Raw genomic sequence first — 56724 nt, 5'->3', positions numbered from 1 at the left:
ATCAATGATTTGAGCGCAGGCTGAGCGGCAGCACCAACCGCCAAAGCGGCGAGGCCAGCGGACGCCAGTAGTGTTGTACCAATGTCTCGGACGGCAGGGATGCCGAGTAGCATCAGGCCCACGGTGATAAAGATGATGGTGAACGTCGCCGTCCGGCTCAAGATCGCAATCCGGGTTTTACGGCTGCGCATCGCGACCGGATCGCTTGATGCTTCCAACCTGAGTTCGAGTGCGGCGGTGAAGCCTTTTACCAAAGTGTAGGCGATCCAGCCGAGCAGCGCCGGGCGCAGGAATTTGGCCAGCGGCTCCCAGATCGATTGCAGCTCGGCATTCATCTGAGCCGCAATCGTTATCCCGATGGCGATGAAAGACCATTTGATCGGAAGGCGGACACGCTCAACGATCATCTCGTCCGCCGTGGTTTCGGACATTTTGGTCAGCTTGCTGACGGCACCATAGACAAGCCGATAGATCAGATATGCGATTCCGATCGCCAGTAGCAGGGCGAGGCCCGCGACACCCCACGCGAACCAGTCGATGGTAAGATTGGCGGGATTGAATTGATCAAGCATGCTGCGCACCTATGCAGACGAGCGGGCGAATACAACCTTGGATGCGCCTGCGTGCCCGCTGCGCTGAGCTTTGTGAGCAGTCAGTTAGTGGGCGGCGTCCCAGCTTGGCCCGGTCCCGATCTCGATCTGCAATGGCACATCGAGTTTAACTGCGGGCAGTGCCGCCTCCGCCATCACGCGCTCGATAACCGGGCTGGCCTTCGCCACATCGTCTTCTGGCAGTTCGAACACCAGTTCATCGTGAACCTGAAGAAGCATGCGAACATTGGGCAGGCCTGCTTCTTCTAAGGCTGGCAGCATGCGCACCATCGCGCGTTTGATAATATCGGCACTGGTGCCTTGGATCGGGGCATTGATGGCGGCGCGCTCGGAGCCCTGCCGTTCGGCCTGGTTCTTCGACTTGATCCGGGGGAACCAGGTCTTTCGCCCGAACAATGTCTCTGAATATCCGCGCTCGCGCACTGTTTCCAGCGTTTCCATGATGTATCTCTGGATGCCAGGGAAGCGCTTGAAATAGGTATCGATCATGGCCTGCGCCTCGTCCGGCTCGACTTCCAAGCGTCCCGCCAGTCCCCAGCGTGATATGCCATAGAGGATAGCAAAGTTGATCGTCTTCGCCTGCGCGCGCGTGTCTCTGGTCACTTCGCCGAACATCTCATTCGCCGTGCGCGAGTGGATGTCTTCGCCTGAGGCAAAGGCTTCTTTGAGCGTACCTACATCGGCCATATGTGCGGCCAGTCGCAATTCGATTTGCGAATAGTCAGCCGCGAGCAGGACATTGCCCGGCTCAGGCACAAAGGCCTCGCGGATCTGGCGACCAATCGCGGTTCTGATTGGGATATTCTGCAGGTTTGGATCGGTTGAGGACAGCTAGCCCGTTTGCGCGCCGACCAGACTGTAGCTCGTGTGCACGCGGTCCGTCTTGGGATTGATCGCCTCTTGCAAAGCGTCGGTGTAGGTTGACTTGAGCTTTGCCAGTTGGCGCCATTCGAGCACCTTATTGGCGATCTCTGCGCCTTCTCCGGCCAGTTTCTCCAGCGTGCTGTGATCGGTCGAGTATTGCCCGCTTTTGCCCTTTCGTCCGCCTTTATAGCCGAGCTTATCAAACAGGATTTCACCCAGCTGCTTGGGGCTGCCAACGGTGAACTCTTGGCCTGCGTCCGCATGAATTTGCTTCTCGAGAGAGGCTATTTCGATTGCGAATTCCTCGGACAGTTTCGCCAGCCGCGCGCGGTCGACCTTGATGCCCTCGCGCTCAATTGCGGCGACTACCGGGATCAATGGCCGGTCAACGCGCTCGTAAATTTGCGAGCCGCCTTCTGATGAGAGGCGCGGTTTGAGGTGCTGATAGAGCCGCCACGTTACATCGGCATCTTCGGCGGCATATTCGGTCGCCCGGTCGAGCGGAACCTCGCCAAACGGGATTTGCTTTTTGCCGGTTCCACAGACTTCTTTGAACGATAATGGCGTATGGCCAAGGTGACGCACGGAAAGGTCATCCATCCCATGTCCGCCGCCAAGGCCTTGTTCCCCGCGCCCGGCGTCAAGCGCAAAGCTCATCACCATCGTGTCTTCAATTGGGCTGACGGTCAAACCATGTTGCGCCAGCACATTGAGGTCATACTTGCCATTCTGAAAGATCTTCAAAACCGCATCAGCTTCAAACAATGGCTTCAGGGCGGCAAGCGCTGCGTCGCGAGCAACCTGCTCTGGTTTTTCCGAAAGCAGATCAACCCCGCCATGCGCGAGCGGGATGTAGCAGGCATCGTTTGGACCCAGAGCAAGGCTGACGCCGACCAGCTCCGCCTGCATTGCATCAAGTGAAGAGGTTTCGGTATCAACCGCCACCTTTCGCGCAGCAAATGCTCGCGCGATCCAGTCCTCCAGCCGCTCCATGGTCTGCACCGTCTCATAGGCGCTGCGGTCAACGGCTGGCATCTCGGGAAGCGCTTGGCTGCTGCCCTTTTCTGTACCGGCATCACCTGCCGTTTCAGCCTTGGCTGGGTTAAGATTGGTCGCGCGCTCAGGGCTACCACTGCCCGCTCCGAGACGTTTCAGCAGACTGGTAAAGCCATGCTTTTGAAGGAACGCCGCAAGCGGTTCGGCGGGCACGCTTTCCAGCTTAAAATCTTCAAGCGGCTGCGGCAGATCGGCATCTTCCTTGAGCGCCACCAGGACGCGGCTCAGCTCCGCCTCTTCGCGCCCGCCAAGCAAGCGCTCCTGCAGTTTTGACTTCTTCATATCTGGCGCGGAGTCGAGAGCTGCGCCGAGCGAGCCGTGCTCCGCAATCAGCTTGCTCGCCGTTTTTGGGCCAACGCCATAAATGCCGGGAATATTGTCGACGCTGTCGCCCATCAAAGCGAGAACATCGCCGACCAGCTCGGGCACAACGCCGAACTTCTCCTCGACCTCAGGGATATAGATGCGCTGGTTCTTCATCGTGTCGAGCATGTCGACCCGCCCGCCGCTACGCTCTCCCACCAATTGCATCAAATCCTTGTCGGACGAGACAATGGTGACATTCCACCCCTGCGCCTGTGCAGCGCGGGCATAGGAGGCGATCAAATCGTCGGCCTCCAAACCCATTTGTTCGATACACGGCAGGCTGAACGCCTTTGTCGCATCCCGGATAAGTGGGAATTGCGGCACCAAGTCTTCCGGTGGAGGAGGGCGGTTCGCCTTATAATCCGGGTAAATATCGTTGCGGAATGATTTGGACGAGGCGTCCAGAATGACCGCCATATGTGTTGGGCCATCGGCTTGATCGAGGTCCTCGGCCAGCTTCCACAGCATGGTGGTGTAGCCATAGACCGCGCCAACCGGCGTGCCCTCGGGGTCGGTCAGCGGGGGCAGACGGTGATACGCCCGGAAAATATAGGATGAACCATCGACGAGATAGAGGTGTTGTTGCTCGGCCATGATGCGGTGCTAGCACCGCGCAAGGCAGGTGATAAGTCGGTTTGATCAAGGCATCGCGGCTATCCCCACGCAATAGCGCGCAACGATAGAGCGAGAGGCAAATAAGGCGGAAAAATGGCAAAAAAGGCGATTTGGCCTTGCGCTGCCACAAAGTTGCCACTATTTAAGAACTCGAAGCCGGGCATTTTAGACTTGGCTTTGGCATTCTCCGGGGGGACCGGATGTGCTTAACACACTCGCTGGATAAGGAATTGAATCCTATGCGTAAAATGATTCTTGCTGCCGCTGTTGCTGGCTCGGCTCTTGGCCTTGCTGCATGCTCTGAAACCGCTGAACAAGCTGGTGAAACCGTTGACGCGATGGCCGCTGACGCAACTTCTGTTGTTGAAGAAGGCGCGGACGCTGTTGAAGGCGCTGCTGATGCGACTGCCGAAGCTGCTGAAGGTGCTGTTGAAGCAACCGGCGAAGCTGCCGAAGGCGCTGCTGCTGAAGTAACTGAAGCTGCTGAAGGCGCTGCCGAAGCTGCTGAAGAAGCAATGACCGGCGAAGCTGCTGAGTAATTCAGCCTTTTAGCTTTAGCTAATCAGATTGAGGGCGGTGCCATATTGGTGCCGCCCTTTTTCTATGCGCCGCGTTTTCTAATGGCGAAGCGCTTTGGGTTCTTGGCTCAGCCGCCGCTGTGCGGCGCGTTTGTCCAATTTGGCTGATTGCGTGCCTTTGCTCCAAAGCCGTCATAGAGCGCGCGCGCAATTGCAGCGATCCGGCGTTCCCGGGCCAATCGCGACCCTTGCCCCGTGACATAGATAGCGACCGCAATCGCCCGGCCATCGGGTGCCTCGATAATTCCAACATCGCTGGATGTGTTGTTGAGCGAGCCAGTCTTGTGGCTGACGCGCGCCTCCGCTGGCATATTAGCCACAATGCGGCGTTTGCCCGTGCGAGTGCGGCTCATTGCGCCCAGCAGCACGCGGCGGCTTTGCGCGGACAAGAAGTCACCGCGATAGAGACCCTGGAGCAATTGGATCATTGCCTTTGGCGTCGCGGAATCCCGCGGGTCAATCCAAGCGGCGGGGTCATATTCCCCATCATCGCGGACCAAGGTCGCGATATCGCGGTCAATGCTGAAGTTCTCAATGCCCTGGCGGCGCACCCAGTCGTTGACTCGCTCTGGCCCGCCAACTGCGGCAAGCAAAGCATCGGTTGCTGGGTTGCTGGAACGCGTGATCATGATCTCGATGAGATCGATCGCCTGCATGTAATTGCCTTTGCGCACCGGCGCAGCGGCGCTTGAGTACTTTGCCGAACGGATCGGAATGAGCAGCGGAAACTCGCTTGTGAGCGAATAGCGTCCTTGCTCCACCATCTCGAGATAGGCACCAGCGACCGCAATCTTGCTGGTCGATGCCATCGGGAACAGCTGGTCTCCCAGAACATAAAGCTGGTCACCTGTCGCCAGATCAACCGCTGCGACGCCAATACGCCCTTTGTCGCCATCCGCCAGCTCAGCAATCCGTTGCTCAAAGCCAGAGGCATAGACGGCCTCAAAACTCTGCGGGTCGCGAACATCCGTGCCCAATGCATTGTCAAAGCTGGCAAGCAGCTCATTGCCTTGCGCAGATGCTGGACTGGAGATCAGGAGGGTGGCCGCTAAGCCTGCGAAAAGTGGTGCGAGACGACGTTTGAACATGAAGCGAATGTACTCAACTAGGGTTATCGGAGGCTTAACAATGAGCGATTCGCCGCGGCAAGCATTAGTTTCATCGCTCGCGATGAACGGTGTGTCGCAAGCGACCGGATTCGCTGGACACCAGCGCAGCCCGTGCAGGTTATCAATCCATGGACTAATCAAGCGTTACAGCTTGTCGCATTTGAGCTTTGGCCGCGCGCTAATTGATCTTGACTGTAGCGAGCGCCCCGGCAGGGTGATCGTCAAGCTTTGGAACAGGGTAAATTTCTAATGATTCGGACAAAACAGATCGTCAAAACCTCAAGCTTCGCGATTACTGGGCTTTTGCTCGGAACTTCCAGCCTCGCACTCGCGCAAAACGCTCCGATTGTGCAGCCTGGCGCACCTGGCCAAGAAGGCCGCGTGCTGAGCGCTGACGAAGCAACTCAGATTGCCGCGACCACGCATTCCCCAGCCGATGTTGCCTTCATGCAGGGCATGATTGTGCACCATCAACAGGCGGTTGATATGGCGGTCTTGGTAAAAGACCGGACGAACCGCGAAGAAGTGGTGGCACTCGCCGGCCGGATAGAAGCCAGCCAAGCCGATGAAATTGAATTCATGGAAGGCTGGCTGACAGATCGCGGCGAGGCAACTCAAATGCCGGGTCATGCAGGCCATGCGGCGCACATGCACCATATGATGGCTGGCATGGCCAGTCCGGAACAAATGGCTGCCCTGGCGGCGGCTTCTGGCGTGGAATTTGATCGCCTGTTCCTCACTCTTATGATTGCTCATCACGAAGGCGCAATCGATATGGTCGAAGAATTGCTCGGCCAGCCGGGTAGTGCGGCTGATCCGGTGTTGTTCAAATTCGCGGGCGACGTGGACGCCGACCAGACCAGCGAAATTGATAAGATGAACACTGTTTTGGCGAGTCTCTCCGCTGACCCGCGCGCTACATTGAAAGCGGGCTTTGCCGATGCCGGCGAAGCAATCCTCAACCTGCGCAAAGTTGCCAGCCTGTCCAAACCCGCTGGCTTCTTCGATCCGGCTAACCCGGCCGATTTGCGTCCAGCGATCCCCGATGAGGAAGAGGACAAAGCAGACGAAGCAGTGGACGCAGACGAGCCCGCAGAAGACGCTGAGCCTGCTGAGGACACGCCGCTTCGCGACGAGGAAGAAGACCTCACGAAGTTTGCTGAGCGCTCACCTCTGCTCGATTTTGCCAACACGGATATGGCCTTCTTCGACGATATCATGGTCGCTGGCAGCTACCATGGTTTCAACATCTACAAGCTGAGCGAGGATGGCGCGCCCAATCTGATGAGCTCGGTCGTCTGTCCAGGCGGCCAAGGGGACGTCTCGGTTGTCGGCGACATCCTAGTGATGAGCGTCGAGCAAACTCGTGGCCGCGTCGATTGCGGTCTACAGGGCGTTACTGAAGATGTGAGTGAAGACCGTTTTCGCGGCCTTCGCATTTTTGACATTTCAGACCTGACCCGTCCGCGCCAAGTCGGCGGCGTGCAGACCTGCCGGGGCAGCCACACACACTCCATCGTCAGCGCCGATGATACAAAGATCATCGTCTACAATTCCGGCACGTCCAGCATTCGGGAAGAAGACGAGCTGGCAGGCTGTGTTGGCGATATCGCGGGTGATACGCGAACGGCATTGTTCAGCATCGACGTGATCGAAATCCCGCTGGCCGATCCATCTCAGTCGCGTATCGTCAAATCACCGCGCGTCTTTGCTGATCCAGAAACCGGAAGCATTGCGGGCCTTTGGACTGGCGGTGACAGCGGCGAGGGCACGCAGGACACTCGCCCAACCGACGAATGCCACGATATCACGGTCTTCCCGAGTAAGAATATCGCGGCGGGTGCGTGTTCAGGCAATGGCATCTTGTTCGACATTTCCGACCCGATGAACCCGGTGCGGATCGATGCCGTGTTCGACAAAGGCTTTGCCTATTGGCACTCCGCAACGTTCAACAATGATGGCACGAAAGTGATCTTCACCGATGAATGGGGCGGCGGCGGCCGTGCACGTTGCCGCGCATCTGATCCGATGACGTGGGGCGCGAATGCGATCTACGATATCGCCGAGGGCAAGCTAGAATTCCGCAGCCATTACAAAATGCCTGCACCCCAGGGCGACAAGGAAAACTGCGTTGCGCACAATGGCTCTATCGTGCCGGTGCCAGGCCGCGATCTGTTCGTGCAATCCTGGTATCAAGGCGGGATCAGCGTGATGGATTTCACCGACAGCTCAAACCCAGTTGAGATCGCCTATTTCGATCGCGGTCCGATTGACGCAGAGCAATTGGTCGTCGGCGGTTACTGGTCGTCTTATTGGTACAATGGCCGCATTTACGGGACCGAGATCACCCGCGGTATCGATGTGTTCGCACTTGAGCCAAGCGAGTTCCTAACCGCTGAGGAAATCGCCGCAGCAGAAGCCGCAAGCTATGCCAACACCCGGTTCAACCCGCAGACCCAGACCGAAGTCACTTGGGACGCGGATGTGATTGAAGCCGCAGCGAACAGCCGTAGGGGCGGCTAACGCTCAGCATCACCAGACATCTGGCGCGAGCAAAACAAAGGGCGGGGCGGCAATTGAGCCATCCCGCCCTTCCTTTTCTAACGCAGTGGTCTCAGCCCTCTTTTGACTGCGCGATCCACTGATCAACCCGTTTTTCCAGGATGCTGAGTGGGACCGAGCCGCCGCCCAGAACCGTATCGTGGAAGCCGCGAATATCGAAGCTCTCGCCCAGTTCTTCCTCGGCTTTGGCGCGGAGTTCCTGGATGCGGATCATGCCGATTTTATATGCGGTCGCCTGGCCCGGCATAACGATGTAGCGGCGCACTTCGGAGCGCACCGTTGTCTCTGGCATGGGCGAGTTTTCCAGGAAGTAATCGATCGCCTGCTGTTCGCTCCAGCCCTTGGAATGGATGCCCGTGTCGACGACCAGCCGGATCGCCCGCCACATCTCAGTCGTCAGCCTGCCGAAGTCAGAATAGGGGTCTTCATAGGCGCCCATTTCCTTCGCCAGCAGCTCTGAATAGAGCGCCCAGCCTTCGCCGAACGCTGGGATATAGCCGCCTTGTGCGCGGAATTTTGGAATGCCAGTCAGCTCCTGCGCAATGGAACCTTGCATGTGGTGACCGGGATTGCCCTCATGATAGGCGATCACCTCCAGCGGCGGGATGGGCATGGCGCGCATATCGGAAAGGTGCGCATAATAGACGCCGGGCCGCGAACCATCGGGCGTACCAACGCGGTAGTGCTGCGCCGCGCCATCTTGCTCGCGGAAAGGCTCCACCCGTTTTACGACCAGGTCCGCCTTGGGCAGAGTGCCAAAGAACTCAGGCAATTTCGTTTTGATGAAGGCGAGATGTTCCTCGGCCTGATCAATATATTGCTGCGCGCCCGCATCGGTGTTGGGATAATAGAACTGGTCGTCTTCGCGCATGAAGGCAAAGAAGGCCTGCAGATCGCCATCAAACTCGACCTGGTCCTTGATCGCCTCCATCTCGGTGCGAATGCGGGTGACCTCGGCGAGCCCTGTCTCATGGATTTCATCCGCCGTCAGCTCGGTGGTGGTCATCAGCCCCAAGCGGTAATCGTAGAAATCTGCACCGTCTGACAATGCGCCAACGCCTTGTGCTTGCTCATCGGCATTGGGACGATCTTCGGTGAACCAATCGATTACGCGCTGATACGCGGGCGCCATCTGGTCGGTGAGGGCCGTGCGGGCTTCCTCGCGCAATTCACCGGCACGCTCTTCAGTAATTGTGCCCGCTTCAACCAGACCGGCAAGCCGCTCTTCACTCGCCGCCCACAGCGCCGATGGTTCGCCATCATCGAACGGTGCGCCGCTAATGAGTTTGCCCGATTCTGCGATGACTGCGTCATAGGAAAAGCGAGGAGGGCGGGTGCCAGCCTCTGCATTGGCTTGTGCGCGCTCTAGCAATTGATCCATCGCCGTGCCGATCCCACCCAGCCGCGCGATGAATGCGGTCATGTCGCTTTCATCTTCGACCTTATGCTGGCCGATAACAAAGCTGGGCAGCGAGGTGTGCGTGCCGTTCATTTGGTGAAGGATGTATTCTTGGCTGTTGAACTCAGCCGCTGCTTCGGCCTGCTCCTTGCGAAATTGCCACATGTCCCATGACAGCTTGGCCTCGTCGGACAGCTCATCATAGTCGAAGTTAGCTTCCATTTCGGCGGTCGCAGCTTGCCACCATTCGATCTGAGCGGCCTGCGCCGCGAGGCTAAGGTCGTCGATTTTGTCATAATCCGTTTTGCGGCCAAGCGCGGTCTGCCGGATGGGGCTGAATTTCAGCTCCTCTTCAAACTTCTCGTCAAACCAAGTGTTGATGCATTCGGTTTGCGTGGTGGCGCATTCGATGGTTGGGACGGGAGCGCTCATCATGTCGCATCCGGTCACAGCAACAGAGGCTAGAAGCAGGGCAGCGTATTTTTTCATCGCGAGACAGTCCGTCGTTATTTGAGTTACGCATTATCCATGCGTTAACCCTGAGCGAATGGAAAGGCGTGATTTGCGATTGTAACAACGAAAAAGCCCCGGCGGATCGCTCCACCGGGGCTTTTTTGTAAGCTTTAGAAGGGGATGAGGGCTTAGAAGCCGCCCATGCCTCCCATACCGCCCATGCCGCCCATATCAGGCATTGCAGGGGCGCCAGCGCCTTCTTTTTCCGGAGCGTCGGTGATCGCTGCTTCGGTGGTGATCAGCAGGCCAGCAACCGAAGCTGCGTCTTGCAATGCGGTGCGAACAACCTTGGTTGGGTCGATCACGCCAGCTTCGACGAGGTTCTCATAGGTGTCGGTTGCAGCGTTGAAACCTTGGGTCTCATCGCCTTCACGTAGCAGGTTGCCAGAAACAACCGCACCATCATGGCCAGCGTTTGCAGCAATCTGACGAACCGGTGCCAGGATCGCGCGGCGAACAATGTCGATACCGCGGGTCTGGTCGTCGTTTTCACCCTTGAGGCCTTCGAGAACCTTCGAGGCGTACAGCAGCGCAGTACCGCCGCCAGGGACGATGCCTTCTTCAACAGCTGCGCGGGTCGCGTGGAGCGCGTCATCAACGCGGTCCTTGCGTTCTTTCACTTCGACTTCCGAAGCGCCGCCAACCTTGATCACAGCAACACCGCCAGCGAGTTTCGCCAGACGCTCTTGCAGCTTTTCGCGGTCATAATCGCTGGTCGTGGCTTCCATCTGAGCCTTGATCTCACCGACGCGGGCCTTGATATCTTCTTCAGCGCCAGCGCCGTCGACGATCGTGGTGTTGTCCTTGTCGATGGTGACGCGCTTGGCTTCACCCAGCATGCCCAGCGTAACGTTCTCGAGCTTGATGCCGAGATCTTCGCTGACCATTTCGCCCTTGGTAAGGATCGAGATGTCTTGCAGCATTGCCTTGCGGCGATCACCAAAGCCAGGAGCTTTAACCGCAGCAACCTTGAGGCCGCCGCGCAGCTTGTTGACCACGAGGGTCGCGAGCGCTTCGCCTTCGATGTCTTCAGCGATGATCAGCAGCGGACGGCCGCTTTGAACAGCCGCTTCGAGCACTGGCAGCATAGCTTGCAGGTTCGACAATTTGGCTTCGTGGATCAGGATGTACGGGTTTTCGAGTTCGACCGTCATCTTGTCCGGGTTGGTGATGAAGTACGGCGACAGATAGCCGCGGTCGAACTGCATGCCTTCAACCACATCGAGCTCGAATTCGAGACCCTTGGCTTCTTCAACCGTTATGACGCCTTCTTTGCCGACCTTTTCCATGGCTTCGGCAATTTTCTCGCCGACTTCCTTGTCGCCATTGGCGGAGATCACGCCAACTTGGGCAACTTCAGATGAGCCAGCGACTTCTTTGGACCGGCCCACGAGATCTTCGACGATCTTTGAAGTGGCGGTGTCAATGCCGCGCTTCAGATCCATCGGGTTCATGCCGGCTGCAACTGCGGTCATGCCTTCACGGATGATGGCCTGGCCCAGAACGGTTGCAGTGGTGGTGCCGTCACCGGCGAGGTCGTTGGTCTTCGACGCAACTTCCTTGAGCATTTGCGCGCCCATGTTTTCAAACTTGTCAGCAAGTTCGATTTCCTTGGCGACGGTTACGCCGTCCTTGGTGATGCGCGGTGCGCCAAAGCTTTTGTCGATGACAACGTTGCGACCCTTCGGGCCGAGCGTCACTTTTACGGCGTTGGCGAGCGTGTCTACGCCCTTGAGGATGCCTTCACGGGCATCGCGGCCGAACTTTACGTCCTTAGCAGCCATGATTGATTCTCCTGAAAAATTGGATTGATTGAAAAGCTATTGGGATCGCTCGGCTCAGCCGATCACGCCCATGATGTCGCTTTCCTTCATGATCAGCAGGTCTTCACCGTCGATCTTGACTTCGGTGCCGGACCATTTGCCGAACAGAACGCGGTCGCCAGCTTTGACGTCGAGCGCGATACGCGCACCGCTGTCATCGCGTGCCCCTTCACCAACGGAGACGACTTCGCCTTCGCTTGGCTTTTCTTGCGCGCTATCAGGGATGATGATGCCGCCAGCGGTTTTCTGGTCGGCTTCGATGCGGCGCACGACAACGCGGTCGTGCAGCGGACGAAATGCCATAATGATGACCTTTCTTCTTAGGTTGATAAATAGATTGGCACTCTCCGCTTGAGAGTGCCAGCGAGGGGCAAATGGGGATGGGGGGATGCGGAGTCAACAGCGCGCCATGCACTTTTTTGCATGCGGCAATCCGGATGGATCAAAGCGGGCGCGCGGTTAGACCCAATCGTTCCCGCAGCATCCACCGCCACGTCAGAAGAACGGCTGCACAGGCGAGGCCGACGGCGAGGCCAATCCACACGCCTACACCCTGCAATGGCGTGAAGAAGCCCAGCCCCAATGCCAGCCCAAAACCGGGCACCCAATAGCTGAAGATGGCGATCCACATTGGCACGCGCGTATCTTGCACGCCGCGCAAAGCGCCTGCCGCGACAGCCTGCACTCCGTCGACCAGCTGGAAAGCTGCGGCTAGCACGAGAAACTGCAATGCGAAGCCAACCAAGGCCGCATTCTTTGGATCAGCGGTATCGACAAAGATCAGCAGCAAGTATTCCGGAACCAGAACCATCGCTGTTGCGGTGAGAGCCATGAAGCCGGTGCCAATGGCAAGCGCGACCCATCCGGCCAGTCTAATGCCTTCGATCTCTCGCGCGCCATAGTGATAGCCGACGCGGATGGTCGCCGCTTGGCCAACTCCGAACGGCACTTGAAACGCCAAGGCCGCAATATTCAGCGCGACGATATGCCCGGCGAGCTCTGCCGCGCCAATGCGTCCCATAAGGAAGGCCGCTGCGCTAAATACGCCAGCCTCCGCAGTTACGGTCAGGGCAATCGGAGTGCCGAGGCGAATGATAATACCAAGCCGTTTCCAATCGGGCCGCCAGAAGCGATAGAATATGTGATAGCGGGCCAGCGCTGGGTTGATCAAAATGATCGCCACATAGGCGCCCAAGGTCACAAGTGCCGTGATGATTGTCGCCACCGCAGCTCCCGTCAAGCCGAGTTCTGGCGCACCGAAATTGCCAAAGATGAAGGCGTAGTTCGCCAGCGCGTTCACCGGAATGCCAAGCGCGGTAATGGCGGTGGCAACAACCGGGCGCCCCAATGCGGAGACATAATTGCGCAAAGCAGCCGACAACAGCATTGGGATCAGGGAGAAGATAATCACCTGATTGTATTCATTCGCAAGGCCGATGATCGCGGGCTCTTGCCCAGTCAGGCGCATCGCCGGGTCGAGCAGCAGGGCAAATCCCATACCGCCAATGCCAGCGATGACGGCGAGCCATAGCGCCATTCTGGTTGCGCGGCGCACCGGCCTGAACGAGGTGGAGCGCGATCCAATCGCCTCCGCAATCAGAGGAGCAACAGCACCAACCAATGATGCGAGGGTCCATACAACAAGGCCGAACAGACCAGCGGCCAGACCCGATGCAGCGAGCGGCTCTTCACCCAGCCGAGCGATGAAAATGACATCGACGATATAGATCGCAGCCTGCAACAAATTGGCGAGCGCAAGCGGCGCGGCAAGCAGGGTTGTCGCGCGCAGTTCCTTGCCCCATGTGGGCGATTTATGAGTTGCAATCTCGCTCATACAGCTAAGCCCGGATAGGCCTGCGGCGGCTCTGTTCAAAGGCGGTTTTTGATCATCGCTGCCCTACGGCATCACATGCGCTAAATGCGCCACACCTCAAGCGTGCATTGTTGCCGTGGTTTTGGCCCAAGGGGGCGGGCGCGAAGACAGCCTAACCTGCAGCCTTTTCCCGCTGATAATGCTCAAGGTAGTTATCGAGATAGCCTTCGCCCTCGGCATCCCAAACACCTTCGAGGCGTTTTGCCTTATCCTTGAAGTCGAACCGATATTTACCGGGATGCTCAATCCGAAGAACAAATCCGGCAATGTCCTCGCCAGCGTCCTGTTTGCGCTGAAGGAACAATTGCGTGCAGGCCTCGCGGGCCGTTCGATCGAGGTAAAATTGATCCTGCGTCAAAGCGCCATCGGATCCGCGGATCAGCACAACTCCAACATAGTCAGAATCGAACCCGTCGGAGACTTGCTGAATTTCATAGTCCAGTATTGCCGCCTGCCAGTCTACGGCAGGAAAACTGCCCGCTACGGCTCTCACGACTTCGATTTGAGCTTGAGTGAAATCCATGTCGTCCGACTTACTTATTGATGAAGGGCTCGCCGTTGTTCGCAGTTCTCCACTGCCCGTCATTGACCCTGTATTGAGCACCAAAGCTATCAGGACGGGTCGTAACGTTTGTTGGATCATAGTTTGCCGTTATCCTGACTTCAACGGTGTTTCCAGGTTGCGCCGCTATATCAGCAACGCGGTTTTCGAACCGTTTGAAGGCGCCCTGGTTGAGGTTGGCGACGCCATCGCCGATGGGTTTGCCATTGCCAGCAACTACGTTCAGTCGGTTGGTCTGCCCGCCAAAACGATCGGCAATCATGTGAAAGCCAACATCTGTTGAGCGGCCTTCGCGTCCAATATCCGCCTGCAATGTTGGATCGTTGCGCCCAGCAGGAGTGAGGTCAATCTGACCCTCCGCCATGGAAACGCGCCCATTTGCATCGGTGGTGTAGCTGTAATTGCCATATTCATAGCGGGTGTTGGGGGCCGCATTATTGGCGGCGCGGTTGAAATCGGCCGCATTGTCGAACTGCCGCACCGGAATGTTATCGGCGGCCCTTGCGCCCGCACCGAAGAACTCATCAAGCTGAGATTTCATGCGTTCAAGAGATTCGCGAGCGCCCATGCGGCAGGCTGTCAATCGCGCCCTTAGGAATGCGGTTCACAAGGCCCTGAATCTCTTTCAGCGGAGCTTCCATCGTTGCCCGAAGAGCAGGATTGCGAGCCGCCATGGAAACTGCATCAGCAACGGTCTGCGCCCATTTGCCGATCTTGCCAGCTTTCGCCGCATCGCCGAGATACGGGATGATCCCGACCGCTGAGAGTGTGCCGTTCAGCAGGTGTCCGCCGACATCGCCCCAATTGCCATTCCACGCTGAGCCGATTGAGCGGCCGAGTGAAATGATAGCATTGCTACCATCGGCAAACGGAGTGGGTTCAACGATGCCCACCAGATCTAAGGTAAGCTGCGTCAGGTCTGCAACAACAGTCGCGGTGGAGGGACCTGGATCGTTGGCAGCCACGGGCGTCTGCGCCGTTCCTGAGCGCATAAACTCGCCCTGTTCGCGCGGAGACATCTGCGCCAGGACGACTTGCTCCATTGCATTGGCTTGCGCTGGAAAGGCAGATTGAAGTGCTGCCAGATCGCTGCGCAGTCCAGCAGCGTTGAGAACAGGATCGCGGTTTTGATTGACCAAGCTTGCCGCGACGCTGAGAGGGCTCGCGTTGTTCTGAGACTGCGATTGCAACGCCGTTTGGCTGCGACTCACTTCGGCCATTAGATCTCTCCAACCACTACGCCGTGCAGCATATGTTGGCGCGCGGTTGGGCGGTATCTGCAGATCGTATAGATCGGCGCAGTTCGCTGTATCTCGGCGCTAGTCGAGCGGGTGGAACAGCAAGCCTGCGAGCGCGACCAGCCCGCGCATCCCATCAAGCTCCAGTTTGCGCACCGCGCTATTGAGGTGCGTGCGGGCGGTGCCCTCGCTTATCGCCAGCAGGGTCGCAATATCGGCGTTGGAACGACCCCAACCCGCAAACCTGAGGGCAGCGGCTTCCGTCCGGGTGAGCTGCTGCAGTGGATCAACCAGAGACAGCGGCACCCGCGCTCCATCGACTAGAAACTCGCCCACGGTGACCTCACGCTTGCGCGATGGATCACGCTTGGCGGCGCTGCGCATTTCTTCAATCAGCGCGAGCAATTCGGAATCGACCTCTGAGCCGCTTCTTGGGTTGCCTTGCGAGCTGGCGCGAGTGGCAAGGCCCTCGGCTGATGGATGGTTGGGGCGCTGAGTCACTGCGGCGTTCCTGTGCGGTCAAGCATGCCTTGTGCAACGGCATCGCGCGACATCAGATCGTTCGCGACCAGATTGCCGAGCAAGGGCAAGATCAGGACTAGCACAAAGATCGCAGCGGTGGCTTTGATCGATAGCGACAGCATGAACACGTTGAAGTTCTGCGCAAAGCGATTGAGCAATCCCATACCAAGGTCGATCATAAACAAGACCATAAGCGCAGGGGTAGCGAGAATGAAGGCAATCATAAAGTACCGACCGAACTCTCCCTCGAACAGGATGACCGACGACATGTCGAGTTCGACGCCGCCTGGCCCCATTGGCCAAAGAGCATAGCTCATCATCAGGGTTCCAATGAGCAGCGTCAGGCCGCCGGCGGTTACGAAGGTTACTTGTGCAAACCTGCCCAGCAGGGTGGCGGAAAGTGACTGAGTGTTCCCGGAAATCGGATCGACGATCTGCGCGATGGTTGCGCCCGTCTTGCTGTCGATAATCTCGCCTGCCGAGGCCATTGCCCAGAGGAATGTCGCGTAGAATAGGCCGATTACAACGCCTGCTGCCGCTTCGCGTCCGAACAACGCCAGCCATTGTGCTGCGGTCAAGGTGCTGGGCGAGAAGGAGACGGGCAGTGATAGAGCGACCAAGCCAAAGGCGATGATCAGGGAATTGCGCACCAGCGGCGGGATCAGTTGCGGCGAAAACAAAGGCAGCATGATGAAGGCCATGGCAAACCGAGCAGATGCGGCACCGACCAGCAGCGCTTGCTCAGTCCAAGGGGCGGCTGAAATCAGCGATTGGCCAAGTGCGCCCCCAACGCTCATCCAACCAGCCCGTTGAGATTGCTAAAAATCTTGTCGCTAAAGGCGAACAGGCTGCCAACCATCAGGCTGGCAGTAATGAACAGGGTCAGCACGATCGCGAAGAATTTGAGGGTGAATTGCAGCGTCTGCTCTTGGATCTGCGTCGCTGCTTGCACCACAGCCACCATCAGGCCGACCACCGACGCGGCGATAATCGGCGGAGCTGAAAGCAGCAGGACTAGCCACAATGCCTCAAGCGTGATGTCGGTCAGGTTCATGGCCGATGCCTCGCCTTGCTACATCGCATAGGACAGCACCAGTCCATGACTGAGCTTCGCCCAGCCATCGATCACGACGAACAGCAATATCTTGAACGGCAAGGAGATCGTGACCGGACTGAGCATCATCATGTTGAGCGCGAGCAAGATATTCGAGATCACCAGATCGATGATCAGGAAGGGTAGGAATATCAGAAACCCGATCTGAAAGGCTGTTGTTAGCTCGCGCACCGCGAACGCCGGGACGATGATGACAAAGTCGCTGTCGCTAATCTCTGCGGCGCGTTCTGGGCCGCTAATCCGCCGCTGTGTCGCCAGAAAGAAGGCCCGGTCTTCCGCATCCGTATTGGCGAGCAGGAATTTGCGCAGGGGTTCTTTCGCTTTGTCGGCGGTCGATATGATCTCTTGAGTGTCGCCAAGTTGGGACGGGCTGGCTGGACTGTCGCCCGGCATGGTGGCCTCGGTTTCGGCCCCCATTCCGGCGGCAGCCGACATGTCCTGAAGCGTCGGGTACATGACATAGACGGATAGGATGAGCGCCAATCCATTGAGAACGATGTTGGGCGGGGTTTGCTGCAGCCCAAGCGCGCTGCGCACGATGGCCAGGACAACCACGATTTTGGTGAAGCTGGTGACCATCACAGCTAGGAACGGAGCCAGCGCGATCAGCAATACTGTGATCAGCGCGGAGCCGGGGGTGAATGTCCCGAGTTCCATCATTTCGTCTCTTCCGCCATCTCGCCTGGATCGCTCGTTGGCTCGCCGGGCGATGCTTCTTCAGCGGCGGGCGTGGCTGTATCGGCGCGTTGATCGCCTGGCTGGTTTGCGGCTGGTGAAGGGCTCTCGACCAGAACGGCAAAACGGTCACCCACGCGTACAATCTCGCCTTTGCCGACCGGCAATCCGCCAACACTGATAGTGACCTGCAGGCCCTCCGTCACCGGGCCGAGGTCAATCGATCCGGCATCTGCAAGGGCAGCCAGACCCTCTTGCGAAAGGACCGCATCGGGCAATTGCAGAGCCACTGGCACGGTCATTTGACTGGAGTCTGATGGGTTACTCATCGGAGCTGCCTCAAAGTTCTTGGAATTGTTTGTAAACGCGCTGATCAGCCGCCCTGTTTGCGGATCGAATGCAACGCCGCCGCCGACTGGGCTGGCCGCGTTTTCGATGACGGGCCAAGGCGATCCAGATAGTAGCAGCAGGTCGCCCCCTCCCAATGCTTCAGCCTCATCCAGAGTGAGCCGCGTCGCCGCGAGAGATAGCGGCACCGGCACCGGAGTGGCTGCGGGACAGGGTATGGGCGGCGGTGCAAGCGGCGCGATCTCGCCCAAATTCTCGCCAGCGCGAGTGAGGCGAACGCAGGCAAGATCATGGCCGAGCTCGCCATGATTGTTGAACTCAGCAGCGAGGCCGGTTGCCTGCTCAATCTCATCGAGCGACGAATTGTGCAAAGCCAAGGCGTTCACCAATGCGTCAGCCGCCGCGCCCAGCGGCGCGCGCTTCTCTGGCGGCGGGCGAAAGGCAAGGCCATCCGCTTTGTACCAGTCCGCCTGTTTAGATTGAGCTGGCACGACCGATGTCGCCATACCCCGGCGGGCTAGTAATCGGGCCGCATGATGCGCCCACGCACATTGATCGGCGTCCAAGCTTGGCAGGCTGCTGGCCACGCCCTCGGGACTTTCTCGATGAGCGCTCATATCTGCCCCTCATCAGACATACGCAGGCGAAAACGCGGCCGCTCTTTTGCGGCATCGCTCGGCGTCTGATCGGCATCGTAGTCCGCAGCGGCCGTGGCCGTTTCGGCTGAACCAGGAGCGGGCCATTCTCTCAGCCGAGAGATTGAATGCGCGGTCACTCCCAGCAGCATCTCCTCGCCCTCAATTTCAATCAGAACCAGGCGTTCGCGCGGTCCAATTGGCAGGGCCCGGATAAAGCGCAAATTGCGCGTGTCTTGCTGGCCGCCCAGCTTCCCGAAGCTCCCGTCCTGAAAGCGCCGCATGAGGTATAGCCCGCCCCATGCGAGAGCGATGACGAAGGCTAGAGACAAGATGATTGCGAGCAGGGACGAAAGCACCGTTCCGATGGTCATGACGGTTCTAACTCCATTGGTTCTGTATCATTTGGTTCGCTGGGCGGCGCGCGGCCGTGGTCGAGCTCACATTCCATTGGAGCCTTTCCGGCCCGGGCACGCTTCGCCCACAAGATCACCTCGGCGATGGCATCGAACAATTCCTCTGGAACCATCTCGCCAACCTCGCCGCGCGCCCACAGTTTGCGCGCCGTTGGGATGTGGCGGATGATTGGGACTTCTGCGTCGATCGCTGCCTCCCGCATGGCCTGCGCAATCTCACCATCGCCGCGTGCCAAAATCACGGGGACAGGTGCGCGGTCTGGATCATAGTCGAGCGCGATGGCGAGGTGCGTTGGATTGACGAGCAGCGCGGATGCGTCATGCGTCGCTGAGATAGCGCCTGATTGCGCCCATTCCTGGCCCAGCTGCCGCCGGTGATCCTTCACATGAGGATCGCCTTCGTCTTGCTTCACCTCTTGTTTGATGTCGCGTCGGCTCATCATCATCTTCTTGAGGAAGCGCTGCTTGGTCCACACATTGTCGATGAGGGCGATCCCTACGAACAACCCGCCGATCCAAGCAAGAATCTCAAGCGTTATGCTGTAGGTCAGGGCCGCATCACGCGATCCTGCCTGTGCGCCAAGCCCGTCACGCCAAACGGCCTCTGAGGCGGGCAGCAGCATGGAGCCCATTTTCTCAATATGCCCATAAGCGACCAGCCAAATGACGGCGAGAACGGCGAGCACTTTCGCCAGCGTTTTGACCAGCTGAACCAATCCGTCCTTACCGAACAACCGCTTCAGTCCTTTGATCGGATTGATGTTCTCAAATTTCGGTTCAAGCCGCTTAGGCGCGAACAGGCCGCGAGTTTGGAAGGCTTCTGACAAACCACCGAGCGCGGACAGGGGGATGAGTATCACGGCGCTCAGCATCAGCAGCAGCAAGGCTCCCTCTCCGGCGAGGCCATCGAATGCCAAGTTGAAATCGCCGCCTAGCCGCCTGGGTCACAACCCGGTCACCAAAATCGGCAATGCTGCGCGCGATCCACGTGCCCGCCACCATCAATAATAGGATTGCCCCAAAAGTGCCAAGCATGGACGTAATGTCTTGAGCCTTGGCGATGTCGCCTTTTTCGCGCGCATCTCTTAGCTTTTTGGGAGTCGGCAGCTCTGTCTTGTCGCCGCCTTTATCTTCATCCGCCATTTGGCCTGCCACTCACCTCATAAGACGCCTGTCAGAAACGGGCTTTTGATGCGTACGCAGAGGCGATTTTTCACCCTGCGCGACTCCGGATGGCAGGCCCGGAAATCACGTTATTTGCACCCTTGTTAGTAAAGTCAACGGGCTTTGAAGTCGTTACCAGTGAAACTTGTGGCGACTCGAGTCGGTTGCAGTAATCGCTTCACAAATGTGTCACAGACGAATTGCTCCAATTTTACGGTGAACTGAAAACGCGAAAAGCACTCGATTCGTCGCACAACGCACGCAATTCCGGGCAATTGAGCAAGTTTTCCCAAGGTTTACGTGGGCCCTTCAAACTTACCAAATATCCTTTACCATCATGGTTGCTGGCTTGGTGGGGCCAAAGGCAGGATTCCCGACCCGTTGGCAATTAGCTAGGTTACTTGATTGGTTTAGAACTGAGTTCTGAACAGGAGGTCGCGTGTCAAGTAAAACACAAAACAATTGTGTCTTAATTCTTCATGGCATGAAGTTTTATGGTGCGAAGCTTACTTTAATCGGTGCTGGTTTAACTGTACTCTGTGGTGCGGGGGTCGCTGCGAAAGAGCGAGATCCGGAGCCAATCGAAAATCCAGGTGAATGCCAGGTCGATGCGCCCATTCGTGTAGCCAGCGTTGATTCGCTTAGACATTTCGAGGGTTTGTTGGGCCATTGCGCCGAAACCACCGTGATCGAGTCGCCAGCTTTCAAGGCCAACCGCCCGCGCGCAAACGTTCGCAGCACGACGATCTCTGAAGAGACCGAGCCAATGCTCCGCGGCCCCGGTTACAATGACGAGGCCACTGACGATCCCAGGTTCATTTTGGCGGCCAAGGCGGACGCAAAGGGCCGAGATAAAACATCCGAAAAAGCGAGCACAAAACCAAGCTTGGAGGCGGAGACCTTCAAACTCGGTGATGGCTCCATTGTCGCAATCATTCCTCCTGAAAGCGCACGCGGCCCGATCGAGCTTGATGGCTTGGGCGGACAAGGGCTGATTGGTGATCAGGATGTCGAGGCGGTGCTGGCGCTCAGCCCACAAAGCTATGGAACGCGTTTCGACGCGATCATCGAGCAAGCGGCGCGGGTCCACCGGGTCGATCCTCTGCTTCTCCACGCGGTTATCAAACAAGAATCCCGTTACCGCGACCGCGCAGTCAGCCACGCTGGCGCCAGAGGTCTGATGCAGGTGATGCCGGGCACGGGCCGCGATCTGGGGGTAAGAGATCCTCAGCATCTGTTTGACCCCACGACCAACATCAATGCGGGCGCCAAGCTGCTCAGCCGCTTGTGGCAGACGTTTGATGGGGATCTGGAGCTCGTGCTCGCCGCCTACAATGCCGGTGAAGGCGCCGTTCGCAAGCACGGCATGAAGATCCCGCCTTATCGTGAAACTCAAGATTATGTTGCCAAGGTGAAGGCCAATTACGTCTCACTCGCGGGCGAGAACGGGATTGCGGTGAACTTCTGATGGCGCTCAGCGCGAAGCTTAAGCATGCCGCATCGGCAGTGCCAACAGCCCAGCTGATTGTTATCGGCGGCTTGGTCGCAATCTTCGCAATGCTCATTTTGCCAATACCTCCAGTGATGCTGGATGTGTTCATCGCCTTCAATCTCACCGCAGCCGCATTGTTGCTCATCGCGGTGATTGGCGCCCGCCATCCGCTGGAATTCTCCACCTTCCCATCGATCCTGCTGTTCACCACGGTCGCGCGGCTGGCGATCAGTATCGCAACGACGCGGATGATCCTGACCGAAATGGACGGCGGCCAAATCATTACCGAATTTGGTGAAACGGCCGCTGGCGGCAATATCATCGTTGGTCTCGTCGTCTTCCTGATCATCACAGTGGTTCAGTTCATTGTGATTTCCAAAGGTTCAGAGCGGGTCGCCGAGGTGTGCGCGCGCTTCAGCCTCGACGCGATGCCGGGTAAGCAGCTTTCCATCGACAGTGATCTGCGGTCCGGAATGCTGACCAAGGACGAAGCGCGCAAAAAACGCAGCGAGCTGGAGCAGGAAAGCCGGCTCTACGGCAGCCTCGATGGAGCGATGAAGTTCGTGAAAGGCGATGCGATTGCGACGATCGTGATTGTGGTCATCAATCTCATTGGCGGCATCGCGGTTGGGATGCTCACCTTTGGCCTCTCACTGGGAGAGGCTGCGGCAACCTTTTCGATCCTGACGGTTGGCGACGGGCTGGTCGCGCAAATTCCTGCATTTCTGTGTGCGCTCGCCGCTGGATTGTTGGTGACGCGCAGCAATGATCCAAGCACTAAGCCTGATCTGGCTCCAGCGATCTTCTCTGAGATCGGCGCGCGCCCTGGCACATTGGTTGCCGCGGGCGCGATTGCTTTGGCGCTTGGTTTGATACCGGGTTTCCCATGGGCTGTGTTCTGCGCGCTAGGGCTGACGCTGATGTTGGTGGGCGCTTGGCGCGATCCCGTTGTTGGCGGCAAGATGCGGGAATTCGCGGCGCGCGGGCAAAGCGATGATGCTCCCGCTGCAGAAGAAATCATCCTGAAAGCGCGCCCTGCTCCGCAGGTTGAGCCGCTGGTCCTGTCGCTCCAGTGGGGCGCGATGAATGCCAGCAAGATGGCGCTGCTAACCAGTGAGCTTGAGGCGGCCAAAGACGATCTGCAAATGGTGTCCGGCGTTGCTCTTCCGGCGCTGCGGGTCCAGCGCATGCCGGACCATGAGCCAGAGGGAAGCTGGGAGCTGCTGGCCTATGACGCTCCGCTTGGCGCGGCGCGCGAAAAGCCGGAGCTAGTTCAGGAGCGAGTGCCCGCGTTTATGCGCGAGCTGCTGCGCCGCAATCTAACCCTGTTCCTTGGCCTGCAGGAGGTCACTGATCAGCTCGATGTGCTGGGCGAGAGCCACCCAGAAGTGGTGAAAGAAGCAGTTCGCGCCGTGCCGATCCAGACTATCGTCGAAGTCCTGCGGATATTGGCCGATGAGCAGGTATCGCTGCGCAATATGCGCGATTGCATCGCAGCGATCAGCGAGGCCGGTCAGACCGAGCGCGAGGCGCATATGATCGCTGCGCGGGTTCGTATTGCCTTGCGGCGCAATATTGTCGCGCCGCTATGCGAGGACGGGCGCCTCAAGGTCATGATGATCGGCCCGCGTGCAGAAGATGCGATCCGGGCAACATTGACCAGCATTGATGGTCAGCCGCGCCTGGCCGTTGACCCCTTGCGCATGCGTGAGCTCGTTAAGCTGATTGGGCAGGAAGTGGAGACTGGCGGCGCCCGCGCCATCCTGACCGCGCAAGACCTGCGCAGGCCACTCCGCCTTGTGTGCGCGGCCGATCTTTTTGACGTGCCAGTTTTGAGTTTCAACGAATTAAACCCCGCCGTTCCGCTTGATGTGGTGCGGCAACTCGACATCGCTCCGGATTTGGTTGCTCACGCAGCCGAGCCGGACGAAATTTATGCGGAGGCTGCGGAGTGAACCCCCTTAACACCCGTTCGATTTTCCCTTTTTTGAAGAGCGTCATGCGCAAGCCAATGATTGCCGGTCTCGGCTTGGCGGCCATGCTGGCGCCGGTGGCGGCGAGTGCTGGCGAAGTGCCGTTTCAGGAGAACCCGATATCGATCAGCGCACGCGGTCAGGACGTGCGTGATTTTGTGGCTGACCTGTTCAGCGAGGCAGGCCTTCGCGCCAAAGTTAGCACCGGGGTGAAGGGCAAGGTTCAGGGCGTTTTCAAGGACGATCCATCCACCATTTGGGGCACAATCTCGCGCGCCTACGGCCTCGTGGTTTACTGGGATGGTTCAGTTGCCCGGATCTACAGCAACGATGAAATTTCCAGCCGTACGATACCGACTTACGATGGCGAGAAAGTGCGGGCTCAGGTCGAGAGCATGGGCCTCACCGATGCGGTCAACACCGTCCAGAGCCGGAACGGGATGCTGCTGGCAACGGGGGTGCCGTCCTTCCTCGACAAGGTCGAGCATATGACAGGCCAATTGCAGGCTCTGGCCTTGTCGGCTCCTGCACAAGTTGCCCCGGCTACAAAAGCGCCTCCTCTAGTCGCCTCGCCATTGCTCCGCGCACCGCTCGCGCGCGCCAGCGTGCGCTCGGAAGTGATCCGGCAGGCGGGCCTTCGCAATCCGTTTGAGGTGCGCATTTTCTATCTGAAATATCGCAGCGCAGCCGATCGCCCGGTTCGCAATGCGGACTTGCTCACGATTATCCCGGGGGTCGCAACTCTGCTTCAGGAGCAGATGGGCGACGGTCGGCAAGTCGGCAGCGTCACTTCAAATTCCGCAAATGAATACAGCACCACCGGGCTGCGGAGCCTACGCGATCGGCCATTCGATGATCGAAACCGGGAATTCAGCCAGCGGGACGAGGACGACCGGCGCGGTATTGAACGCGATTTGAATGGACCGCGGATTTCGGCTGATACGACCGTCAATGCGGTGATCGTGCGCGATCGTCCGGAAACCATGGGCGTCTATGAGAAGCTGATCGCAAACCTCGATATCGAGCCGCTGAGTATTGAGACGCAGGTTACGATCCTGGAGCTCAATGTCACCAAGCTCAAAGAGCTCGGCCTTGATTTTGGATTCGGAATTGAAAGTCTTGGATTGCTGTTCGGTGGCGGCCCCAATTTGGGCCCAGGCGGGATTACAGGCGGCTATCTGAGCGGAGATGGAAGTGTGTTTCTGGCCCGAGCCAAGGCACTGGAAGAGCGCGGCGCTGTTCGCGTGACAACACGGCAATTGCTTACATCACTGAACAATGAAGTCGCCTCTTTCGGAGACAGCACCCAGCAAGTGATTAAGCTGGAGGGAGAGCGCGAAGTTGATGCCGTTACCGTTGATTATGGCCTGACAATGCGAGTGCGGCCATCTGCCATCGAAGATGGCGGCGATATGCGAATTCGCATGCAGATCGAGATCGACGACACACAGCTCAATGGCATGGTCGTTGACGGTGTTCCCGTGACCGGCGGGGCCAATCTGGCAACGCATATGATCGTTCGTCAGGGCGAGAGCGTGATGCTGGGTGGTATGACCCGGACGACCACATATGACCGGAAGCGCAAGACACCGCTGCTCGGAGATATTCCAGGCCTTGGTCAGCTGTTTCGCAAGCGCAAGAAAGGCGAGGATCATTACGAACGCCTCTTCCTCCTGACGCCTAGGATCAGCAATCTCGGCACGGCTCAATTGTCGGCGAATGAGGTTGAACCTCTGTCGATGGAGCAATTGCGCGGCGAAGAGCCTGTCACTCCGAGACAGCGCCGATGAATGCGCATGCTTCAGTTGCCGAGGTGCAAGAGGCTGGCGAAAGCATAGCGCTGACGCTGCGGGTGCTGAATGGGCGCTCGCGGGGCGCTGAGCATCGTTTGCCGCCTGGCCGTTCGCTGGCGATCGGCCACAGCTTTGAAAACGATATCGTCCTGCGCGATCGCTCGACCAAAGGCTGCGCGCTGAGGCTCGCCACCTGCGGCAAACGGCCGATGCTTGAGATCATCTCTGGCGAGGCCGTGGTGCTGGGCCGTGATATGGGGGCAGGCGAAAAGCTCGTGCTCGAGCCCTATCTCCCGGTTCAGATTGGCGATCTGCAATTTGCAATCGGCGGAGATGATGAAGAACGCTGGTCGGATGCGAGCGAAGCCGCCAGTGAGACCATGGTCGTTGCGTTGCAGGAGGCAGACGCTTTGCCCGCGACAGATATGGGCGAGCGCCTGGCGCTGCGTTCTCAGCCGGCCCGTACCAGGATCGCTGGGATCGAATGGAGCGCTGGTAAGCTGGGTATGATCGGAGCTGCGCTGCTGGTGATTGCAGGCGGTGCGTTCTTTGGGAACACCGCGCTTAGCCCGGATGCTGATGACCCCACCGCCATTGAGCTGGCGCTGGTTGATCAAGGGTTTCGCGGCCTTGAGGTTGGACGCGCCGCAGACACGGGCGCGCTGGCGGTGACCGGGCTTGTGCCCAATGAAAGCGCTCTGCTGCAATTGCGCGAATGGGCGGCGGCCGAGCACCCGTCATTGTTCGTTGGGGTTGAGACGCTTTCCCAAGCGGCGGAAACTGCAACTGACTTGCTTTCGGCACAGAAAATCGACGCGCGGGCTCTGCCAGCAGGGGCAAGCGGTTTGATTATCGAAGGGCCGTTTCTGCCGAAGGACAAGCAAGGCGAACTGACCGCTTTGGTCCAGAAAGACCTGCCGCACGTCCGCTCGGTCGAGTTTCGCGCAGACCCCAATCGGGGCGGCAGTGATCTCGCCTATTTCTTCAATGCGCCGGGATATGGCGCGGCCAGCTTTGTAGCCGGTGACCCTGGCTATCTGGTGACCGAAGACGGCACCCGTTGGTTCGTAGGCGCCAGCCTGCCGACCGGGCACAAAATCGTAGAGATTGGCGAAGGCCAAGTGACCCTTGAGCGCGAAGGGATGCGCGACACTTTAGTGATGTGAAATGCAAGAATTGAACCGAGCACGAAAGGAAGTGATATGACGGATATTAGCGGACGGGTATTGGCGAATTTAAGCTCCAGCCCATCGATGTTTACCAGCAGCCGCAACCGCAATTGGTTCGAAGCCTTTGCCGGTGCCTGGGGATCTGCGCTGGACAATCAGGCGTCCAAGATTGAGCAGCAAGCCAATGTGATCAGCGGCGAAGACGGGGCTGATAGCCCGTCTGAAATCACCAAGCTGACGGCCGAATCCATGCGCATGAGCTTCATGGCACAAAGCAGCCACACCTCGCTCGACAGCGTTTCCAAAGCGCTGGAGACCATGGCTCGGAAGAACTGATCCATGACTATCGAGCTACTCACAGCAGCCATGCTCCCTGGCGGCGCGCAGCAGCCCAGCGGAGGAGCGGACCGCACCATTTCTCTTGGCCCATCCACCGCCGCCTCAGGGGCGCAAGGAACGGAAGCTGCGCGTTTTGCACAAGCGATCGACAAGGCCTCCAGCGCAAGCGGGGTGAATCGAGCCGATCTTCCCGCGCCGCTTGGCAACATGCTGCGCGCGCTTGACGGGATTGATGTGCAAGCGCGCTCAGTGACCGATTTCGCTCAGTCAGCGCAGGCCAGCAATGGCGAGCTGACACCGGGCGAGATCGTGCAGCTGACGATGAAATGCCAGGAGTTCATGTTCCAGTGTCAACTGACCTCGAACATCGCCAATCGCAGCGCAGACGGACTGCAACAATTGTTCCGGCAACAGGGGTAATGTGACTATGGGCAGCGGACAAACTGGATCAATCGGCTCTGGTCTGCGGCGGCGACTGCGGGGCTTGGCCGCGCTGGTTTTGATGGTCGCTGTGGCGGCCTGCAGCGGGCAAGAGCTGTACCGCGATGTGGCTGAGCGCGAAGCCAATGAGATGGTCGCCGTGCTCGAGCGAGCGGGCATTGAGAGCGGCAAGAGCCCCGGCGAAAAGGGCGTCTTCACCGTCACCGTTGCTCAAGGCGACTTCGCCCGCTCGGTCGAGGTTCTGCGCCAAAACGGTCTGCCGCGCGATCAGTACGAATCGCTTGGCACAGTATTCAAAAAAGAGGGCTTCACTTCGTCCTCTTTGGCCGAACGCGCCCGGCTGGTTTACGGTCTGAGCCAAGAGCTGTCCCATACGATCAGCGAGTTTGACGGCGTTGTTGAAGCCCGCGTCCACCTTGCTTTGCCCGAAGCCGATGTGATGACGGGCGTCGCCAATCCGCCGTCGGCATCGGTGTTTGTGAAATACCGCGAAGGCTTTGATTTGAGAGCGCAGACCGCCGCGATCAAGGCGCTGGTCACCAACAGCATCGAAGGCCTTGAGTATGAGAAGGTCAGCGTCGCCATGACGGAGGCCAAGCCGCTGCCTGCTGTCACGTCGAATGCGCCAACCTATCCGCTGAGCGATATCCTGGTGACGCTCGCAGCCATTATGGGTGTCGGTTTGCTCGGGTTGTGCGCATTGCAATTGTGGCGCGGTCGCCGCCGCCGGTCAAAATCAAGAGCAGTCGAACAGCCCATTGGGATGACCCATGGTGGCTGAGGCGCGGAGCGAAGATTTGCCGGCGCGGGCGCAACGATTTGCCGCGCGGCTGCGCGGGGAAAGCCTGCCCACATTCAGCGATTTGGCCAATCCCTCCGATTGGAGCGTTGCGGAGCAAGAACGCCATAGTGAGCTCGTAACGATTGTTGGCCTGCTCCACGCCCGGCCCGCAATCGATGCTGAGCTCAACGGTGGCAGGCTCGCCGCCTTGGCGACGTTTGTTGGTGAAGACCTCTTCGATGCGGTCTGCGATGCGGATATCGGCCAGCTTCGTGCAGAATTTCTGACTGACGATTTGCCAACGCCAGTTGAGCTGGTGGAGCAGGGCGAGGGGCTGATTGAAAAGGCGCAGCGGCACCGCGAATTTGCACCATTGGCCGAACAGGCAGCGGAAATTTTGGCGCATGCGCAAACACCTGAAATGGAGCCAGCGGAATGAGCGAATTCGTGATGTGCGGCGATGTCTTGGTGCGCCCGTCATCCGCTCGGATTGCGAGCGAGCATGTGGGCGATTTCCGTGAGAGTGCCGCTCTGCTTACCGAGGCGAAAGCCATAGCAGGCCAAGCGCGGTCTGACGCTGCCGCTGCGCGGGCGGAAGGCTATGCTGCGGGCCGCGAAGAGGCGCTGGCAGAAATGCGCGATGCGCTCGGCAAATGCACGGCACAATTGCACGAAGACATGGCGCGCGAAGATGCGCGGCGTGAACGCGCTGCGGCGATCGCGGCGATGGAAGCTGTCGAGCATTTGATTGGCGCGCGCGATGATGCATCCGTGGTTACGGGATTGGTCGAACAAACGCTCAATCGCTCCGGCGCAAAGGCATCGCGCATTGTTGTTGCTGAGCAATGGGTCGACGCGGTCCGGAGCGGGCTGCCAGAGAGCAGTGCGCGCTTGGTCGAAGGGGACCCCGAATTGCACGATATGGGATGCCGGATAGAGGTCGGGGGCGGGCGGATCATCGCTGATCTTGAGACGCAGATGGAGGCCCTGCGCGCGCGCTGGGACGTTGGCTCGGCTGACCTCGATGGCTAATTCTGACGTCTCCTCTCTGCTCGATAGCCTTCGCTCGCCGCTTTACGAGCAGCGCGGGCGGCTGGTCGGAGCGGTGGGCACCACACTGCGGGTGCGAGGCGCGCGCGGCCGCATCGGCGATGTGATGGAAATCGCTACAACCGAAGGGGAAGAGGCGCTGCGCGCGGAGATCGTCGGATTTGACGGCGATATCATGCTGCTAACGCCGCTTGGCGAGTTGCGCGGGTTATATGCTGATGCTGAGGTCATTTTGCGCGAAATGGCCGACCGAGTACCAGCTAACGATAGTCTGCTAGGCAGGGTACTGGACGCGCAAGGCGCGCCAATCGACGGCGCGGGACCGATTGCTCCCACACCTGACCGGCCCCTGGTCGCGCCCCCGCCTGCCCCGATGGAGCGCCCTCCAATCGATATGCCGCTGGAGAGCGGAGTGCGCGCTGTTGATGGTTTGCTCACGCTCGGTATCGGACAGCGCATGGGAATTTTTGCGGCAGCCGGGGGCGGGAAATCGACCCTGCTCGCAATGCTTGCTCGCCGGGCGAAGGCTGACGCGATTGTAATCGGTTTGATCGGTGAACGCGGCCGGGAAGTGCGCGAATTTATTGCCGATACGCTAGGTGAAGAGGGACTAGTCCGCTCCGTCGTCGTGGTCGCCACCTCGGATCGCCCAGCAATGGAGCGCGTTCGGGCTGCGCGCGCGGCAACCGCAATCGCGGAGGGCTTCAGAGCTCAAGGTAAGCATGTCCTGCTGCTGATGGATAGCGTTACCCGCTATGCCCGAGCGCTCAGGGAAATTGGCCTGGCCGCTGGTGAACCGGCTGTCCGGCGCGGCCTGCCGCCCTCGGTATTTGCTGAGCTGCCGCGACTGTTTGAGCGCGCAGGCACGGATGGCACGGGCGCGATCACAGCGCTTTATACCGTGCTGACTGAGGGCGAGGAGGAAGATCCGGTGGGCGAAGAAGTCCGCTCCTTGCTCGATGGGCACATTCATCTGTCTCGCAAGCTCGCCGCGCGTGGGCATTTCCCCGCAATCGATATCGCCACCAGTCAATCCCGCCTGTTCCGCAAGCTGTCTGGTCCGGGCCAAATTGCCTCGGCAGAAGCAGTAAGGGCAATGCTTGCTAAATTGTCCGAGATCGAACTGCTGCTGCAAATGGGCGAGTATCAATCTGGGCAGGATCCGCTTGCCGATGCGGCGCTGGAACAGCGCGATGCGATTGAGGCGTTTTTATGCCAGCGCTCTGAAGATGCCTGCGATCAAGCAACCACGCTTGCCCGCTTGCGGGCCATTGGAGAGGCGATCCTATGACCCAGCAATTGCAACAGGCGAACCGAATAGCGCAATTGAGAGAGCGGCGTGCGCAGCGCGTGCGGCGTGAGGCCAAGGCCGCTGAGCTCAAAAGCGCCGCCGCCGCGCAGCAAGCGCATGATGTCTATAAGCTGGAGCGCGAGCAGCGCGAGAATGCGGAGTTCATGCTGCTCTCCAACCCGGCTGATCCGCAGGCTTTGCTGTGGCGGCAGGTCTCTGATCAAAAGTGCGAAAGCGCCAGCATGCAGCGCGCCGATGCCTATGATGCGTTAAGCGAAGCGCGCGAGCATTTGCTTGCCGCCCGCACTCAGCATGAACGCGCGGCAGAACGGGCTGATCTGATCACTGAAAAAGCTATGGCAGAGCGAAAGACAGAAGCTTTGCGGCGCGAGACTATTGCCGATGAAGCAGCCGAGGAATGCCGCCAATGACGCAGGCGCCCCGAGCAGCAAATGATCCCAGTGCCTCGCGCGCGCCGCGGTATGCGCCGGAGGCATCCAAGATCAATGAGCCCCCGCGCCGACAAGCGGAGGTCAAAACGCTCAGCGAGCGGTTCTCAGCGAAAGTCGAAAGAGCGGGTGATGACGCAGGTCGCTCATCGGAGCAGAGCGCAGAGCGGGCAGGGCAGAACTCGTCCGCGCGCTCGCGCTCAGGCGACTTCGACAGCATGTCGGGCGAGAGCGGGCATCACAGCGAAGGCGAATTGGCGCGAGCGGATATGACCCGCATTCTTGCTGGTAAAGATCCGCAGGCGATTGCTGCTCAGTCTGCTCTATCTCCAGCTGATAAGGCCGTGTTCGAGCGGATGGCGGCGCAGATTGCGGAAAGCTGGCCAAGCGCCTCTCAGCCATCTGCAGAGATCGAGTTTCCGCCCGGCTTTTTGGCCCAAGGCGCGCATTTGCAAAGACAGGCAGACGGCGGGATCGCCATTCGCATTGCCGGACTTGATCCGAAATTGAATGCGCTGCGAGCTGGCTATGCACAATTGGCTTTGCTGCATGGCCTGGGTCGTCGCCGCCTGAATATTGCGTCTTTGCAGTTTGAACGGGCCAGCAAGAGTGCGGGCGACGGTCAGCCGGGGCGGCTCTCTGATATGCCCAGGGCCGTCTGATCTATCTGATTGAACGCGCGCTCAATCGTCTCACCATCAGCAGGCTGTTCATGCGCGGCAATCACGCGCGCTATCGTGTCGAGTGAAGCCGCTTCTGGCCGCGCCGCGAGCAGAGACGCGCTTTCCGCCGCAAATGCTCCTAGGCTGCGCGCCAGTCGCCCTTCGTCGGTTGGTCTGGCCTGCAGGTCACTGGCAAGTTCACGGGCAACGGCGCGGATCTCGTAAAGGTCTTCGCCATCGCGCAGCGGCGCTTCGTCTTGATAGTCGCGCTCATCCTCAGACATCCGAAATTCTCGGACGACGCGGCCTGCGATTTGCTTGGCCAATTTCCGGAGCGCGCCGCCAGTACGCCCTCCGTTTTTGCCAGAACCGGCAGAAACGGCTGAAACTGCGCTGACGCCGGTCGGGCGGATTGAATGCACCATCTCTCGCCCTCCCTATTGCCGCGCGCGGTCGGCCAGGCGCATGGATGCCATCGCCTGCTCGGTTGCGACAAATCCGGCCTCTTTCATCGCCGCATTGGGCCAATCGCCGTGGAGGAACCCCTTGATCACTTCAGCTGGGGCGGGGGCGGCCAAATCGGGCTGCGAGCTTGCACCATTTCGAGCAGCTTTAGCCGGTGCGGCTCATCGCTGCTTTGCTCGGCTGGCTTGGTCAGCATAGCTGCCGGCAGAGCACCCTTATTGCCGACTTGCCACGGATTTGCGCCCGCTTTGAGCAAGACTTCCGCTGATCGAAAATCCTGAAACATCAATGCCAGTTCAAGGGGGGTCGCGCCCAGCTCGTCGGGACGGTTTGCGTCTGCTCCGGCGCGCAGCAGCAGGTCAACTGCATCGGGCCGCTCAAAATAAAGGATTTCCTTGAGCGGTGTTGACCGACCCGGTGTCTGGGCATCGGGCGAGGCGCCCGCTTGCAGCAGCATAGTCGCCATCAACGGATCGTCAGCGAGCGACGCGTAGGTGAGCGCCAGACCGGCTGGTATACCGTCGGGATCGGCTCCAAGCTCTAGCAAAGCACCAAGCATGCGGGGATCGCAATTGCCAATCGCAAAGCTGAGCAGACCGCCGCTATTGCCGCTGGCCGCGCGCTCATTGTCTCGCAGTACCCGGTGGGTGGAAAGCAGCCGCGGATTGGCGCGCACCATTTCTTCCACGCGGCCAATATTGCCGTCCATTACCGCGTCAAACAGCTGCCGACCCTCCTCCCCATTGCTCAGGTGGGCGCGCACTTTTTGACGATCAGGAAGCTTAGGCTGCGACCGTGTGTAACAGGATGAGGTTTCGCTCAACGCAGAGCAGCTCCCAGAAAGACCAGCGAGTGCCAGAATAGCAGGTGATATGGCTAGCGCATAGCGCATCGTAGATACCAGGCTATAGGCAAGCTAAGGTCGCGCGCCAAGTCAGCCTCCCGGCAGACTGGCATTCACATAGCTCATGAAGTGGCGGTTCACCGCGTGGTCTTGATACCACTTCATGCCCTCAGGGCGGACCGGATCGAGCTCAATGCGTGTGCCGATCGCCTCTGGCATGTCAACAACGCTAGCGCCCAGTGCACCGCCCAAGATTGCGCCGATCATTCGGTCACCGCCATCCTGCAGGGTCGATAGGATTTCACCGCGCACGTAAAAGGCGCTGATGTCTGGGACATCCAAGCGCCCGTCGGCCGCTGCTATGCTGCGCGCCTGGGTCAGAGTGGGTTCGGAAAGGCCGGCGGCGTTGAATGTGGTCGCATCAAGCTCCGCTGCGGTCGCTGCAGCTGAGGCCAGTCCGCCGCCAAGCGAATGGCCCGTGAGCGTTACTCTTGCGCCCTCTGGCACGGTCAGCCGCTCGCCGATTTCCAAGGCGCGGTTGTAGTAATCGGTGCGCAGGCCAATTCCCTGGCCAAAATTACCGCGCCAATCGGCGGCGCTCTGTGTGCCTCTAAAGGCGACTACATAGCTCATCTGTCCGGCGATTTCGCGGGTGTAAACCTCAGCCTGGAAGTCGGTCGTGGGCGAGGAGAGCATGGACTCGCTGAGCCCAATCTCGGCGAGCTGCGCACCTGAAGCGAGGTCCCAGCCAGCGGGCGGCGCTGCACCTGGGGTGTAGACGTCGGTTGCCATCGCGGCGAGTTCGCGGGTGGTTGGCGGAGGCGGAGCGCCCGTCGCGACGGCATCAGCGGGGCCTGCCTGGCCCACGGCAATCTGATCCGACACGGCCTGCGTGCGATTGAACTGCACCGCATTGCTTGGTCCGCCGATTGTTATTGTATTGCGGGCGGCCTCAATTCGCGCGTCGCTGGCGGCTGCTAGCGGGGAGGTTTGGACGCCAACGCCGATCTCACTGCGTCTGTCCGCAGCAAAATCATTTACGCGATTGGTTTCCATTGCCCGCTCCGTCTCGCCGTTTGGCGCTCCTGCATATCTGACAGATAATGCCAAATATGGCGGCGAGCGTCTCTATACGTTTCGTATAGGCGATGCGGGGGACGGCGTGCGGGCGCTTCGGCCTAGAACCGCTCCCACATGGACTCGAGCAGATTGTCGTTCAAATCGAGCGCCTCGAGGCGGGGGAAGTCGCCGCTCGCTGAGCAGCCCTCGATCCTGGCTGCGCCTTCTTCGCGCACCTCAGTGCTTTGTCCTGCAAAGCTAAGCAGCGGTTCTTGCATGATCGGGGCGGCTCTGCGGCGGCGCGGTTTGCGGGCAAAATTCAAGGTGCCATCCGCATCGTCATAGGCCAGTCCATCGACTTCAAAGTAGCAACCGCCAACGGCCACACCCTTCGCACTGGCCCAGCCTGAACCGTCCGTCTTCACAATCACAGCTGCGACCGCAGAATCGAGCAGGATCGGCAAGATCCGGCCATAAAGGCCAGGCTGACCTTCCGCGGTTGGATAGGCCGCTTCGCTCGATACGAACAAGCGATAGCCGGAGCCGGACACCCAAGATGGCGCGCCGGTACTGGAGCGCAGATCAGCCTGCCGCGCTTCGTAAGCAGCAATGACGCAGCTGACCTGCTGATCTTCGGTTTCCAGATTGATGCAGCCGTCTCGGCCCGACGCCCAAGCCGCGCGGCGCGATGCATAACCCTTCTTGGAGGTGCTCTGGCGCTCAAGCTCCATCACCGAGCTTAGCAATGCGCGTGTGCTGCTGCCTGGAACATCGCAGGCCAACTGCAGTGCGGGAACAAGCCGAGCATTGCCGCACGGGTCGGTGTCGCTCGCATCCTCGCTTGAGCCTTTGACCAGCTGATCCACTTCTCCCGGGAAGAGCATGATGGCGCGGCGCGGCGAGCGCAGGACCACCGGGCCGACCAGGCGCGCGCCCTTCAAACTAGGCAGATGATCCAGCGCCAGCTCAGTCTGGTCAATTTGTGCGCCGCTAAGGTCGATGTCTGGCCAAAAGAAGCCATAGAAACTGGCCCGGCGTAAATTGGCATTCTTAAGCGATATGCCTTCCCGTTCAGTCGGACAGCCATCGGCCGCGCCGCTGCCGCAGGCGATACGGAAATTGGTGAGGTTAGCGCCTGATAGGTCGAGATTGCGCATCGACCCGCTCCAGCCGCCATCAAGACGGCCATTTTGCCAATCAGCCTGCCGTGCGTCGACTTGCGCCAGCTTAGCATCGCGCATCAGGACATAGGGCAGCTTTGCCCCGGCCATCATCGCGCCCGACAGATCGACATTCACAAAGCCGAGCCCCGATCCGGAAAAGCCGGTCCAATCTGTCTGACTGAAATCCGTGCCGAAGAAGCACATATTATAGAGCCGCGCCTTTTGCATCTTGGCGCCGACGAACGAGCCGCCCTTGATGTAGATCGTGCCTGCGCGCGTTTTCTTGCGGATCCTGGTGAGATCGCGGACGCGCTTCATTCCGGTCGCATCGATCGCAAAACCAGGTTCGTTGGTGCCGATTGGCGGAGCGTTGGCCAGGCACGAATCTTCCGGAACATCGACTTGTTCAAACAGATTGTCGCCAAGCCGTTTGCCAGTGACGATAATCGCGCCGGTGTCGCGCGCAAAATCATCGCCAAGGATGCTCTCTTCTACCTCGGTTTCGGAGGATTGGGCCAGCACGGCACCGATGCCAAAGGTCCCCGAGAGGCTGATCGCACAGGTCAGTCCAGTGATCGCGCTTAGCAGCTTGCCCATATTTACCCCTGATTTGACGATTTTGCCTGAATTATCATTCAACTAGTCAAACGCGATTGGCCGATATCTGGCGGTGAATGACAAGCACATGGCGACCAGCTGTTACGTAGCTGCGTCAGACGCTCAAGAATCAGCTGTTCGGTGCCGCCTATGCGTTTTGCAGAGGCGATCTATGCATTCTGCCGATACTGCGACTCGCCGAGACCCGTCACAAAGCTCTCAAGGCGAGTGGAAGCCCGCCGGTACATTCTTCAAAAGGAGTATTGTGATGTTTGGTATTGGTGGTCTCGTCCGTTCTGTCATTAACCCTATCAACTTGGCGCAGCTCGCAATGGGCCCGGCAGGTTGGGCTTCGCTCGCGATGCGCACAATTGGCGCTCAGGTTGGAATGAACATCATTCAGCAACTTGGCGATCGGCTTGGCATTGCACAGCCATTCATCGATTTGGCTCAAGCGAGCTTCGCTTCGAACATTGGCATGCCTGGTCTGCAAATGCAGAATATGCGTGAAGCAGCGGGCGGATTTGCGGAAATGGTAAACTTGTCACCTCGCCAGACCGCTGACTTCCAGCGCGCTGTTGAGAGAGACTCACTCGATATCTTCGACCGTCTCAGCGAAGCAGTGACCGAGGGTCGCCGCCGCTCAGAGCGTGAGGGTGCACAGGGTGGGCGCAGCTGGCTGCAGGTGATTGCGGACTCAATGTCTTCTGCGCTTGATGCGAAAATCAACGATATTGAGCAGCTGGCCCAGTCTCTCGATGATCAGGGCGATGATCGCTCCATCGCTGACACCAACACGCTGACCGTGAAGACCCAAGAATTCTCCTACCTCATGAATGCGACCAGCACCGCAATCAAGACGATCGGCGAAGGTCTCACAGCGATGGCACGCAAACAATAAGCTGAACTGATCTAAATTACGGGGTGGGAGGTGCTTGTTCATTCTCCCACCCTGTTGTATTTTCGGCATAGATAAGGAGATTAAGGATGAGATCTTTTCTAGCGTTCTCTGCACTGTTGTCCGTGTCGTTGCTTGTTTCCGCTCCCGCTTCATCTCAGATGATGATGCCTGGCATTGATTTGATGTCGTCGGTTACAACTGAGACCGCTCTCCGGCAAAAATTTGGTAAACGCATAACCTCGCAGCTTGCGGCGCCGCGCCCCGCATCTGCCTTGGGTTCTCAAGACAGTTCGAACCTCCCTGAGACGCACTTCACTTATCGATATGACCGCGCGCAGACCGAGAAAAACCTGCGCAATTTTGTGGAACGCACCCCGGTTGAGGCTTAGCCGAGCCGATCTGGAGCAGCTCATTAAGGCGCAGCCCAATATTATGAATGAGCTGCGCACCGCAATTCGCGGATATGGCCTCGATCTCGCATAATGTTGCTGATGCCTATACTCTATGGTGGATCAATGTTTGGTCGACGTCGCAGAAGACTGATCAAGAACCGAGCGCTTCAGTGGTCAAGGCTGTGAAGCAGCAGGTTCGCAACGCCTTTGCTGCAACTCCCGATTTCAACTCTGCGACGGATGTCCAGCGCCAGGAATATGCCGAGGCGCTGATGCTTCAAGCGATGCTTTTGTCAGCTGCTTTTGACCAATCGCAAGGTGATCCGACTAAGCTTGAACTGCTTGCGAATGCAGCGCGTAAGGGCGCAAAAGCGAGCGGCCTGGACCTATCCCTGATGACGCTCACGGCGGATGGGTTTGTCCCCCGGACAGGTGCAGATGCAAGCGAAGCGGTTGAGGGCGAGGCCGCTCATGCACTGGCCAAGGATAGTTCGTCAGAGCAAGGCGATGACAGCGAGTCCTCGATGGGAATTGCCCTGGCTGCAGGCGCTGGTCTTGGCCTGGTGTTGCTCGCTGGCGGGGCGATCCCGCGTAAAGGCTAAGGTGCTTTGCCGAAATCAAAACGAGATTGAGCGGCGGCGCCATTGGTCTGGCGCCGCCGTTTGTTTTGGAACGCACAAGTCCAGCGTCCGGACGAGGCGCCAAAACCTTACCGACAAACAAAAAGGGCGGCACCTTGCGGTACCGCCCTCCTATCTGCGGGCGCTTCAAGACACCCACAAAACTCTGGTCAAGATTACTTGAGCGAGCCCGTTACTTAAGTTCAACGGTACCGCTCGGCTGCTTCGATCTTGCCTTTGATTTCTTCAGCTTCAGCCTTAGCAACGCCTTCTTTAAGCGGCTTCGGTGCGCCTTCGACGAGGCCCTTGGCTTCGGTGAGGCCCAGGCCGGTGATGGCGCGGACTTCTTTGATAACCTGGATTTTCTTGCCGCCGTCGCCGGTGAGAATGACGTCGAATTCGTCTTTCTCTTCAGCAGCCGGTGCGTCGCCGCCAGCAGCAGGGCCAGCAACAGCAACAGCAGCAGCTGCGCTAACGCCCCACTCTTCTTCAAGTGCGGTTGCGAGTTCAGCTGCCTCAAGGACGGTCAGCTTCGAAAGTTCTTCAACAAGCTTGGCAATATCAGCCATGATGTTCACTCCAAAAATTTGGCAGGGCGGATGGGTTCATCCCAAGGCCCCAGTATGTTTCGTCTCTAATAAGAGCGTCTCTTAAGCAGCTTCGCTGGCGCCGTAGGCACCAAATACACGAGCAAGCTTGTTGGCGGGCGCGTTGACGACCTGAGCAACCTTGGTTGCTGGTGCGTTGACGAGACCCACAAGTTTGCCGCGCAGCTCGTCGAGGCTTGGCATCGAGGCGAGTGCCTTGACCCCAGCTTCGTCGAGCACCTGCGTGCCCATCGATCCACCGACGATTTCCAGCTTGTCGTTCGACTTTGCGAATTCGACGGCTGTTTTGGCTGCGGCAACTGGGTCTTCTGACCAAGCCAGCGCAGTCGGGCCGGAGAGAAACTCTTCGAGCCCGGTGTAATCGGTGTCTTTCAGGGCGAGCTTAGCAAGACGGTTCTTCGCAACCTTATAGGAAGCACCGGCTTCACGCATTTTTCCGCGCAGTTCAGTGGACTGGTCCACCGTCAGGCCGAGGTTGCGGGTGACAACCACCACGCCAACATCTTGGAAAGCTGCATTGAGCTGGGCAACCGCATCGGCTTTTTGCGAACGATCCATGCTTTTGCTCCTTCACTAATGATCGCCCAGCATATGCCAGACGACCGGCTCACAATTGGCCTTGCCGCTAACCGACAAGACCGAATGTCCATTGATGGGGAAGGAGGATGCCCATGAGGCATCAAAGGGGCCGCCAAATAGGAAGGCCTGAAATCTCTTTTCCCCGTCTAGGCTGGAAATTAAGAAAGCCAGATTGCTTTCACCAACTGTCTTGGACGGATGGCTGCCGAAACAGCCGAGGCGCGCAATTAACCTACGCGCCCCGAATGTCAAGCTATTGTGGTTCGAATGAGAGCAGGTCGCCCGGCTGGCATTCTAGCTCGCGGCAGATTGCCTCAAGCGTTGAGAAGCGGATTGCCTTGGCCTTGCCGGTCTTCAGGATCGACAGGTTGGCGAGGGTCAGACCCACACGTTCCGCGAGCTCTGTGAGGGTCATGCGGCGGTCGTGCAGCAGATCGTCGAGTTTGACCATGATATTGGTTCCTTCTTCGGCTGGCATCAGACGGTCCCTTCCAGATCATCGCGCATAGCGGCGCCATGCTTGAACACGCGGGCGAGGATGAAGAGCACCACGACCATAATGATGCCTGTCAGGTCGAATCCGGCACCAAAAGCAACGTCAGCATTGTCCATGGGCTCCGCCCATTTCGCCAGAAGCAAAGCGAGCCCCGCCAATGGGATTGATAGCGCTTGAACGGCAAGCAGCATCCACGCCATTACATTTAACCGGTCGGCATTCTCAGGAACGAATGGATCGCCTTCGCCAACGGTCGATATGATCGCTCGCAATTTGCCAAAAAACAGGAAAATCAAAGCGACACATGCCATCGCAAAGGCCATCATGCCCAGCGTGGGCAATAGCGGTAGTGCGCCAACTGATCCTTCAAATTCCGTAGCGATTTCGGCGTTGATTGTGTCCTGCATGAACACCACGACGGTAAGACCAATGAGCAAGGCTCCCGCACCGATTGCCATAAAGATCTGCATCAAGATCGTCAGTATTTTGCCAGCAAGCAGCAAAAGGTCGTTGGGTTTGTCTGTCATCGGAAAAACTCCCTTCTATACCCGATCAAGCCAGTTCAGGCATGGCTGAGTGGACTTGGCCGTGTGCATTGGCCTGAGCTGGTGGGACGGTGACGATCGCGCCGATGGACGAAAAGGCGATGAGGATCGCTGCGAAAGCGGCGAGTGATTGGGTGCCAAAGTGTGTCATATATCGATCTCCTTGATGGTGCATATTGATATTCAATAATTTCGATCTAGGCGCGAGTCGATTTATTGTCAATCAATAATATTGAAAAACAATATGTGATGCATCGAATAACGAGGTGTGACGACTGAACGTAGGAGACCAAATGGGCGTATCGACCGCGCAGTTGGTGTTGGCCTATGCGTGTTCTGGGCCGCCGCATAACCGACTCGGCCGAGTGCAGGGCGTGGCGCGGCGAAACTGATGTTTGACTCGAGGCCTGCGAATTCCTACATGCACGTCAATCGCTCGCTTCGAGCAAAGCCGATTCATACGCGGGAATGGGCTTAGGAATGGAAGCGGCGAGTTTCATATTCGCGACGTTATATTGAGCTGCTGCAAGGCGACCCTTCTTTTAGGTCACTTTGCGTGCGGCCTTCTTCGCGTCTGATATGAGGCTGATTGCGCGCGGTGCAGAAATCAATTTTGAGCGACCGGGGCTTCTCTCCGGCGACAGATAAAGAGGCAACTTACCTCCATGGCTACTAAGGCAAAGCCCATCAAATCCAAGGGCGCGGCGCAAGGCACGGCCAAGCGGCGCATTCGTAAGATCTTCGGTGACATTCACGAAGTTGTGCAAATGCCGAACCTGATTGAGGTTCAGCGCGAAAGCTACGAGCAGTTCCTGCGCTCGGACAAGGAAACAGGCTATGTTTCCGGTCTTGAAAAGACGCTGCGCTCGGTTTTCCCGATCCGTGATTTCGCTGGCTCTGCCGAGCTTGATTTCGTTCACTACGAACTCGAGCCGCCAAAATACGACACAACTGAATGCCGCCAGCGCGGCATCACTTATGCGGCACCGATGAAGGTCACGCTGCGTCTGATCGTGTTCGAAGTCGACCAAGAAACGGAAACCCGCTCCGTTCTCGATATTAAAGAGCAAGACGTCTATATGGGCGATATGCCGCTGATGACGGAGAACGGCACGTTCATCATCAATGGCACAGAACGCGTCATCGTATCGCAAATGCACCGCTCGCCTGGCGTGCTGTTCGATCACGATCGCGGTAAGACGCACTCCTCTGGCAAGCTGTTGTTCGCGGCCCGCGTCATTCCATATCGCGGTTCATGGCTCGATTTTGAGTTTGACGCGAAAGACATCGTCAACGTCCGGATCGACCGTAAGCGTAAGCTGCCTGTTACCGCGCTGCTTTATGCGCTGGGCCAAGACAGCGAAGAAATCCTGCACTTCTTCTATGACACCGTAAATTGGGAGCGTGCGAAAGACGGCTGGAAGATGCCGTTTGTGGCTGACCAATGGCGCGGCCAGAAGCCTGCCTTCCCGCTGGTTGATGCGAAGACCGGTGAAGAAGTGTTCGCCGCGAACCAGAAGATTTCACCGCGCGCCGCCAATAAGGCTGCGAAAGATGGCCTCACTGACTTGCTGCTTCCCACCGAGGAAGTCGTTAGCCGCTATGCTGCGCGTGACATGATCGATGAGGCGACCGGCCGCATCTATGTCGAAGCCGGTGATGAGCTGACGCTGGAGCATGTCGAAACACTCGACAATGCCGGCATCGACAGCCTTGAACTGCTCGACATTGACGAGATCAACACCGGGCCGTGGATCCGTAACACGCTGAAGGTCGATAAGGCTGAAAACCGTGATGAAGGTCTTGAGGCCATCTATAAGGTGATGCGTCCGGGCGAGCCGCCTACCAAGGAAACCGCAGAAGCTCTGTTCGAAGGCCTGTTCTTCGATGGCGAGCGCTATGACCTTTCCGCGGTTGGCCGCGTGAAACTGAATATGCGTCTCGAGCTTGATGCCGAAGACACTGTTACGACCCTGCGCAAGGAAGACATCCTCGCCGTGGTCAAGGAACTGGTCGATCTGAAGGACGGCAAAGGCGAGGTCGATGATATCGACAACCTCGGCAACCGCCGTGTCCGTTCAGTCGGCGAATTGCTGGAAAACCAGTACCGCGTCGGTCTGCTGCGCATGGAACGCGCGGTTAAAGAACGCATGAGCAGCGTCGATGTATCGACTGTCATGCCGAACGACCTCATCAACGCGAAGCCAGCGGTTGCTGCGGTGCGTGAATTCTTCGGCTCTTCGCAGCTTTCGCAGTTCATGGACCAAACCAACCCGCTGTCCGAAGTGACGCACAAACGCCGCGTATCGGCGCTTGGTCCAGGCGGTCTGACGCGTGAGCGCGCTGGCTTTGAAGTCCGCGACGTTCACCCGACCCACTATGGCCGGATCTGTCCGATTGAAACGCCGGAAGGCCCGAACATCGGTCTGATCAACTCGCTGGCATCGTTCAGCCGCGTCAACAAATATGGCTTTATCGAAACGCCGTATCGCCGGGTGGAAGGCAATAAGGTCACCGGTGATGTGGTTTATCTCTCCGCGATGGAAGAGCAGAAGCACACCGTTGCCCAGGCATCGGCTGAGCTCAATGAAGACGGCTCTTTTGTTGAAGAGCTGATCTCAGCGCGCCAGAGCGGCGACAACCTGATGGCGCCGAATGAGCAGATCACGCTCATGGACGTGTCGCCTAAGCAGCTCGTCTCGGTCGCGGCATCGCTTATTCCATTCCTGGAAAACGATGACGCCAACCGCGCACTGATGGGCTCAAACATGCAACGTCAGGCTGTGCCATTGGTCAAGGCGGAGGCGCCTTGGGTCGGCACCGGCATGGAAGAAACCGTGGCGCGCGATTCCGGCGCTGCGATTGCGGCCAAGCGCGGCGGGATTGTCGACCAAGTCGACGCAACTCGTATCGTTATCCGCGCAATCGGCGATGTTGAGCCTGGTCAATCAGGCGTCGACATCTACACGCTGCAAAAATTCCAACGTTCAAACCAGAACACCTGCATCAACCAGCGTCCGCTGGTGAAAGTGGGTGAAACGATCGAGCCAGGCGATATCATCGCCGATGGTCCTTCGACCGATCTGGGTGAGCTGGCGCTGGGCAAGAACAGCCTCGTCGCCTTTATGCCTTGGAATGGCTACAACTACGAAGACAGTATCCTGATTTCAGAGCGCATCGTGAAAGATGACGTGTTCACATCGATCCATATCGATGAGTTTGAAGTCATGGCCCGCGACACCAAGCTTGGCCCAGAGGACATTACGCGCGACATTCCAAATGTCGGCGAAGAGGCTCTGCGCAATTTGGATGAGGCAGGCATCGTTTACATCGGTGCAGAAGTGCATCCGGGCGATATTCTGGCTGGTAAGATCACACCAAAGGGCGAAAGCCCGATGACACCGGAAGAGAAGCTCTTGCGGGCGATCTTCGGTGAAAAGGCTAGCGACGTGCGTGACACTTCGCTGCGTCTGCCACCGGGTGTGGCTGGCACGGTCGTTGAAGTTCGCGTGTTCAACCGTCACGGTATCGAGATCGATGACCGTACCCGGGCGATCCAGAACGAAGAGATCGAGCGTCTGCGCAAGGACGCGGCTGACGAACGCGGTATTTTGAACCGGGCGACGTACAACCGCCTGCGCGACATGCTGGTGGGCCAAACCATCGCTGCAGGTCCAAAGGGCGTGAAGAAGGGTGACAAGATCACCGCTGACATGCTCGAGGGCATTGAGCGTCACGAGTGGTTCAAATTCGCTGTTGCAGCGGACAAGCGTCAGACCCAAATCGAAGCGGTTAAGTCGCAATATGACGAAGCCGTTGGCGGGATCGATGCGAAGTTCGAAGACCGCAAAGAGAAGCTGGAGCGCGGTGATGAACTCGCGCCGGGCGTGCTCAAGATGGTCAAGGTCTTCGTCGCCGTGAAGCGCAAGCTTCAGCCGGGCGATAAGATGGCCGGTCGTCACGGGAACAAGGGTGTGATCTCTCGCATCCTGCCGGTGGAAGACATGCCATTCCTCGAAGACGGTACCGCCGTTGACGTGGTGCTGAACCCGCTAGGCGTGCCATCGCGTATGAACGTCGGTCAGATCTTTGAAACGCACCTCGGCTTTGCGGCTCGCGGGCTCGGCATGGATATTGCTGAGAAGCTCGAAGACTGGAAAGCGGCCAATCCGAATGCGCGTCAAGATTATGCCAAGGCGAAACCGCCAGAGGCCGTGCTTGACCGTCTGAAGGATGTCTACGGCGAAGCGTATCACGAGGATCTCAACAGCCGTTCGACCGAACAGATCGTTGATCTGGCAGGCAACCTCGCCGCTGGCGTGCCAATGGGTACGCCAGTATTCGATGGCGCGCGTGAGCCAGACGTATCGGACATGCTGGTGAAGGCCGGCATCGACAGCTCTGGTCAGTCGGTTCTGTTTGATGGCCGCACGGGTGAAGCATTCGACCGCAAGGTCACTGTGGGCATTATCTACATGCTCAAGCTTCACCACTTGGTCGATGACAAGATCCACGCTCGCTCAATCGGTCCATACTCGCTCGTCACCCAGCAGCCGCTGGGCGGTAAAGCGCAGTTCGGCGGACAGCGCTTTGGTGAGATGGAGGTCTGGGCACTGCAAGCATACGGCGCTGCCTACACCTTGCAGGAAATGCTCACCGTTAAGTCGGATGACGTCGTTGGCCGGACCAAGGTCTATGAAGCCATCGTCAAGGGCGATGATACCTTTGAGGCCGGCATTCCAGAGAGCTTCAACGTTCTCGTGAAGGAAATGCGCAGCCTGGGTCTCAATGTTGAGCTCAAGTCTTTGTCTGACGGCGAAGATGGCGATGATGATCAGTGGCCGGAGGCAGCGGAATGAGGGAGCTCGCAGGTTTGATACTGCTGCCCATCGCTGCGTGTTCTTCCGAACCTCCATCTGACGGTTCGTTCGAGCAGGCGGTGCGATGCTATGAGATTGCCAATACTTTGGGCATGATCCACGCGCAGGTCGATGAGGTCGCACTAGAGCGAGGAAAGTCGATCGAGCGCAAGCACCTCCATTCGAAGTGGCAGAACGAGGCGCATAGACGCGCCAAGGGTCTAACAGCCGCGCAAGTCGAGGAAGAGCTCAGCCTTGCCGCAGGGAACGCGTTTACCCAGTTTCACGTCCCGCTTCAGTCTGAGCCAGACTACGACGAAATGGACAATGTAGCCGCAGAAATTTTCGATGAAGCTTTTGACTGCTCAGAGCAGGCCAAGTCCTTCCCCCTTCCAGAGGAAGTTGAAAAATGAACGAACTTACCAAATTCACCAACCAGCTGGCCAAGCCGGAGACTTTTGACCAAATCCAGATTGGCATTGCCTCGCCAGAGCGCATTCGCAGCTGGTCATTTGGCGAAATCAAAAAGCCGGAAACGATCAACTATCGTACGTTCAAGCCAGAGCGTGACGGCCTGTTCTGTGCCCGTATCTTCGGTCCTGTAAAGGACTACGAATGCCTGTGCGGCAAGTACAAGCGCATGAAGTACAAAGGCGTTGTCTGCGAGAAGTGCGGCGTTGAGGTTACCGTTACCAAGGTTCGCCGTGAGCGGATGGGCCACATTGAGCTGGCCGCGCCGGTTGCGCACATCTGGTTCCTGAAGTCGCTGCCATCGCGCATCGGCTTGCTGCTCGACATTCAGCTGAAACAGCTTGAGCGCATCCTCTATTTCGAAAGCTATGTGGTGATCGAGCCGGGTCTGACCCCGCTTGAGAAATTCCAACTGCTGACCGAAGACGAGCTGCTCGAAGCGCAGGACGAGTACGGCGAAGATGCATTCTCTGCCGATATCGGCGCTGAGGCGGTCAAGCACATGCTTATGGATCTCGATCTTGAGCAAGAGCGCGATGATCTGATGGAAGAGCTGGCGACCACAAAGTCGACGCTCAAGCCAAAGAAGATCATCAAGCGCCTCAAGGTTGTTGAGAGCTTCATCGACTCGGGCAACCGCCCTGAGTGGATGATCCTCGAAGTGATCCCTGTGATCCCGCCAGAGCTGCGCCCGCTGGTGCCGCTGGATGGTGGCCGTTTCGCGACCTCGGATCTCAACGATCTCTATCGCCGCGTGATCAACCGGAACAACCGTTTGAAGCGCCTGATTGAGCTGCGCGCGCCGGACATCATTGTCCGTAACGAGAAGCGTATGCTGCAAGAGGCGGTTGACGCACTGTTCGACAACGGCCGCCGCGGCCGCGTCATCACCGGCGCTAACAAGCGTCCGCTCAAATCTCTCAGCGACATGCTGAAGGGTAAGCAAGGCCGCTTCCGTCAGAACCTGCTTGGTAAGCGTGTCGATTACTCTGGCCGTTCGGTCATCGTGACCGGTCCAGAGCTAAAACTGCACCAGTGCGGCCTGCCGAAGAAGATGGCGCTCGAGCTGTTCAAGCCGTTCATCTACGCCCGCCTCGATGCAAAGGGTCTGTCGATGACTCTGAAGCAAGCGAAAAAGTGGGTTGAGAAAGAGCGCAAGGAAGTTTGGGACATCCTCGACGAAGTGATCCGCGAGCACCCGGTTCTACTGAACCGTGCGCCAACGCTTCACCGTCTTGGCATTCAGGCGTTTGAGCCGGTTCTGATCGAAGGTAAGGCGATCCAGCTTCACCCGCTGGTCTGCTCGGCGTTTAACGCTGACTTCGATGGCGACCAAATGGCCGTTCACGTTCCGCTGAGCCTTGAGGCTCAATTGGAAGCGCGCGTCCTGATGATGTCGACCAACAACATCCTCTCGCCAGCCAATGGTAAGCCAATCATCGTTCCTTCGCAGGATATGGTGCTCGGCCTCTATTATCTCTCGATGGAGCGCCAAGAACACGCGCCGGAATTTATCGAAGAGAAAGATGGCACCAAGATCGAGAAGCTGCCGCGCTTTGCCGATATGGCCGAAGTGCACCAGGCGCTCGAAACCAAATCTGTCACGCTCCACACCAAGATCATCGCTCGCGTCCCGCAGGCTGATGAAAAGGGCAAGGTCGTGCTGAAGCGTTTCGTGACCACGCCTGGCCGGATGCTGATCGGTGAGTGCATGCCGAAGAACCACAAGGTTCCCTTCGACATCGTCAACCGTCTGCTGACCAAGAAAGACATCGGCGATGTGATCGATGAGGTTTATCGTCACACCGGTCAGAAGGACACTGTCCTGTTTGCCGATGCGATCATGGTTCTGGGCTTCCGCCACGCGTTTAAGGCCGGCATCAGCTTCGGTAAGGACGACATGATCATTCCTGACAGCAAGGAAGGCATGATCGAGGAAACCAAGTCGCTGGTCGCTGATTATGAGCAGCAATACCAAGACGGCCTGATCACTCAGCAAGAGAAGTACAACAAGGTCATCGACGCTTGGAGCCGCTGCGGTGACCAAGTGGCCGATGCCATGATGGACGAGATTAAGGCTCAGCCGATCGATAAGGATGGCCGCGAGGCTCAGATCAACTCGATCTACATGATGGCTCACTCTGGTGCGCGTGGTTCACCCGCTCAGATGAAGCAGCTGGCTGGTATGCGCGGCCTGATGGCTAAGCCTTCGGGCGAGATCATCGAGACCCCGATCATCTCGAACTTTAAGGAAGGCCTGACCGTCCTTGAATACTTCAACTCCACCCACGGTGCGCGTAAAGGCCTTGCCGATACCGCGCTTAAGACGGCAAACTCAGGTTACCTGACCCGCCGTCTGGTTGACGTGTCGCAAGACTGCGTCATCGTTGAGCTGGATTGTAAGACTGAAAACGCGCTGGAAATGCGCGCCATCGTTCAAGGTGGTTCGGTTATCGCATCGCTTGGCGAGCGTATTCTTGGCCGGACAACGGCAGAAGACATCGTCAACGCGGCAACCGGCGAAGTCATCGTGAAGTCTGGCACTCTGCTCGACGAAGCGATGGTGAAGGAAATCGAAGCGGCTGAAACTCAGTCTGCCAAGATCCGCTCACCGCTGGTTTGCGAAGCCGAGCAAGGCGTTTGCGGCAAGTGCTACGGGCGTGATCTCGCTCGCGGTACGCCGGTGAACATTGGTGAGGCTGTTGGCGTTATCGCGGCTCAGTCGATCGGTGAGCCGGGCACGCAGCTGACCATGCGGACCTTCCACATTGGCGGCGCGGCTCAGCTGAATGAAACCTCGCACCTCGAGGCGATTTCGGACGGTAAAGTCGAACTTCGCGATATGCCGACGATCACCGATAAGAAGGGCCGGATCCTCTCGCTTGCTCGTAACGGCGAGATTGCCGTGATCGATGCCGAGGGCCGTGAGCGTGAAATGCACAAAGTGCCTTATGGTACCGTGCTGATGTTCAAGAACGGCGCGAAGGTGAAGGTGGGTGACCGCCTCGCTGAATGGGACCCGTTCACTCTGCCAATCATCACCGAGCAATCGGGCGTGGTGAAGTACCAAGACCTTGTCGAAGGTACGACGCTGGAAGAACGCACTGATGATGCCACCGGTATCGCTCAGCGTGTTGTGACAGAGAACCGCGCAACTGGCCGCAAGAAGAAAGAGGAACTGCGCCCGCGCATGACTCTTCTTAGCGAAGGCCAAACCGATGCGGATGAAACCGAGGCTCAGCGCTATATGCTGGCACCGGGCACAACTCTGTCGGTTGAAGACGGCCAAACGGTTGACGCAGGCGACATTCTTGCACGTGCCAGCCGCGAAGCTGCCAAGACCCGCGACATCACCGGCGGTCTGCCGCGTGTGGCGGAACTGTTCGAGGCGCGTCTGCCAAAGGACATGTCCGTCATCGCCAAGATCTCAGGCAAAATCGAGTTCGTTCGCGAATATAAAGCGAAGCGTAAGATCGCGATCGTGCCGGAAGAAGGTGATGCAGTCGAATATCTGATCCCCAAAACCAAGGTGATCGATGTGCAGGAAGGCGACTTTGTGAAGAAGGGCGATACGCTCATCTCCGGTTCGCCTAACCCGCATGACATCCTTGAGGTGATGGGTGTTGAAGCTCTGGCCGAATATCTCGTAAATGAGATCCAAGAGGTCTACCGTTTGCAAGGCGTGAAGATCAACGACAAGCACATCGAGACGATCGTTCGTCAGATGCTGCAGAAGGTTGAGATCACTGATGGCGGGGACACCACGCTATTGCCTGGTGAACAGGTCGATCTTGAGGAAATGAACGAATACAACTCCAAGCTGACCAAGAGCAAGAAGCCTGCCACCGGCACGCCGATCCTGCTCGGGATCACCAAGGCATCGCTGCAAACGCGTTCGTTCATCTCCGCCGCTTCGTTCCAAGAAACCACGCGTGTTCTCACGCAGGCTTCGGTTGAGGGTAAGAAGGACACGCTGATCGGTCTCAAAGAGAACGTGATCGTGGGCCGCCTGATCCCAGCTGGTACCGGTGCGGGCATGAACCGTATGCGGGTGACAGCATCAAGCCGTGATGCGGCGCTGAAAGCTCAGTGGAAGAAGCAGCAAGATGCGCTGGCTGCGGCTGGTGCGGCGGAAGCTGAACCAGAAGCCGATCCAGTGTCGAGCGAAGAAGCCATGAAGGCGGCTATGGCCGCTGCGGCTCCGACGCCTGCACCGGAAGAAGGTAGCGCTGAATAAGCGCAAGCAGTTTGGCTGCGATTGCAGCTTAACAGACAAGGCCCCGCTGGAGCTTACGAGCTTCGGCGGGGCTTTTGATTCGTTCAGGCTAGAGTCGGTCTGCTAGTCCCATGTTTCGCTTGTCGAAAATGGGAGGGACTGATGAAAAGATTGATTTTGACCGCTGCCGTATTGGGTGTCGCGGCTCCAATGCCTGTGCTTGCTCAGGATACAGTGGTGGTAACAGGCTCGCGGCAAGATCGCTCTTCCGCCAACGCCTATTTCCGAAATGACGGGCCATCCGCGATCGGGGTAACGCGCCGCGCAGACTATTTCGTGACGCCGTTGTTCGTGAGCTCAGATTCGCGCAATCCCGATGTTCGGGTCGAAGAATTGTTCACGATGCTCTCTGCGACTTTGGACCGCGCACAGCAGCAAGGGATCACTTTGGTCGCCGGGCGCTACACGCTGGAACCGGTTACAGCGGCCAATATGCGCGCTTTGCCCATCACTGGCGGCAACCGCCCCGATACAAGCCGGGTGCAGATATATGCCCGTATCCCGCTCAAAGGGGCCGATGCCAATGTGCGGGACACTGCGAAGCGGATCGCGGCATTTGTGAAAGCCGTTCCGGCCACTGGCCGTTCGTTCATTGATGTCGGCACCACCGGGCTCGCGATCGACAATCCAGAGCAATATCGCAGCGATGTTATCCGCCATATTGCCAAGGAGGCGACCAGCTATGCCAGCATGTTTGGCACTGGTTATGGGGTCGAGATCAACGGCTTGGACGGCGATCTCTACTGGCAGCAGTCGAGTGAGACCGAAATCTTCCTCTACATTGAGCATGATTTCGCGATCCGACCTCGCTAATGCTCAGCATATAGCTATTGCGAAGCAATCGCAACAAAGGTAATGCTAGGGAATAGCGAGTCGCTATGCAGCATTGCCGAGGTCTCTATGAAAACGCCGCGTTCCAATATGTCATCCGCCAATTCCAAGGCGGGGATGAGCAATTGGATCGCGGCGCTGGCGGAGCCTGCGAAGATAGAAACGCTCGGCCCGATTGCTGCGCGCTTTATCTACTCGCTGCGGCTGATCGCTTTGCATGAGCGGGCGAGGCAGGATCCCGTGCCGGAGCTCGCCGTTCGTCTTGGCAATGTGAGCGCAGCGGGCCAATCACTGTCGCTCGCCCAGGCGATCTCGCGGACATGGCCTGAGAATATTCACGTCTCGCGCTTTTGCTGCCGAATGCTCAGCCATGACGAGGCGTGCATTGGCGCGATGATTGATCACGCGACTGCGCGGTCCCGCGTCCAATTTGGCCGCGAGCTTGGCGGGTTGGTGCGACCAGAGCGGATCGCCGAGCTGTGGGACAGGACGCAGGCACTGATCCTGGCGGAATCCCACGGGTAGAGGGGCTGCAACAATGCTTGCCCGAAGGGCGCGCGCTGGCTACCGCTGAGCGCATGACCATTACACGTTTTGCGCCCGCTCCGACGGGCCGCCTCCATGTTGGCAATATCCGCACCGCGCTCCACAATTGGATGCTCGCGCGCAAGGCTGGCGGCAAGTTCCTGCTGCGTATCGACGACACCGACGCAGCGCGATCTAAAGAGGAATATGTCGACGCGATCCATGAGGACCTCGCATGGCTGGGCATGGCGCCAGACATGGTGGAGCGTCAGTCCTTGCGGCTGGAACGTTACGATGCGGCGTTTGACGTTCTAAAGGCTGCCGGGCGGATTTACCCCGCCTATGAGACAAGCCAGGAGCTTGAGCTTAAGCGTAAGGTCTTGCTCGGTCGCGGCCTGCCGCCGATCTATGATCGCGGCGCATTGACGATGACTGACGAGGAACGCGCGGCGAAGGAGGCTGAAGGTATTCAGCCGCACTGGCGCTTTAAGCTCGATCATGATGAGCCGATTGAGTGGGAAGACGGCGTTCGCGGCACGGCGAAGTTCGATCCGGCCCAGCTGTCCGATCCGGTTATCCGGCGCGCCGATGGGTCTTGGCTCTACATGCTACCCAGCACGGTTGATGATGTCGAAATGGGCGTCACTCAAGTGCTCCGCGGTGAGGACCATGTTTCCAACACTGCCGTTCAAATTCAGATGTTTACCGCACTTTATGCTGCACAATTTTCTGCAGCATCTGGCGCACCGAATGTCCTGCCGAAATTCGCGCATGAAGCCTTGCTGGTGGGCCGCGAGGGCAAGCTCTCCAAACGGCTGGGCTCGCTTGGCTGCGATGCGTTTAGAGAACGCGGGATTGAGCCCGAGGCGCTGATCGCTTTGCTGGCCCGGCTTGGCACATCGCTATCGGTAGAGCCGATTGCGAACATGCAAGATTTGCTTGAGACCTTTGATCTGTCGACTTTCGGCCGCGCGCCTGCAAAGTTTGACGATGCCGATCTGGAGCGAGTGAACACGGCCATCGTCCACCAAATGGAATTCGCCGAGGTTAAAGACCGTCTGCCAGAAGGCATGGGCGAAGACGCATGGCACGCAGTGCGTCCCAATCTGGAGACTGTCGGCGGGGCGCATGATTATTGGCGGATCGTCACCGGCCCGATTGAGCTGCCTGAATTCTCCGACGAAGACCGCGCCTATCTCGCCGATGCGGCTAGCACGCTGGAATGGGGTGATGATCCCTGGGCTGCGCTCACATCTGCGCTGAAAGAAAAGACCGGGCGCAAGGGCAAGGCCCTGTTCCTGCCTCTGCGGCAAGCGCTCACCGGCATGAACCACGGACCGGATATGGGCGAATTGCTGCCCGTGCTGGGCGAAGAGGTTGCGCGTCGCCGCTTGGAGCGGGCGTCTACCTAGGCTTCGTTAGCCCTCGTGGCGCTCAAGCTCATTGCCGGACAGCGTTACGACATGGAGCAAATTGGTTGCGCCCGGGGTGCCAAACGGCACACCGGCCAGCGCGATCAGCTTGTTTCCAGCTTCGCCAAATCCGTGGCGCAAGGCCATGCGCTTGCCCTTGGCAATCATCTCCTCAAAGCTGCCGATGTCCTTGGTCGCGACCGCATGCGCGCCCCATAACAAGCACACGCGGCGAGCGGTCCGGTTCGACGGGGTGAGCACCAGAACAGGCGTATCGGGCCGCTCGCGCGAAACACGCCGCGCGGTTGAGCCGGATGCCGTGAATACGGTGATCGCGCTGATCGGAACGGTATCGGCGATAGTCATGCAGGCATGGGCCAGCGCATCGGAAGTTGTCGCATCCGGCGGCGTCTCGAGGAAACGCACGCGCTCCTTATAGCCTTCATCGCGCTCCACTTGCCCTGCGATCTTGTCCATCATGGCAACGGATTCTTCAGGCCATTCACCCGCGGCACTCTCCGCTGAGAGCATCACTGCGTCCGCGCCATCATAAACCGCATTGGCGACATCAGAGACCTCCGCGCGGGTTGGCATCGGGCTCTCGATCATGCTTTCCAGCATTTGCGTGGCGACGATCACGGGCTTGCCCGCGCGCCGCGTGGCATTGACGATCTTCTTTTGCAGCGGCGGAACCTCGAACGGCTCCAGCTCCACGCCCAGATCGCCGCGCGCCACCATTATACCATCGGATAGCTCAATGATCTCTTCCAGCCGGTGGACCGCCATCGGCTTTTCGATCTTTGCGCACAGGGCAGTGTCATTGCCGATCAGCCTGCGCGCCTCGGCAAGGTCTTCTGGCCGCTGCACAAAGGACAATGCGATCCAGTCCGCCTCTTGCTGAACCGCAAAGGCGAGATCGCGGCGATCTTTGTCGGTCAGCGCGGGGATCGGCACCTCGGCATCCGGCACGTTGACGCCCTTACGGTCAGAGATAACCCCGCCCACTTCAGCAGAGCAGAGGATTTCATCGTCGCTCGCCTTGATCACCTTCAGCTTGATCTTGCCGTCATTGATTAGCAGGCGCTGTCCCTTTTCCAGGATGCCGAACAGCTCTGGATGAGGCAGGCAAACGCGGGTTTCATCGCCCGGCTCTGGATTGCGGTCGAGCGTGAAATGGCCAGAATGGCGGATCACCGCGCTGCCATCCTTAAACGTGCCGACGCGCAGTTTCGGACCCTGCAAATCGGCCAGGATCGCGACGGGGCGGGCAAATTCTCGCTCCATATCCCGGATCGCGGCAATCGAGGCGGCATGATCGGCGTGTTCGCCGTGGCTCATATTCACCCGGAACGCATCGGCGCCCGCGCGAAACAATTTGCGCAGCATTTCAGGCGAGCGGCTGGCTGGCCCGATTGTCGCCAAAATTTTGACCTTGCGGCCGCGAGGGTTCATCCGATTGAGATCGCTCTTTTTCATGGTGCCAGCTATGGCACAGGTGAATTTCAACTCAAGGACAAGCTTCACATGGATACGAATGCGCCCGATCAATTGGACAACTTAGATGATGCAGTGGCTGCTGCGGCGTTTCGGCGGTTGGTGCGTCATCTACAGCACCGTCACGACGCGCAGAATATTGAGCTGATGGGGTTATCGGGCTTTTGCCGCAATTGTCTGGCGGATTGGATCCGCGATGCCGGCTTTGACGGCGACAAGGCGGCGGCGCGCGAGCTGATCCATGGGATGCCGATGGATGAGTGGAAGGCGACCCGCCAATCTCCGGCAACCGAAGAGCAATTGGCGGCCATGCAAGCCAGCGTTGCCAAAAATCGCGTGGATTAGCGACGAGCCCGGTTCACGGCTGAGCGCCCTTTGGCTATCGCAGCGCTCAACTGATTCTCAAATTTTGGAGCACATAGAATATGGCTGACGCCACAGATGATCGCCTGCGCCTTTTGATTGAGCGCATTGAGCGCCTTGAAGAAGAGAAAAAAGGCATCGCCGATGATATTCGCGATGTTTATGCCGAAGGAAAAGCAGTTGGATACGACTCCAAACTGATGAGGCAAATCGTGCGGCTGAGAAAGATGAAGCCAGATGATCGCGCGGAGATGGAGATGATATTGGAGACCTACAAAGCGGCTCTCGGCATGGCTTAGTCTTCCAGATCAACGGCGGCTTTAGCGACAAGATACTCCGTCCAAGCGCTCGGGTCACCTGCCTTTAATTTTTCTAAGAGGTCCGTCATGCCTTGTGCATATTGAATGCGCGTCCCAATCGAGGATACCATAATATCCGTTAGGCGCTCAAACAGCCAGAAGTATGCTGCTAGAGTGGCGTCAATATCGTCTTCAGATAATTCCAGATCGGCTATGGACTTCGGATGGGTAATCCGATTGCGGATTTCCTTTGCAGTTTTCAGTTTGTTCCACTCTGCATCGTCAAAGCTGATCTCTTCCTTTTGATTAATTCGTTGTGCAATTCGCCCTGCTAGGCGGATAGTGGTTCTAAGTTCGATAAAATTTGGGCGTTCTTTTATCGTGCCATTTGAAGCCACAACAAAGGAGATGTCGCTCAAGGCCGCCTTCTCTGCCGGTTCAAGACCAAATGTCTGTTCAGCAGCAGTCTGCACGTCTTGCTTAAAGGCCCAAACGAGGCCTTCAATCGCGGCAAAGGTTGTTCGGATCAAATTACGTTTCGTGATTTGATTGTTGTCTTCCTTCCTGCGCGCCATAGCATACGCGACGTCTTCAGTAAGAGTGGAGATAAAATTGTTTTGTTTTGCCATGCGATCTTCCAGGCCAAATAGAGCGTGGCCGTAAAAGGCCAATCTTTAATCAGAATTCCATCTCACCCAAATACTAGATGCATGCATGATTGCTAAAAGTAAAATGCGGTACTTAAATTATCTGATAGACCGTCAGCAAATAAACCGCGTTGAACGCCGCATGATGCAGCATCGCTGCGCGCAGGCCGAAGCGCACGCGTGTGTAGGCGAGCAGCAGGCCGCCGATGGCTTGCGGCAGGATAACCACCAGATCGATTGCTCCGGTGATCGCCTGATAATTGGCGAGGTGCACCAAGCCAAAGGCGAGCGAGCTGCCCCATACCAGCCAAGTGAAATTCTTCGTGAACCAGTCGGGGATGCGCGTGTCGGTAAAACGGGTTTGGCTCCATTGCCAAAGGCCAAATGCAAGCACCGCAAAGCCAGCAAGAACGAGCACGCTGCTCGTCCCTTCGCCGACATAGCCCGCGGCAATGAAGAGCGCGGCTGATACAGCTCCAAAAGCGGCAAAGCGCAGTGACGCCAATTTCCCCGTCAGCCATCCGCGAAACAGCGCCTCTTCGGTCAGCGGAGCGAATAGAAGAAAGCCTATGAGGTCCTCTTCAAGCGTCGCCTCAAAATCAATCGCATCGGGAAGCGCTGAAACGCTCGCGTCGATCCAGTCCAGCAATTGCTGAGCACCGAAATCAATCAACAGATCGATCAGGAACACAAAGCCAACCGCTGCCAGCAAATGCCGGCCCCATGGATAAGGAACCCGAAACGGGGATGGGTGGCGAATGAACCCCCCAAGGTCGTCTGCGCGCTGGCGAAGGGTAATATCCGCTACAGCTGGTCTTGCCTCAATATCAGGCATCGGAGTAAGGCCACCCTTCATACATTTGCAGCGGTAGTGATTCAGAGACCATGGCAGGCCATTCCAAATTCAAGAACATCATGCACCGTAAAGGTGCGCAGGACAAAAAGCGTTCTAATCTGTTTTCCAAGCTTTCCCGCGAAATTACCGTGGCAGCGAAAATGGGCACGCCCGATCCGGATATGAACCCGCGTCTGCGGCTGGCGGTCAACACCGCCAAAGGCCAATCGATGCCGAAGGACAATATCCAGCGCGCAATCGACAAGGCAAGCGCGGGTGATGACGAGAATTACGAAGAGGTCCGCTACGAAGGCTATGGCCCCGGCGGCAGCGCGATCATCGTCGAAACGCTGACCGACAATCGCAACCGCACGGCAACAGCGGTGCGGACCGCGTTTAGCAAGAATGGCGGCAATCTGGGCACAGAAGGCTCGGTTGCGCATGGCTTTGAACGGCTTGGCTATATCGAATATTCTGCTGAGGCAGGCAGCGAGGACAAGGTTCTGGAGGCGGCGATGGAAGCGGGCGCTGAGGACATTGCATCTAGCGATGATGGCCATGAGATTTGGACCGCAGCCGATGACCTTCACGAGGTCTCATCCGCGCTTGAGAAAGCTCTTGGCGAGGCCAAGGAAGTTAAGCTCGCATGGAAGCCGAACCTGACGGTTGAGCTCGATGAGAAAGGCGCTGGCACTTTGCTCAAGCTGATCGACACGCTCGATGATGATGATGATGTGCAGACCGTTTGGGGCAATTACGAAATCTCTGATGAGGTGATGGCGAAGCTCGACGCGTGACGCGGCTGGAATGGCTGCTGGCGCTATCGCTAGGGGCTGCTTTTCTGCTCGCGATCGCTTGGCGGCTTGGCTGGATGGTGGGATTGCAATGATCGGAGGGCGATCAACATTCTCCGTTTACCCTGAGCTTGTCGAAGGGTTGCCCTTTACTTTCAACACAAGA

54 protein-coding genes and 3 pseudogenes (1 of these 57 only partly in view) are annotated in these 56724 nt (G+C 58.2%); 26 read left to right on the top strand and 31 right to left on the bottom strand.

The features are described from left to right. Both AC0V6U_RS12855 and polA read right to left on the bottom strand, forming a co-directional pair. A protein-coding gene (locus AC0V6U_RS12855) for a mechanosensitive ion channel family protein (RefSeq protein WP_472643556.1) crosses the window boundary here: on the bottom strand, positions 1-572 show its 5' portion. Its footprint begins 508 nt before the window's first position; only the first 572 of its 1080 coding nucleotides appear in the window; it begins with the start codon at positions 570-572; the stop codon falls past the left edge of the window. 84 nt (positions 573-656) lie between these two features. Then, positions 657-3491: pseudogene (polA, locus tag AC0V6U_RS12850) on the bottom strand (DNA polymerase I). A gap of 260 nt (positions 3492-3751) precedes the next feature. On the opposite strand from polA, the gene AC0V6U_RS12845 reads away from it, so the two are divergent. Next, complete coding sequence (locus AC0V6U_RS12845; RefSeq protein ID WP_472643555.1) at positions 3752-4051, top strand: hypothetical protein; 300 nt, start codon at positions 3752-3754, stop codon at positions 4049-4051. A 107-nt stretch (positions 4052-4158) separates the two neighbouring features. Here the strand turns inward: AC0V6U_RS12845 and AC0V6U_RS12840 are convergent, their stop codons facing one another. After that, positions 4159-5178 carry a serine hydrolase gene (locus AC0V6U_RS12840; RefSeq protein WP_472643554.1) on the bottom strand — a complete coding sequence of 340 codons (1020 nt, stop codon included), beginning with the start codon at positions 5176-5178 and terminating at the stop codon, positions 4159-4161. Between the two features lie 270 nt (positions 5179-5448). Between AC0V6U_RS12840 and AC0V6U_RS12835 the strand changes: the two genes are divergently transcribed. After that, the gene (locus AC0V6U_RS12835; protein WP_472643553.1) at positions 5449-7722 is read left to right on the top strand and encodes a DUF305 domain-containing protein; all 2274 of its coding nucleotides are present in this window, start codon (positions 5449-5451) and stop codon (positions 7720-7722) included. Between the two features lie 91 nt (positions 7723-7813). On the opposite strand, the gene AC0V6U_RS12830 is transcribed toward AC0V6U_RS12835, so the two are convergent. From AC0V6U_RS12830 to AC0V6U_RS12760, 15 genes and pseudogenes are all read right to left on the bottom strand, one after another. Then, a complete protein-coding gene (locus AC0V6U_RS12830; RefSeq protein ID WP_472643552.1) occupies positions 7814-9649 on the bottom strand; it encodes a DUF885 domain-containing protein in 1836 nt (611 codons plus the stop codon). Positions 9650-9801: 152 nt separating this feature from the next. Further along, positions 9802-11457, bottom strand: coding sequence for a chaperonin GroEL (gene groL / locus AC0V6U_RS12825; protein ID WP_472643551.1), 1656 nt, complete (start codon positions 11455-11457; stop codon positions 9802-9804). 54 nt (positions 11458-11511) lie between these two features. After that, on the bottom strand, positions 11512-11799 hold the full coding sequence (gene groES / locus AC0V6U_RS12820; RefSeq protein WP_472643550.1) for a co-chaperone GroES: 288 nt from the start codon (positions 11797-11799) through the stop codon (positions 11512-11514). Between the two features lie 139 nt (positions 11800-11938). Then, complete coding sequence (locus AC0V6U_RS12815) at positions 11939-13330, bottom strand: MATE family efflux transporter (RefSeq protein ID WP_472643549.1); 1392 nt, start codon at positions 13328-13330, stop codon at positions 11939-11941. A 151-nt stretch (positions 13331-13481) separates the two neighbouring features. Next, entirely contained in the window at positions 13482-13892 is a 411-nt protein-coding gene (locus AC0V6U_RS12810) for a hypothetical protein (protein WP_472643548.1), read from the bottom strand. A gap of 10 nt (positions 13893-13902) precedes the next feature. After that, the gene (locus AC0V6U_RS12805; RefSeq protein WP_486169489.1) at positions 13903-14499 is read right to left on the bottom strand and encodes a DNA/RNA non-specific endonuclease; all 597 of its coding nucleotides are present in this window, start codon (positions 14497-14499) and stop codon (positions 13903-13905) included. Continuing rightward, positions 14477-15151, bottom strand: coding sequence for a hypothetical protein (locus AC0V6U_RS12800; RefSeq protein ID WP_472643546.1), 675 nt, complete (start codon positions 15149-15151; stop codon positions 14477-14479). Before AC0V6U_RS12800 ends, AC0V6U_RS12805 begins: the two co-directional genes overlap by 23 nt. 99 nt (positions 15152-15250) lie before the next feature. Further along, positions 15251-15670, bottom strand: a complete 420-nt coding sequence (locus AC0V6U_RS12795; protein WP_472643545.1) for a helix-turn-helix transcriptional regulator — start codon at positions 15668-15670, stop codon at positions 15251-15253. Further along, the gene (sctT, locus tag AC0V6U_RS12790) at positions 15667-16488 is read right to left on the bottom strand and encodes a type III secretion system export apparatus subunit SctT (RefSeq protein ID WP_472643544.1); all 822 of its coding nucleotides are present in this window, start codon (positions 16486-16488) and stop codon (positions 15667-15669) included. The genes AC0V6U_RS12795 and sctT overlap by 4 nt, the downstream gene beginning before the upstream one ends. Continuing rightward, positions 16485-16745: a type III secretion system export apparatus subunit SctS gene (gene sctS, locus AC0V6U_RS12785; RefSeq protein WP_472640431.1), complete on the bottom strand. Its 261-nt coding sequence runs from the start codon at positions 16743-16745 to the stop codon at positions 16485-16487. The genes sctT and sctS overlap by 4 nt, the downstream gene beginning before the upstream one ends. A gap of 18 nt (positions 16746-16763) precedes the next feature. After that, entirely contained in the window at positions 16764-17465 is a 702-nt protein-coding gene (gene sctR / locus AC0V6U_RS12780) for a type III secretion system export apparatus subunit SctR (protein WP_472643543.1), read from the bottom strand. After that, the gene (locus AC0V6U_RS12775) at positions 17462-18445 is read right to left on the bottom strand and encodes a FliM/FliN family flagellar motor switch protein (protein ID WP_472643542.1); all 984 of its coding nucleotides are present in this window, start codon (positions 18443-18445) and stop codon (positions 17462-17464) included. Before AC0V6U_RS12775 ends, sctR begins: the two co-directional genes overlap by 4 nt. After that, the gene (gene fliO, locus AC0V6U_RS12770; protein WP_472643541.1) at positions 18442-18837 is read right to left on the bottom strand and encodes a flagellar biosynthetic protein FliO; all 396 of its coding nucleotides are present in this window, start codon (positions 18835-18837) and stop codon (positions 18442-18444) included. The genes AC0V6U_RS12775 and fliO overlap by 4 nt, the downstream gene beginning before the upstream one ends. Further along, positions 18834-19796 carry an EscU/YscU/HrcU family type III secretion system export apparatus switch protein gene (locus tag AC0V6U_RS12765; protein WP_472643540.1) on the bottom strand — a complete coding sequence of 321 codons (963 nt, stop codon included), beginning with the start codon at positions 19794-19796 and terminating at the stop codon, positions 18834-18836. The genes fliO and AC0V6U_RS12765 overlap by 4 nt, the downstream gene beginning before the upstream one ends. 34 nt (positions 19797-19830) lie before the next feature. Beyond that, positions 19831-20022, bottom strand: a pseudogene (locus AC0V6U_RS12760) (EscU/YscU/HrcU family type III secretion system export apparatus switch protein); the annotation flags it as partial. A gap of 706 nt (positions 20023-20728) precedes the next feature. On the opposite strand from AC0V6U_RS12760, the gene AC0V6U_RS12755 reads away from it, so the two are divergent. From AC0V6U_RS12755 to AC0V6U_RS12700, 12 genes are read left to right on the top strand one after another with little or no spacing between them, the layout of a single operon-like run. Next, on the top strand, positions 20729-21511 hold the full coding sequence (locus AC0V6U_RS12755) for a lytic transglycosylase domain-containing protein (protein WP_472643539.1): 783 nt from the start codon (positions 20729-20731) through the stop codon (positions 21509-21511). Beyond that, positions 21511-23490 carry an FHIPEP family type III secretion protein gene (locus tag AC0V6U_RS12750; protein WP_472643538.1) on the top strand — a complete coding sequence of 660 codons (1980 nt, stop codon included), beginning with the start codon at positions 21511-21513 and terminating at the stop codon, positions 23488-23490. Before AC0V6U_RS12755 ends, AC0V6U_RS12750 begins: the two co-directional genes overlap by 1 nt. Positions 23491-23534: 44 nt before the next feature. Beyond that, a complete protein-coding gene (locus tag AC0V6U_RS12745; RefSeq protein WP_472643537.1) occupies positions 23535-25298 on the top strand; it encodes a secretin N-terminal domain-containing protein in 1764 nt (587 codons plus the stop codon). Then, positions 25295-26467, top strand: coding sequence for a SctD/MshK family protein (locus AC0V6U_RS12740; RefSeq protein ID WP_472643536.1), 1173 nt, complete (start codon positions 25295-25297; stop codon positions 26465-26467). Before AC0V6U_RS12745 ends, AC0V6U_RS12740 begins: the two co-directional genes overlap by 4 nt. A 36-nt stretch (positions 26468-26503) precedes the next feature. Continuing rightward, positions 26504-26806 (top strand): hypothetical protein, encoded by a 303-nt coding sequence (locus AC0V6U_RS12735; RefSeq protein WP_472643535.1) that lies wholly within the window; start codon positions 26504-26506, stop codon positions 26804-26806. Positions 26807-26809: 3 nt separating this feature from the next. Further along, positions 26810-27229, top strand: coding sequence for a hypothetical protein (locus AC0V6U_RS12730; RefSeq protein WP_472643534.1), 420 nt, complete (start codon positions 26810-26812; stop codon positions 27227-27229). Between the two features lie 7 nt (positions 27230-27236). After that, a complete protein-coding gene (gene sctJ / locus AC0V6U_RS12725; protein WP_472643533.1) occupies positions 27237-28031 on the top strand; it encodes a type III secretion system inner membrane ring lipoprotein SctJ in 795 nt (264 codons plus the stop codon). A gap of 16 nt (positions 28032-28047) precedes the next feature. Next, on the top strand, positions 28048-28470 hold the full coding sequence (locus tag AC0V6U_RS12720; RefSeq protein ID WP_472643532.1) for a hypothetical protein: 423 nt from the start codon (positions 28048-28050) through the stop codon (positions 28468-28470). Continuing rightward, positions 28467-29063, top strand: coding sequence for a FliH/SctL family protein (locus AC0V6U_RS12715; protein ID WP_472643531.1), 597 nt, complete (start codon positions 28467-28469; stop codon positions 29061-29063). Before AC0V6U_RS12720 ends, AC0V6U_RS12715 begins: the two co-directional genes overlap by 4 nt. Next, positions 29056-30372, top strand: a complete 1317-nt coding sequence (locus tag AC0V6U_RS12710) for a FliI/YscN family ATPase (RefSeq protein ID WP_472643530.1) — start codon at positions 29056-29058, stop codon at positions 30370-30372. The genes AC0V6U_RS12715 and AC0V6U_RS12710 overlap by 8 nt, the downstream gene beginning before the upstream one ends. Further along, entirely contained in the window at positions 30369-30803 is a 435-nt protein-coding gene (locus tag AC0V6U_RS12705) for a hypothetical protein (protein WP_472643529.1), read from the top strand. Before AC0V6U_RS12710 ends, AC0V6U_RS12705 begins: the two co-directional genes overlap by 4 nt. Continuing rightward, a complete protein-coding gene (locus tag AC0V6U_RS12700) occupies positions 30800-31483 on the top strand; it encodes a hypothetical protein (protein ID WP_472643528.1) in 684 nt (227 codons plus the stop codon). The genes AC0V6U_RS12705 and AC0V6U_RS12700 overlap by 4 nt, the downstream gene beginning before the upstream one ends. Here the strand turns inward: AC0V6U_RS12700 and AC0V6U_RS12695 are convergent. The 5 genes from AC0V6U_RS12695 to AC0V6U_RS12675 form a co-directional block, all read right to left on the bottom strand. Beyond that, positions 31444-31908, bottom strand: coding sequence for a hypothetical protein (locus AC0V6U_RS12695; protein WP_472643527.1), 465 nt, complete (start codon positions 31906-31908; stop codon positions 31444-31446). The genes AC0V6U_RS12700 and AC0V6U_RS12695 overlap by 40 nt on opposite strands. A 12-nt stretch (positions 31909-31920) precedes the next feature. Next, the gene (locus AC0V6U_RS12690) at positions 31921-32061 is read right to left on the bottom strand and encodes a hypothetical protein (protein WP_486169488.1); all 141 of its coding nucleotides are present in this window, start codon (positions 32059-32061) and stop codon (positions 31921-31923) included. Then, entirely contained in the window at positions 32034-32657 is a 624-nt protein-coding gene (locus AC0V6U_RS12685) for an ankyrin repeat domain-containing protein (protein WP_472643526.1), read from the bottom strand. Before AC0V6U_RS12685 ends, AC0V6U_RS12690 begins: the two co-directional genes overlap by 28 nt. Positions 32658-32882: 225 nt before the next feature. Continuing rightward, positions 32883-33848: a Tle-like phospholipase domain-containing protein gene (locus tag AC0V6U_RS12680; RefSeq protein ID WP_472643525.1), complete on the bottom strand. Its 966-nt coding sequence runs from the start codon at positions 33846-33848 to the stop codon at positions 32883-32885. A 122-nt stretch (positions 33849-33970) separates the two neighbouring features. Next, positions 33971-35611 (bottom strand): pentapeptide repeat-containing protein, encoded by a 1641-nt coding sequence (locus tag AC0V6U_RS12675; protein ID WP_472643524.1) that lies wholly within the window; start codon positions 35609-35611, stop codon positions 33971-33973. 172 nt (positions 35612-35783) lie between these two features. Here AC0V6U_RS12675 and AC0V6U_RS12670 point away from each other — a divergent pair, with 172 nt between their 5' ends. From AC0V6U_RS12670 to AC0V6U_RS12660, 3 genes are all read left to right on the top strand, one after another. Further along, positions 35784-36512 carry a hypothetical protein gene (locus AC0V6U_RS12670; RefSeq protein WP_486169487.1) on the top strand — a complete coding sequence of 243 codons (729 nt, stop codon included), beginning with the start codon at positions 35784-35786 and terminating at the stop codon, positions 36510-36512. Positions 36513-36598: 86 nt separating this feature from the next. Then, positions 36599-36901, top strand: a complete 303-nt coding sequence (locus AC0V6U_RS12665; RefSeq protein ID WP_472643522.1) for a hypothetical protein — start codon at positions 36599-36601, stop codon at positions 36899-36901. A gap of 47 nt (positions 36902-36948) precedes the next feature. Next, a complete protein-coding gene (locus AC0V6U_RS12660) occupies positions 36949-37506 on the top strand; it encodes a DUF6683 family protein (protein WP_472643521.1) in 558 nt (185 codons plus the stop codon). A gap of 211 nt (positions 37507-37717) precedes the next feature. Here AC0V6U_RS12660 and rplL read toward each other — a convergent pair. From rplL to AC0V6U_RS12635, 5 genes and pseudogenes are all read right to left on the bottom strand, one after another. Further along, a pseudogene (gene rplL / locus AC0V6U_RS12655) lies at positions 37718-38093 on the bottom strand (50S ribosomal protein L7/L12). A gap of 81 nt (positions 38094-38174) precedes the next feature. Then, entirely contained in the window at positions 38175-38690 is a 516-nt protein-coding gene (rplJ, locus tag AC0V6U_RS12650) for a 50S ribosomal protein L10 (RefSeq protein ID WP_472643520.1), read from the bottom strand. Between the two features lie 274 nt (positions 38691-38964). Further along, positions 38965-39189 carry a helix-turn-helix domain-containing protein gene (locus AC0V6U_RS12645; protein WP_472643519.1) on the bottom strand — a complete coding sequence of 75 codons (225 nt, stop codon included), beginning with the start codon at positions 39187-39189 and terminating at the stop codon, positions 38965-38967. Beyond that, on the bottom strand, positions 39189-39734 hold the full coding sequence (locus AC0V6U_RS12640) for a DUF2975 domain-containing protein (RefSeq protein ID WP_472643518.1): 546 nt from the start codon (positions 39732-39734) through the stop codon (positions 39189-39191). Before AC0V6U_RS12640 ends, AC0V6U_RS12645 begins: the two co-directional genes overlap by 1 nt. A 25-nt stretch (positions 39735-39759) precedes the next feature. Then, positions 39760-39903, bottom strand: a complete 144-nt coding sequence (locus tag AC0V6U_RS12635; RefSeq protein ID WP_472643517.1) for a hypothetical protein — start codon at positions 39901-39903, stop codon at positions 39760-39762. Between the two features lie 514 nt (positions 39904-40417). On the opposite strand from AC0V6U_RS12635, the gene rpoB reads away from it, so the two are divergent. The 6 genes from rpoB to AC0V6U_RS12605 all read left to right on the top strand — a co-directional run bounded on the left by rpoB (position 40418) and on the right by AC0V6U_RS12605 (position 52126). Further along, positions 40418-44611: a DNA-directed RNA polymerase subunit beta gene (gene rpoB, locus AC0V6U_RS12630; RefSeq protein WP_472643516.1), complete on the top strand. Its 4194-nt coding sequence runs from the start codon at positions 40418-40420 to the stop codon at positions 44609-44611. After that, positions 44608-45024, top strand: coding sequence for a hypothetical protein (locus AC0V6U_RS12625; RefSeq protein ID WP_472643515.1), 417 nt, complete (start codon positions 44608-44610; stop codon positions 45022-45024). The genes rpoB and AC0V6U_RS12625 overlap by 4 nt, the downstream gene beginning before the upstream one ends. Then, the gene (rpoC, locus tag AC0V6U_RS12620) at positions 45021-49319 is read left to right on the top strand and encodes a DNA-directed RNA polymerase subunit beta' (RefSeq protein WP_472643514.1); all 4299 of its coding nucleotides are present in this window, start codon (positions 45021-45023) and stop codon (positions 49317-49319) included. The genes AC0V6U_RS12625 and rpoC overlap by 4 nt, the downstream gene beginning before the upstream one ends. 141 nt (positions 49320-49460) lie before the next feature. Then, the gene (locus AC0V6U_RS12615) at positions 49461-50171 is read left to right on the top strand and encodes a hypothetical protein (protein WP_472643513.1); all 711 of its coding nucleotides are present in this window, start codon (positions 49461-49463) and stop codon (positions 50169-50171) included. Between the two features lie 87 nt (positions 50172-50258). Next, on the top strand, positions 50259-50714 hold the full coding sequence (locus AC0V6U_RS12610) for a DNA-directed RNA polymerase subunit beta' (RefSeq protein ID WP_472643512.1): 456 nt from the start codon (positions 50259-50261) through the stop codon (positions 50712-50714). Between the two features lie 53 nt (positions 50715-50767). Then, positions 50768-52126, top strand: a complete 1359-nt coding sequence (locus AC0V6U_RS12605) for a glutamate--tRNA ligase (protein ID WP_472643511.1) — start codon at positions 50768-50770, stop codon at positions 52124-52126. Positions 52127-52132: 6 nt separating this feature from the next. Here AC0V6U_RS12605 and pyk read toward each other — a convergent pair whose 3' ends face one another. After that, positions 52133-53602 carry a pyruvate kinase gene (gene pyk, locus AC0V6U_RS12600; RefSeq protein WP_472643510.1) on the bottom strand — a complete coding sequence of 490 codons (1470 nt, stop codon included), beginning with the start codon at positions 53600-53602 and terminating at the stop codon, positions 52133-52135. Positions 53603-53650: 48 nt separating this feature from the next. On the opposite strand from pyk, the gene AC0V6U_RS12595 reads away from it, so the two are divergent. After that, positions 53651-53965, top strand: a complete 315-nt coding sequence (locus tag AC0V6U_RS12595) for a DUF1244 domain-containing protein (RefSeq protein ID WP_472643509.1) — start codon at positions 53651-53653, stop codon at positions 53963-53965. Between the two features lie 80 nt (positions 53966-54045). Then, positions 54046-54282: a DUF2312 domain-containing protein gene (locus AC0V6U_RS12590; protein ID WP_472643508.1), complete on the top strand. Its 237-nt coding sequence runs from the start codon at positions 54046-54048 to the stop codon at positions 54280-54282. On the opposite strand, the gene AC0V6U_RS12585 is transcribed toward AC0V6U_RS12590, so the two are convergent. Both AC0V6U_RS12585 and AC0V6U_RS12580 read right to left on the bottom strand, forming a co-directional pair. After that, a complete protein-coding gene (locus AC0V6U_RS12585; protein ID WP_472643507.1) occupies positions 54279-54911 on the bottom strand; it encodes a hypothetical protein in 633 nt (210 codons plus the stop codon). The genes AC0V6U_RS12590 and AC0V6U_RS12585 overlap by 4 nt on opposite strands. 112 nt (positions 54912-55023) lie before the next feature. Next, positions 55024-55641, bottom strand: coding sequence for a CPBP family glutamic-type intramembrane protease (locus AC0V6U_RS12580; protein WP_472643506.1), 618 nt, complete (start codon positions 55639-55641; stop codon positions 55024-55026). 173 nt (positions 55642-55814) lie between these two features. Here AC0V6U_RS12580 and AC0V6U_RS12575 point away from each other — a divergent pair, with 173 nt between their 5' ends. After that, positions 55815-56561 carry a YebC/PmpR family DNA-binding transcriptional regulator gene (locus tag AC0V6U_RS12575; RefSeq protein WP_472643505.1) on the top strand — a complete coding sequence of 249 codons (747 nt, stop codon included), beginning with the start codon at positions 55815-55817 and terminating at the stop codon, positions 56559-56561. Positions 56562-56724 lie beyond the last annotated feature (163 nt).

The sequence above is a fragment of the Erythrobacter sp. W36 genome, assembly GCF_057364935.1.
Note: the sequence above shows the minus strand (reverse complement) of the source record. Positions and strands in the feature narration are given on the sequence as shown.

Bases quoted from the DNA above. Each gene is read 5' to 3' on its own strand.
- AC0V6U_RS12845 (WP_472643555.1), top strand. From the start codon at position 3,752: ATGCGTAAAATGATTCTTGCTGCCGCTGTTGCTGGCTCGGCTCTTGGC.
- AC0V6U_RS12840 (WP_472643554.1), bottom strand. From the start codon at position 5,178: ATGTTCAAACGTCGTCTCGCACCACTTTTCGCAGGCTTAGCGGCCACC.
- AC0V6U_RS12835 (WP_472643553.1), top strand. From the start codon at position 5,449: ATGATTCGGACAAAACAGATCGTCAAAACCTCAAGCTTCGCGATTACT.
- AC0V6U_RS12830 (WP_472643552.1), bottom strand. From the start codon at position 9,649: ATGAAAAAATACGCTGCCCTGCTTCTAGCCTCTGTTGCTGTGACCGGA.
- groL (WP_472643551.1), bottom strand. From the start codon at position 11,457: ATGGCTGCTAAGGACGTAAAGTTCGGCCGCGATGCCCGTGAAGGCATC.
- groES (WP_472643550.1), bottom strand. From the start codon at position 11,799: ATGGCATTTCGTCCGCTGCACGACCGCGTTGTCGTGCGCCGCATCGAA.
- AC0V6U_RS12815 (WP_472643549.1), bottom strand. From the start codon at position 13,330: ATGAGCGAGATTGCAACTCATAAATCGCCCACATGGGGCAAGGAACTG.
- AC0V6U_RS12810 (WP_472643548.1), bottom strand. From the start codon at position 13,892: ATGGATTTCACTCAAGCTCAAATCGAAGTCGTGAGAGCCGTAGCGGGC.
- AC0V6U_RS12805 (WP_486169489.1), bottom strand. From the start codon at position 14,499: ATGGGCGCTCGCGAATCTCTTGAACGCATGAAATCTCAGCTTGATGAG.
- AC0V6U_RS12800 (WP_472643546.1), bottom strand. From the start codon at position 15,151: ATGGCCGAAGTGAGTCGCAGCCAAACGGCGTTGCAATCGCAGTCTCAG.
- sctT (WP_472643544.1), bottom strand. From the start codon at position 16,488: ATGAGCGTTGGGGGCGCACTTGGCCAATCGCTGATTTCAGCCGCCCCT.
- sctS (WP_472640431.1), bottom strand. From the start codon at position 16,745: ATGAACCTGACCGACATCACGCTTGAGGCATTGTGGCTAGTCCTGCTG.
- sctR (WP_472643543.1), bottom strand. From the start codon at position 17,465: ATGATGGAACTCGGGACATTCACCCCCGGCTCCGCGCTGATCACAGTA.
- AC0V6U_RS12775 (WP_472643542.1), bottom strand. From the start codon at position 18,445: ATGAGCGCTCATCGAGAAAGTCCCGAGGGCGTGGCCAGCAGCCTGCCA.
- fliO (WP_472643541.1), bottom strand. From the start codon at position 18,837: ATGACCATCGGAACGGTGCTTTCGTCCCTGCTCGCAATCATCTTGTCT.
- AC0V6U_RS12750 (WP_472643538.1), top strand. From the start codon at position 21,511: ATGGCGCTCAGCGCGAAGCTTAAGCATGCCGCATCGGCAGTGCCAACA.
- AC0V6U_RS12745 (WP_472643537.1), top strand. From the start codon at position 23,535: ATGCGCAAGCCAATGATTGCCGGTCTCGGCTTGGCGGCCATGCTGGCG.
- AC0V6U_RS12740 (WP_472643536.1), top strand. From the start codon at position 25,295: ATGAATGCGCATGCTTCAGTTGCCGAGGTGCAAGAGGCTGGCGAAAGC.
- AC0V6U_RS12735 (WP_472643535.1), top strand. From the start codon at position 26,504: ATGACGGATATTAGCGGACGGGTATTGGCGAATTTAAGCTCCAGCCCA.
- AC0V6U_RS12730 (WP_472643534.1), top strand. From the start codon at position 26,810: ATGACTATCGAGCTACTCACAGCAGCCATGCTCCCTGGCGGCGCGCAG.
- sctJ (WP_472643533.1), top strand. From the start codon at position 27,237: ATGGGCAGCGGACAAACTGGATCAATCGGCTCTGGTCTGCGGCGGCGA.
- AC0V6U_RS12715 (WP_472643531.1), top strand. From the start codon at position 28,467: ATGAGCGAATTCGTGATGTGCGGCGATGTCTTGGTGCGCCCGTCATCC.
- AC0V6U_RS12710 (WP_472643530.1), top strand. From the start codon at position 29,056: ATGGCTAATTCTGACGTCTCCTCTCTGCTCGATAGCCTTCGCTCGCCG.
- AC0V6U_RS12705 (WP_472643529.1), top strand. From the start codon at position 30,369: ATGACCCAGCAATTGCAACAGGCGAACCGAATAGCGCAATTGAGAGAG.
- AC0V6U_RS12700 (WP_472643528.1), top strand. From the start codon at position 30,800: ATGACGCAGGCGCCCCGAGCAGCAAATGATCCCAGTGCCTCGCGCGCG.
- AC0V6U_RS12695 (WP_472643527.1), bottom strand. From the start codon at position 31,908: ATGGTGCATTCAATCCGCCCGACCGGCGTCAGCGCAGTTTCAGCCGTT.
- AC0V6U_RS12685 (WP_472643526.1), bottom strand. From the start codon at position 32,657: ATGGACGGCAATATTGGCCGCGTGGAAGAAATGGTGCGCGCCAATCCG.
- AC0V6U_RS12680 (WP_472643525.1), bottom strand. From the start codon at position 33,848: ATGGAAACCAATCGCGTAAATGATTTTGCTGCGGACAGACGCAGTGAG.
- AC0V6U_RS12675 (WP_472643524.1), bottom strand. From the start codon at position 35,611: ATGGGCAAGCTGCTAAGCGCGATCACTGGACTGACCTGTGCGATCAGC.
- AC0V6U_RS12670 (WP_486169487.1), top strand. From the start codon at position 35,784: ATGCATTCTGCCGATACTGCGACTCGCCGAGACCCGTCACAAAGCTCT.
- AC0V6U_RS12665 (WP_472643522.1), top strand. From the start codon at position 36,599: ATGAGATCTTTTCTAGCGTTCTCTGCACTGTTGTCCGTGTCGTTGCTT.
- AC0V6U_RS12660 (WP_472643521.1), top strand. From the start codon at position 36,949: ATGAGCTGCGCACCGCAATTCGCGGATATGGCCTCGATCTCGCATAAT.
- rplJ (WP_472643520.1), bottom strand. From the start codon at position 38,690: ATGGATCGTTCGCAAAAAGCCGATGCGGTTGCCCAGCTCAATGCAGCT.
- AC0V6U_RS12645 (WP_472643519.1), bottom strand. From the start codon at position 39,189: ATGCCAGCCGAAGAAGGAACCAATATCATGGTCAAACTCGACGATCTG.
- AC0V6U_RS12640 (WP_472643518.1), bottom strand. From the start codon at position 39,734: ATGACAGACAAACCCAACGACCTTTTGCTGCTTGCTGGCAAAATACTG.
- AC0V6U_RS12635 (WP_472643517.1), bottom strand. From the start codon at position 39,903: ATGACACACTTTGGCACCCAATCACTCGCCGCTTTCGCAGCGATCCTC.
- rpoB (WP_472643516.1), top strand. From the start codon at position 40,418: ATGGCTACTAAGGCAAAGCCCATCAAATCCAAGGGCGCGGCGCAAGGC.
- AC0V6U_RS12625 (WP_472643515.1), top strand. From the start codon at position 44,608: ATGAGGGAGCTCGCAGGTTTGATACTGCTGCCCATCGCTGCGTGTTCT.
- rpoC (WP_472643514.1), top strand. From the start codon at position 45,021: ATGAACGAACTTACCAAATTCACCAACCAGCTGGCCAAGCCGGAGACT.
- AC0V6U_RS12615 (WP_472643513.1), top strand. From the start codon at position 49,461: ATGAAAAGATTGATTTTGACCGCTGCCGTATTGGGTGTCGCGGCTCCA.
- AC0V6U_RS12610 (WP_472643512.1), top strand. From the start codon at position 50,259: ATGAAAACGCCGCGTTCCAATATGTCATCCGCCAATTCCAAGGCGGGG.
- AC0V6U_RS12605 (WP_472643511.1), top strand. From the start codon at position 50,768: ATGACCATTACACGTTTTGCGCCCGCTCCGACGGGCCGCCTCCATGTT.
- pyk (WP_472643510.1), bottom strand. From the start codon at position 53,602: ATGAAAAAGAGCGATCTCAATCGGATGAACCCTCGCGGCCGCAAGGTC.
- AC0V6U_RS12595 (WP_472643509.1), top strand. From the start codon at position 53,651: ATGGATACGAATGCGCCCGATCAATTGGACAACTTAGATGATGCAGTG.
- AC0V6U_RS12590 (WP_472643508.1), top strand. From the start codon at position 54,046: ATGGCTGACGCCACAGATGATCGCCTGCGCCTTTTGATTGAGCGCATT.
- AC0V6U_RS12585 (WP_472643507.1), bottom strand. From the start codon at position 54,911: ATGGCAAAACAAAACAATTTTATCTCCACTCTTACTGAAGACGTCGCG.
- AC0V6U_RS12575 (WP_472643505.1), top strand. From the start codon at position 55,815: ATGGCAGGCCATTCCAAATTCAAGAACATCATGCACCGTAAAGGTGCG.